This window comes from Enterocloster sp. (assembly GCF_057861365.1).
This window is the reverse complement of the sequence record NZ_DBMACH010000006.1, coordinates 57,672-115,342: the sequence shown is the minus strand read 5'-3', so window position 1 is coordinate 115,342 and position 57,671 is coordinate 57,672. Positions and strand designations below refer to the sequence as shown.

The following is a 57,671-nucleotide window of genomic DNA, read 5'->3' as shown; positions in this document are numbered from 1 at the left end:
TTGCTATTATGCGGTTTTAGGAGAGAGAGGGTATTTTGATAAAAATGAATTTAAAAATTTCCGCCAGCTTCATAGCATTCTTCAAGGGCATCCTGATACAAAGAAGTGTCCGGGTGTGGATGCCTCTACTGGTTCTTTGGGGCAGGGAATTTCTATTGCAGTAGGCATGGCCTTGGGAGAGAAAAAACTTCAGAACAGTACGGTTCAGGTCTACACGCTTCTGGGAGATGGAGAACTTCAGGAAGGGCAGGTTTGGGAAGCATCTATGGCGGCGGCTCATTATGGATTAGATAATTTGACTGTAATCGTAGATCATAATGGACTTCAAATTGATGGAACGAACGATCAGGTAATGGGGCTTGGAGATTTGGCAGGCAAGTTTAAGGCGTTTGGGTTTAATGTATTGGAGATAGATGGTAATAATCTTTCGGATGTACTTAAAGCATTAGACGCACCATTTTGGGGTAAGCCAAAATGCATTATTGCCAATACGATTAAGGGAAAGGGTATCTCTTTTATGGAAAATCAGGTAGGCTGGCATGGAAAAGCTCCGAGTGAAGAGGAGCGTTGTAAGGCGTTAAAAGAATTGGAGGAAGCGGTATGAGTGAGATGAAGGCAATCAGAGTGGCTTATGGTGAGGCTCTGGCAAAATTAGGTGAGTTAAACGAAAAAGTAGTTGTCTTGGATGCAGATCTGGCTCATGCTACTATGACAGCTACCTTTGGTGAAAAATTTCCAGAACGCTTTTTTAATGCAGGAATTGCGGAAGCGAACATGATAGATATGGCAGCGGGGCTTTCGACATCCGGGTATATTCCATTTGCCAGTACTTTTGCGGTTTTTGGTACGGGAAGAGCATACGATCAGGTGAGAAATGGATGTGCATATCCTGGCTTTAATGTAAAGTTTGGTATGACGCATGCAGGTATTACTTTGGGAGAGGACGGAGGAAGTCATCAGGCGATTGAGGATATAGCGCTTATGCGTGTTATTCCGGGAATGACGGTAATTGTTCCGTGCGATGCTAAAGAAACAGAGAGAGCTGTTATGGCAGCTGCTCAGATAGAAGGGCCGGTATACCTGAGATTGGCAAGATTGCCAAGTCCAGTATTTGAAGAGGAAATGCCGTTTGAAGTTGGAAAGGCAAATGTCTTGAGGGAAGGAAAGAGTGCTGCAGTAATTGCTTGCGGAATTATGGTGGCTCCAGTTTTGGAATGTGCAAAGCGTCTTGAAAAAGAGGGCATTTCTCTTACAGTAATTAATATGCATACAATTAAACCGATTGATAGAGAATGCATTGTTAAATATGCAAATCAGTGCGGTCGAATAATTACAGTAGAGGAGCATAGTGTAATTGGTGGTTTAGGTGATGCAGTAGGAAGTGTTCTTCTGGAAGAACAGTGTGACACTATATTTAAGAAAATCGGTGTTCAGGATCGGTTTGGCCAGTCTGGTAAACCTGAGGAGCTATTAGAAGAATATGGGCTTAGTGAAGAGCAGATTTATAATCAGATAAAAGGAGTATTAAAACCATGAGAATTGCATTGATTAATGAAAACAGTCAGGCTGGAAAAAATGAAATGATTTACAGAAGTTTGAAAAAAGTGGCTGATATAAAAGGATATGAAGTAGATAATTATGGAATGTATTCAGCTGAGGATGAAAACTCTCTTACCTATGTACAAAATGGAATTTTGGCCTCCATTCTTCTTAATTCAGGGGCCGCAGACTATGTTGTGACTGGATGCGGAACTGGAGAGGGCGCTATGCTTGCGTTAAACAGCTTTCCGGGGGTGATCTGCGGTCATGTGTGTGATCCCAGTGATGGCTATATGTTTGCTCAGATCAACGATGGTAATGCGGTCTCTCTTCCATTTGCCAAGGGATTTGGATGGGGAGCAGAACTGAATTTGGAGTATATTTTTGAAAAACTATTTTCTGAGAAAAGTGGTCAGGGATATCCAAAAGAGAGAGCGGTGCCAGAACAGAGAAATAAGAGGATTCTGGATGAAGTGAGAAGAAATAATTTTAAAGATTTGCTGATGTGCTTAAAGGGGCTGGATCAGGAGCTTGTAAGAGGCAGTGTGATGGGAGAACGATTTAAGGAATTGTTTTTTGCTAATTGTAAGGATGAAGCCATCTGCAGTTATGTTAAGGGATTACTTGGAGAATAAAATAATGTTTTAAAGTTATTAGGAACAGTGTCTGTTGTGTACAGGCTGTTCCTTTTATATTATAGATTTGTTAGTCTTGCAGATAGCCGTCTACAACTGTCTACCACCTTCCAGACACATAAAAACGGCGGAAACCTTCAAAAATAAAGGCTTCCGCTGAAATTACAAAAAGCGCGAGACGGGATTCGAACCCGCGGCCCCCACCTTGGCAAGGTGGTGCTCCACCACTGAGCCACTCGCGCATAAAACAGATATCCTGTTTTCAAGCAGGTGATGGGAATCGAACCCACGTATCTAGCTTGGAAGGCTAGTGTTCTACCATTGAACTACACCTGCGCAGTGCCCAAAGTCGGAATCGAACCAACGACACGAGGATTTTCAGTCCTCTGCTCTACCAACTGAGCTATCTGGGCATCCGTATCAGTGATTGAAAATCGCTGACAACGGTGATATTCTACCCTTTTTTTTGTAAGCTGTCAAGTCTTTTGGTAAAATATTTAAAAAAAATCGTTAAATGTACTCTTTTCGCCCGCTGGCGTCTAAAATTCCTTCCTCTTCCCTGTATTTTGCAACGGTTCTCCTGGAGATGGTGATACCCTGGGAAGCCAGTTTTTCGCTTAGAAGGCGGTCGCTGTAGGGCTTTTTGGGGTCTTCTCCGGCTATGATTTTCCTGAGAGCCAGTTTGATGGCTGCGGCATTGATGCCATGAGAGGCGGAGTTTAAACCATTTTCACTGCGGGAAACGGAGCGCGAAAAGAAAAAGCTCAGGGGATATACACCCCAGGAGCACTGGAGATATTTATGGCTGACGGCTCTGCTGACCGTAGACTCATGTATCCCCAGCCGGTCTGCGATATCAGTCATGCGCAGCGGGACAAGGTGATTGGAACCCTTTGAGAAAAATGCTTCCTGATGCTCCAGAATAGCCTTGGACACATCCATCAAGGTGAGGCTTCTCTGTGCGATGCACTGGCGGATCCATTCTGCCTGACGAAGCTTATTTCCCAGATATTCTTTTACCTCCTCAGACTCAGGTTCCTGGCTCATTTTGCGGTAATAGCTGCTGATTTCAATGGCCGGATACATGGCTTCATTTAAGAGGATATCAAAATGGTCTTTAAATTTGACAATGGTTACATCCGGAATAATATAGCGGAGCTGTTCCCGGCTGGAAAAGGACATTCCGGGTTTGGGATTCAGGGAGCGGATGATCTGGCAGCAGTCTGCGGCTTCCGCAGGGGACAGACGAAGCTTTCTGGCAATGGCTGGTATCTGATTTTTGGCAATCATTTCCAGGCACTGACAGGTTAATGTTTTCATCACAGGTGTAAGGAGGCCGCGGCGTTCCAGCTGAAGATTTAAACACTCTTCCAGATTTCGGGCAAAAACTCCTGCAGGGTCCAGTTTCTGGAGCTGCGCAAGAAGCTTAAGGATATGTGCTTCGTCTGTTTTAAGATCTGCCGCAATATCTCCGGGAGATTCGGTGAGATAGCCTCTGTCATCTAACGATTCCAGCATGTAGTGAATAATCTGTGTATCATCGGCAGAAAGCTCCTCTGAGATCAGCTGGGACCAGAGATAGTCTTCCAGCGTCTCGCCGTCATCCGTATCAATGTTCCAGGAATCCTTAAAATCGTAGTCATCATCGTTGTTCTGCCGCTGGTAGAGGTAATAGTTTTCTTCATTAAAGGAATTAAGCCACTGCTGCTGTTCAATGGATTCCCGATCCGGCCCTCCGGAAGAAGAATCAGATATTTCCATCACGGGATTTTCCAGTGCCGTCTCATTGATATATGTGTTTAATTCCTGGGCAGTCATCTGCAGGATCTCAGCAGATTGTATCATGCGTTGGGATAGGGTCTGAGTCTGTCGGGTCTGAAGCTTCAGATCCATGGAAAGCACCTTCTTTCGTAAGATATGATTGGTTTAAGTATATCACAGATCGTTCTGTTTTTGAATGCAAAAAGAGCGCCCCGCTTAACATAAAGATAAAGGAGGCGCTGGAAATTCCAGATCAGCTTGCCAGAAAGCCTTTTCCTACGATCTCGCTGGAATTGGAGATGAGCATAAAGGCAGTGGGTTCAATTTTTCTTATATAGTTGCGCAGCTTTAAGGCCTGACTGCGTTTCATGGTAGTCATGATCACGGTCTTGTCATTGTGGGAAAATGCTCCCTCCGCGTGGTAGACTGTGGCGCTGCGGTTTAAGGTATGGATGATGTAATCACAGATGGGATCGGGATTGTCGCAGATGATATTAAAACATTTGCAGAGATTGATATTTTCGATCACATCATCGATCACAAGGGATTTAGCTGCAAGGCCGATGGTGGAGAACAGTCCTGTTTCCGCATCAAAGATGAAAAAGGAAGTCAGAACGGATGCCACATCTACCAGCATCAGTACGGTGCCTATATTCATGCTGGTGTGCTTTTTCATGATCATGGCAATGATATCCGTACCGCCGCTGGATGCTCCGATATTGAATAAAATAGCGGTTCCGATGGCAGGCAGGAAAATTGCAAACATCAGTTCCAGAAGCGGCTCTGAGGTCAGAGGCTTTGTCAATGGGCAGATACGCTCCAGGAGGGAAAGACTGACGGACATAACAACGGTGGCATAAACGGTTTTCAGTCCAAAGCTTCTTCCAAGAAAGATAAAGCCAAGAACCAGAAGGGACATATTTGTAATGAATGTAAAATCACTGGCCGACCATTGGGTCATCTCACTGATAACGGTGGAAAAGCCGGTGATCCCGCCAAAGGCAAAGTGGTTTGGGAATTTGAAAAAATAGATTCCTATAACCATGATCCAGATACTGATTGTGATAGTTCCATATTCAGCGGCTGTGCGCCAGAATGGATTTTTGATTTCTTTCATGATGAAAGAATAAACCTCCTTTTTAATACTCTTGTTCATTCAAAATATGCATTTTGATTCAACCATATAATAAGCGTGTTTTACTACAAGCGCAACCACCTTTTTTACTAAAATAGGTACAACGAAAAGGCTGTGATGAATGTCCGCGGTATGTGGACATTTGCAGACGGTATGTTCACTGTTCTGGAAGGATGGTTTGTAGTAAAGGAAGAATCTGCCAGCGGTCTTGTATTACCGGAAAAGGAAGCCTATAATAGCAGTATTGGAACAAGAATGGGAGGAGGCAGGATATGAAGGTATTTGAAAATGATGCGGACTGGGAGGAGCGGGCCTGGGAGCTGGCAAAAAAGCTGGTGTCCATAGACAGCTCAGATCCGGGCGCTTATGAAGGCGAGATCGGGGAACGGCTTTATGAGTATTTAAGCCGGTGCTGTGAACGGTGTGGCGGTTCTCTGGCAGACCAGATCCAAATCGCACGGGAGGAGGTACTTCCGGGCCGGTTTAATGTGATGGCGCGGATACCGGGAAAGACGAATGGACCGGGACTGATCTATATCTGCCACATGGATACGGTTATGCTGGGAGATGGCTGGGATGAAACGACGCCGCCTCTGGGAGCGGTGGTCCGGGAAACAGAGGAGCAGGGAAAAACGGTGGTGCGCCTGTATGGAAGAGGAGCCTGTGATATGAAGTCGGGGTTAGCCTGTGCCCTTGCTGCCTTTGAGGCTCAGGTACGGGAGACCGGAAAAAGGGGAGAGCTTCCTAACCGGTCATTTTCCATAATCTGTACCGTGGATGAAGAGGATTTTATGCGGGGAGTGGAGCATGCCATCCGTTCCGGCTGGATCACGAAGGAGGACTGGGTTTTGGATACAGAGCCTACAGACGGACAGATTCAGGTGGCTCACAAGGGCCGCACCTGGTTTGAACTGACCGTTACGGGCATCACCGCCCACGCCAGCAATCCATGGAAGGGAGCAGACGCCATTGCAGCTATGGCGGAGGTGATCAGCAGCATACGAAAGGAGATTGCAGCCTGTCCGCCCCACCATGATCTGGGGATTTCTACCGTTACTTTTGGCCAGATCCAGGGAGGCTACAGGCCTTATGTAGTGCCGGACAGCTGTAAAGTATGGATTGATATGCGTCTGGCGCCCCCAGTGGATACGGCGGCTGCCTGCGCGATGGTTGAAGGGGCGATAAAAAAGGCAGAGAAGGAGATCGCAGGAGTTAAGGGAAGCTATGTGCTTACAGGAGACAGACCCTATGTAGAAAAGGACCCGGATTCACCGCTGTTGTCCCGTTTAAAAGAGGCTGTAAAGGCCGTTGTGGGAGAGGAAGCGGCGGTAGGAACCTTTAACGGCTACACAGATACGGCGGTAGCAGCAGGGATGCTGGGAAATCATAACTGTATGTCATATGGCCCCGGCAGCCTGGAGCTGGCTCATAAGCCTAATGAATCCGTACCTTATGAGGATGTGAAACGGGTCCAGGGGGTGCTTACAGAGCTGGCCGGGAATATTTTGTGGAGGAAACCCATGTAGAAGTATCAGGGAAAATACCATTTCCATCAATAAGGATTTTGTAGTATAATAGTGGCACCTTAAAAGGAGGAAACAAGATTATGAAGGAAACAGCATTAGTAATTATGGCGGCTGGAATCGGCAGCCGGTTTGGGGGCGGAATCAAGCAGCTGGCTCCTGTTGGGCCAAATGGAGAGATTATTATGGATTATTCTATCCATGACGCCATTGAGGCCGGATTTAACAAAGTCGTATTTATTATCCGTAAAGATCTGGAAAAGGATTTTAAGGAGATTATCGGAGACCGCATTGCCAAGCAGATCCCGGTTATTTATGCCTATCAGGAGCTGGACGCTCTTCCAGAGGGCTATTTTGTGCCTGAGGGCCGCAAAAAACCCTGGGGAACCGGTCAGGCTGTTCTGATGATAAAGGGGCTGATTGACTGTCCGTTCCTGGTGATCAATGCAGACGATTATTATGGAAAAGAGGGCTTTAAGCGGATCCACGATTACATGGTAAATGAGATGAAGGATGATGCAGATATTTATGATATCTGCATGGGCGGATTTGTGCTTGAAAATACCTTAAGCGACAACGGAAGCGTTACCAGAGGTGTGTGCCATGTGGAAAATGGATTCCTTAAAAACGTAACGGAAACTTATGATATCCGCAGAAGCGGGGACGGACTGGCAGCAGCAGATGAGGCGGGAAATCCTGTATCTGTACAGGCAGATCAGCCGGTTTCCATGAATATGTGGGGTCTTCCGGTGCGTTTCTTAGAGGAGCTGGAACATGGGTTCCCGAAGTTTTTAGACGGCTTAAAGCCTGAGGATATTAAGGCAGAATACCTGCTCCCGAAGATTATTGACGATCTGGTACAGGAGGGGAAGGCGAAAGTCCGCGTACTGGATACACCGGATAAATGGTTCGGTGTGACCTATCAGGAGGATAAGCAGGCGGTGGTAGACGCGATCCGGGGACTGATCCGGGACGGCGTGTACAAAGAAAAGCTGTTCGGTTAAAAAGCCATGCATATTTCCCATTTTCAGGGTCTATACTATAAAAAAACGGTGAAAATAGTTCAGCCTCCGTGGATAAGGAGACAGTACAGACATGAAATTGTGGAAAACATTCGGTATTTCCAGCCGGGAAGATATATCATACTATGATACAGCGGGGGAGTTTGAGGCAGAACGTTTTGCCGTGAACCTGAACCGTATGATCATGGACGAAATGGAAGAAAAAGGAAAAGAAGGCGTCATGTTCCTCTGTATCGGCACAGACCGCTCTACAGGGGACAGCCTGGGGCCTTTGGTTGGACACAAGCTGAGAAGGCAGCGTTTAAAGGGAGCCGCTGTGATCGGAACTCTGGATAAGCCGGTACATGCCATGAATCTGGAGCTTTATATCCGATATATCCAGGCCCATTATTCCCGGTATGTGGTGGTAGCGATTGACGCTTCGGTAGGCAGCCCGGATCATGTGGGCTATGCTACTTTGGGGCGGGGAGCGCTGCAGCCGGGGCTTGGGGTATCAAAGGAGTTAGAGGCAGTAGGAGATATCTCGATCACCGGGATCGTAGGGGGCGCAGGCAGCCGTGATCCTGTGATGCTTCAAAGTGTCCGGCTGTCCATGGTGATGAAAATGGCGGACTGCATCTGCGAAAGTATTTCCCTTGTCGAACGATTTTGGGAAAATGCAGCCATAATATGACAAACTTTGCGCAAAATACCTGTTATACTGAGACATACCTGGATTTTTCAGGTATGTTTTTTGTTGTGGCGACGAGGAAAATGGCTGTCACGCCTGCGTGTGCAGACATTTGACGGCCGCTGATCAGAGGCGAAACGCGCTTTATAGGTTTCGCATCGGTATAAAGGGGTGAGCAGATGGGAGAATTATATGAACTGTTCCCGAAGCTGCCGAAAAATATACGGCAGATCGGAGAACGTGACCAGGTTTTAAAGCTGTATGTAGAGGATTATGTCAATACATATTTAAAGCAGTTAAGGCCCGCAAAAGGGGCGGATCTGCGGGTGGGGCTTCTTCTGGGAAACAGGGAGATCCATGAGGATGTGCCGTATGTATTTGTAGACGGGGCTTTGGAAATGGAAACGGTTGCAAAGGATGGGGAGAAGGTAGTCTTTACAGAGGATGCATGGCAAAAGGCCTATCAGGAAGTGGAAAACCGGTTTCCCAAACGAACGGTACAGGGGTGGTTTTTATGCGGGAATCCGGGCTGCAGTTTAAATCCATTAAACTACTGGCAGGAACACAGCCATTATTTTACAGGAAAAAATCAGCTGATGTATTTAAACAGCGGCCTGGAGGGTGAGGAAGCGGTCTATATTACGTCCTCAGACGGATTTTATAAACTCAGGGGCTATAGTATTTACTATGAGCGCAATCAGATGATGCAGGATTATATGATTTCCCGAAAGGATATTTCCAGAGTGGAAACAGGGGTAAATGACCGCGCTATCCAGGATTTTCGCCAAAAAATGGAAGAGCACAGAGGAGAAGCAATCCGCCGCCAGAGTACGGTGGGTACGCTTTCGGCTGTGTGCACAGCTTTGGCTGTAACTGTTTTGGCAGGCGGTGTAGCGATGTTTAATAACTATAAAAAGATGCATGAAATGGAAAGTGTGATTGCATCGGTGCTCCCGGAGGGAAGGATTAAGGAAGCAAAAGCAGGGGTCTGGCCTATAGAGGAAAAATTCCCTAAGGTTACGGTGGGGGAAAAGCCTTCTTTTGTGACTCCTGAAACGATGAGAGAAGCTGCGGAGACTGAAACTGCAGTCATTTCCAGTGAAGCTCCGGAGAATGTCCCGGAGGAAACAGCACTCATGGAAACGGAGGAAGCTGATGCTCCTGCTTATAAGGTTTATACCGTTGGGGAGGGCGAAACACTTTATGGCATCTGTTTTAAGGTTTACCAAAATGTAAATAAGCTGGACGAGATCTGCCGGATCAACGAACTGAGGGATCAGAACAGCATCTATGCAGGCCAGAAGCTTCTTATGCCGTGAAAATATTAGTGCGCAACCTCCGAAAATGTTGTATACTTAACAGGTATATCAAACATTCAGGAGTACAAAATGGGCAGCAACCGTTCAATGAGCCGTGAAAATAAAAAAAAGCAGCTGAGAAGCCAGATGGTTTCTCCCTCCGTTTCTTCGCCGGAGGATGAGGACAGCGAAGAGCTGATAAAGAAAGCCCATCAGAAAAGCGTAAAACGCCGGGTCCGCATTGGAGCAGTGATCGGGATTCTGATTTTGGCCACTGTGGGCGGATTTATATATTATGACCGATATATGTCATTTGCAGACTATGAGCTTGTCTGGGAGACGGATTTTAATCAGGGAGAGCCGGGCGAAGCTGCTGCCGGAGAAGGGAATTTTTCCGGATTTGCAGATTTTGCCGACGGTGTGATCAAGTATACCAAGGATGGAGCCTCCTATCTGGATTCCAGGGGAAAGGCCGTATGGATTTTAAGCTATGAGATGAAACATCCCATGATTACGGTCAACGGTGATTTTGCCGCCATTGGAGACCGTCAGGGAAATTCCATTTATATCTGTGATAAAAATGGAATTCAGGGTCAGGCGACAACTTCTCTGCCGGTTTTAGAGCTTTCTGTTTCAGCAAAGGGCGTTACTGCGGCTGTGGAGGAGGATTCTAAAGCCAGCTACATTTACCTTTATAAAAAGGACGGAAATCCTCTTGATATCTATGTGAAATCGCTTCTGTCCGGCGACGGTTATCCGGTTGATGTAAGCCTGTCTCCCGGAGGAACCCAGTGGATCACCTCTTTTATGTATTTAGAAGATGGCATGATTAAAAATAAGGTTGTATTTTACAACTTTGGTCTGGGAAAAAATGATCCCAAGCGTGTAGTCGGCGTATTTATGCCCCAGGATCTTTCAGACGCCATGGCAGGACGGGTGCGGTTTATGGATGACAGCCATGCGGTGATTTTTACGGACAAGGGACTGCAGTTTTTTTCGACCCGTATTGAAACGTCTCCGGAATCCACGGCTCAGGTCCTGTTAGACGAAAATATCCGCAGTATCAGTTATACCGATCAGTATGCGGCTGTGGTCACAGATAATTCTGAGGGTTCAGAGCCTTATCGGCTCCATGTGTACCGGGCAGACGGCAGTCAGGTGTTTGAGACTGCGTTCTCGTTCCAGTATTCGGGTTTTGATATAGATGAGGATCTGGTTCTGCTTTATAATGACAACTCCTGCCTGGTTTATAATATGGCGGGAACAGAGAAATTTAAAGGAAGTTTTGATTTTCCTGTATCCAAGGTTTCGACTGGAAATATGCCGGGTACTCTTTTAGTCATGGGGCCTCAGAAGATGCAGGAGATCAGGCTGCGGTAACAGCTGCAAAAATCAGACAGAAAGGAAGAAGATACTATGGGGATGAAATGCATCGGTGTAGACGTAGGAGGAACCAGCGTAAAGATGGGAATCTTTGAGACAACCGGAGAATTGCTGGATAAGTGGGAGGTAAAAACAAGAAAGGAAGAAAATGGAAAATATATTCTTCCGGATGTCGCTGCTTCCATCCGTGAAAAGGTATCAGCCATGGGGCTGGATCTGAAAACGGATATTGCAGGAGCCGGACTGGGAGTGCCGGGGCCGGTGATGCCGGACGGAAGCGTAGAGGTCTGCGTAAATCTGGGATGGAAAAATGTAAATCCCCAGAAGGAGCTCAGTGCCCTGCTGGATGGCATTCCTGTAAAGAGCGGAAATGATGCCAATGTAGCTGCCCTTGGCGAGATGTGGCAGGGAGGCGGAAAAGGCTATGATAACCTTGTGATGATTACTCTCGGTACCGGAGTAGGCGGAGGAGTGATCCTGGATCAGAAGATCGTGGCCGGACGTCACGGTCTGGCCGGAGAGATCGGACATATCCATGTAAGGGACGAGGAAAAGGAATACTGTAACTGCGGCGGTCAGGGATGTCTGGAGCAGATCTGCTCCGCTACGGGCATTGCAAGAGAAGCCAGAAGAAAGATGGCTGCCAGCGAGACGGCTTCCATTCTCCGCCAGTACGGTGACAATGTAAGTGCGAAAAACGTGCTGGATGCGGCCAAGGAGGGAGACGAACTGGCATTGGAGGTTATGGCTGTGGTAAGCCATTATTTGGGTTTGGCGCTGTCCCAGGCTGCTCTGATCGCAGATCCTGATATTTTCGTAATCGGCGGCGGCGTATCAAAAGCAGGCCAGTTCCTTATTGATATGGTCCAGAAGGACTATGATCATTTTATGACGATTTCCAAAAATAAAGCTAGGCTGGGTCTGGCAACTCTGGGAAATGACGCAGGAATCTATGGGGCGGCAAGACTGATTTTGTAGTGAGGGGAAATTTAAGAGGGAAAGATTGGAAACAGGTACGGTCGAGATCATAATAAAAGGCGGGAAGATACCGGGGAGAGACATCACATTTTCTCTGGTAATCTTCCCGCTTTTTTGGGCAGGCTGGACATTCGTTTTTAAACTATGATCTATTTCAGTATATACTTTGTCCCCCGTCCCTTCCCTTCAACGACCACAATTCCTTTTTGCTCCATACCTTTCAGAAGCTGCGTTGTCTTTGATCTTCCAAAGGGGACATAGGGGGCAATTTCACTGATTGGTTTCAGCATTGTTTTACTTAAAAATTTATATACCGTTTGTTCGTTTTCCGTTAAATTCAGATTTTTCTCAAAAACAGGAAGCACAATTTTAATTGTATTTTCGGATACTTCAAAATCCGGTTTGATAAGTCCTTCTTCATAAAGATGTTTTATTCTTGTAATTCCTGTTCCGAATATTTCGACAAAGCCTAATCTGTAAAATACATTCGCGAGGTTCCTGTTTCTTAATACAGAAAGTTTTCCTGATAAATATTCTTCCTCTGTGATTCCGGATGGTAGCCCTCCCGGAGAGATAACCTCAATCCGGTCATCAAACATTAAAACCCGGATTTGCGATGCTATATCCCAGGCTCTGTGAATCAAAGCATTTGCAATCGCTTCCCGAAAAGCTGCTTCTGGTATTTTTTCTACCTTTTCCCGGTCAGCACCCTGTATTACTTCATATTGATAATAATCTCTGAATACATCGATCGACTTTTCATAAACTTCCAATATCGATCTGTTTTCAAAGGTTGCCCTTTTTTGAATGATGCTGATATTTTCACCGAATTTTACAATATCAATTCCCGGAAAATGATTGGTATCGGCTAGAATTGCTGCTGCATTATTATATCCATTGTTATTGTCATATAAGTTTAATGTTCTTAATGTATCCTGATTGAATGCTTCGATTTGGATATGCTCTTTTAGCTTTCGATGCAAAATTTCAAAAGACAATTCCTGCTGTCTGCATGGCAGCTCTTCAAAGCTGATATTTTTTCCTTCCAGTATAAGTCTGGATAATTCCAGGGTGTCTGCTTCAATTGTCGCTGTATCATTTCGTTTGAAAGCCTTTGATTTGTACAAATACGGCTTTTGAATACCGCTTTTGACTGTGAGCTTAATCGTTTGGTCATTATTTTGTATTTCCAGTGTGTAATTGGGCTGAGGAGAAATGCTGTCATTAATTTTGTTTTCAATGTCCAGACAGGCTTGTTTTACATCCTTTAATCCCTTGATGTTTCCATCATCATCAATTCCAAAATAAATGGTTCCGCCATCATAATTGGAAAATGCACTAACTGTTTTTAGAAAAGTATTTGTAATGGTTTCCTTAAATTCCTGTGTTCGTGTTTCACGCATATAAATCACATCCTTCTGGGTTTTATTAATTGTATTATACGCAAAAACGCACAAAAAAACAATCGCAAAATTTTACGATTGTTTTTTCGGCTGATTTTAATTATAAATAAGCTTATGGAATCCAGACTCCATTTGCATCCACCCAGCAGTTATCCGGTGTATAGCAGTTTGCATACATTGCGCCGGAGGAGGGATCCAGATAGTAGTACAGGCCGTTTACCTGTATCCAGCCGGTTGCCATGTAGCCGTCTGCGTCAAAATAATACCACTGGCCGTTTACATCCTTCCACTGGGATGCAGGATAGGTTCCGTCTGCGTTCTGCCACCACCAGCGCACATGGTCGGCTGCCTGTTTCCAGCCTTCGGAGACAGAATTTCCGGCTGTCTGTTCAGGGGAAGTTTTCCAGTTGCTCTTGGCATTGTTGCTGGCTTTTACAGAACGCACTTTAAATGTGTAGGTTCCATTTTCCGTCATCCAGTCCGTAAAGTCATAGAAGGTATTATATACGGACAAAGTAGAGTTTCCGCCGTCAGGAGGCGTTACGAGGGAGCCATTCCGATATAACTGGACCTGGAAATATTTGGCAGATTCAATGTCATCCCATACAGCGACCTTTGGATTGTCAGAATCCCAGGACAGGTTTCCGGGGGCAGGCGCGTCGCTCATATCGGCGTCTTCGTCAAAAACCAGCTTTACAGTCAGGATGACAGTAGCTCCGCCGTCTGTTTTTCGGGCGTCTACGAATTTGATCTTGTCAAAGCGGGATTTGATGGAGCTGTCCAGAGTGAGTTTGAAGCTGCTGGAGGAGGTTCCGGAAAAGGCGTATTCTTCCTCGTTCTCCAGACCAAGGGTAATATCTACCTCAGGAGGATTGGATTTGGACCAGTCGTCCCCTTCATCATTGACAACTTCAACGGCATCTACATAGTACAGATCCGTGTTGTCTCCTGTGGGTGTTACATCTACTTCACCGCCACTGCTGCCGGCTCGGATATCGCTGTCGACGGTCAGGCAGATCTTTCCTACCTTTGTTTTGTTGTCAGCCAGGGCTGCGGGAGCAAAGGCAGAAGAGAGAAGGGCTGCGGTCATAAAAAAAGCGGCTGCCTGTTTGATTCGGGTCATAGTCATCCATCCTTTCCTGTCAGAGTTTATGCATTTAAAACTCTGGTATTTACAAATAATGATACCATCAGTATACCATAAAATGGGTGGTCTGGAAAGTCTACAGAACCGTTGATCGGGGAAGTGAGAAGATAAATTCTGTCCCCACGCCTTCGGTGCTGATCACATCAATATTTTCTCCATGGGACTGGAGGATTTCCTTTACAATGGAAAGACCAAGTCCGGTCCCTTTTTTGTCTTTTCCGCGGGAAAGATCGGTTTTGTAAAAGCGTTCCCATATTTTTTTCAGGCTGTCCTTTGGAATACCGATACCGGTATCCTTTACGGAAACGAAAATCTTTTCATACTGTCCTGCCGCCTGGATATAGATCACAGAATCATTGTGGCTGAATTTGATGGCATTGTCGATCAGGTTGTACATTACCTGCTGTATTTTTTCCATATCAGCATAGACCATCTGGATATTATCGGAAAAAGTCAGATCAAAGCTGATATTTTTTTTGCCGCAGGTACCTTCAAAGGAGGCTGCGGTATCCTTGATGACACGGTTAATATCAAAGTTCGTCCGTGTCAGGTATCCTCTGGCATCCAGTGAATTTAAGGTCAGCATACTTTCCGTCAGCTTGTGAAGCCGTTCTGTTTCGGAAATAACTCTGGAAATATATTTTTCATACAGCTCCGGCGGAATGGTTCCGTCCAGGATTGCTTCCAGATAGCCTTTGATGGAGGTTAAGGGGGAACGGAAATCGTGGGAAACATTTGCGATAAAATTCCTCTGATATTCCTCCATTTTATCCAGTTCATCTGACATATAGTTTAAGGTATCGGACAGGTATCCCATTTCATCATGGGTCTTTACTTGGATCCGGTAATCCAGATGGCCGGCTGCATATTCCTTGGCTCCTACTGTGATTTTTCGCAGGGGAAGATATACGGTCTGGGTAAAGACCAGAAGGATAATGAGGGACAGTCCGAAAATGGCCGCAGAGGTGATGTAGAGAATGTCCAGGATTTCACTCTGGGAATGGGCGATCTGGCTAACCGGCAGATGAAGGATCACATAGCCGTAGGTAGTGTAATTTCCGATCACCGGAGCAGATACGGTGAGAACGTCCTCATTAAAAAGGCCATAATAATTCCCAATGGTGTAGGAGCGGCTTCCTGAGGCAGTGGGGTCGAAATCCGGGATTACAGTCTGTGTCCGGCTGCCGTCCCGGCTGTCCATAAAAATGGCCCCTTGATTGTCCGCCACCCATATTTCTGCGCGCAGATAGGCGCCCAGACTTTTTAACTGGGAGGAAAAGGCAGCCAGATCCGGCCGTTTTCCGTCGTACATCTGACTGCAGGAGGCTGCAATATCATTTGCCTCATCATAAAGAGCCTCCGACCGCTCCCGCATCAGATAATCTCTGGTCATGCGGGAGGAAAAGGTGGCAATGGTGGTGAAGCCCAGAAGGCCGAAGATCAGATAGCCCAGGATAAATTTGGAGTAGAGTGAACGGGTCATGGTATTACCTCTTTACCTCGAATTTGTAGCCGATGCCCCATACCGTGGTAATGGACCAGTTGGCGTGATCCTTGATTTTTTCCCGCAGACGCTTGATATGTACGTCTACGGTCCGGGTATCTCCGATGTATTCGTAGCCCCAGATGTGATCCAGGAGCTGCTCTCTTGTAAAGACCTGATTCGGCGAGGAGGCCAGAAAGTAGAGAAGCTCCAGCTCTTTGGGAGGCATTTCCACCGAATGGCCTTTGTAGAGTACAGAGTAGTTTGTCAGGTTTACGATCAGATCCGGGTACTCCACATATTCTCCCTGCTGCTTTGGTTCTGTAGAAATGGAGGCAGGGGCTGCCTGATAACGGCGGAGAACTGCTTTTACACGGGCGACCAGCTCTTTGGAATCAAAGGGTTTGATCATATAGTCATCTGCTCCCAGCTCCAGCCCCAGAACCTTGTCAAAGATTTCACCCTTGGCTGACAGCATGATGATGGGAACCTGAGATGAGGTGCGCAGCTCCCGGCAGACCTGATAGCCGTCTATGCCCGGAAGCATCAGGTCAAGAAGGATCAGGTTGGGTTTAAATTCGGGGAATACCTTAAGGGCTTCCTCGCCGTCTCCTACGATCATTGTTTCATAACATTCTTTCATTAAATACAGGGAAATAAGTTCTGCAATATTTGCATCATCATCTACGATCAGAATCTTCTGTTTTTCAGCCATTGGTGAAAATCCTCCTTATGTCATTACTTAAAAGTCACGATGGTAACGCCGGTTCCGCCTTCTCCAAACTCACCCAGGCGGAAATCCTTTACATACTTTAATTGACGCAGCCGCTTGTGACAGGCATTTTTCAGCGCTCCCGTACCGCGTCCGTGAACAACCCGCACACTCGGCATATGGGCCAGATATGCATCGTCCAGATATTTTTCCATGGCAGGCACGGCCTCGTCTGTAGTCATGCCGATGAGATTGACCTCTGTTCCCACGGAAAATGATTTTGACATCCGGATCTGGCCACTTCCGCTGCCATTTCCCTTTGCCTGTGAAAATGTTTTCTTTGCCTTGGAGCCTGCCGCCGTGCCGCCGTAGGTGCGTGAGGAACCGTCTCCAAGGGTGGCGCTTATGTCGTCTTCACGGATCAGCTCCAGATCACGGATATTGACTCTGGAACGGAGAATGCCCATCTGGACAAAGAGATCGCCCTTTGCATCCGGCAGGGTGCTGACGGTGCCCTTCAGGTTCATGGAAAGCACCTTTACGCCGTCTCCGATTTTTAGTTTCTTTGGTGAAATGGGCTGGCTGGGGCCTTTGGCCTTTACTGCCAGCTTATCGTCGGTCTTTTTAATCTGCTCCCGCAGTTTGGCTCTCTGAGCCTCCAGTTCTTTTCCTACGCCGGATTCAGAAGCCAGGCGGTTGATCTCGCGGATGGTCTGGTCTGCCGTCTCCTTGGCTTCTCTTAAAATCCTCTGGGCTTCCTCAGAGGCATTGCGGATCAGCTTATCCTTGCGCTCGTCCAGACGTTCTTCCTTCTGGGTCAGGCGGGATTTTAGCTGGGCAATCTCCTCCTTATAGGAGCGGATTTCCTCCTGCTCCTTTTCAATGGTGACGCGGCTGGTTTCCAGGCTGGCAAGAAGATCTTCAAAGGATTCGTCCTTGGCTTCCAGATGGCTTTTTGCATCTTCGATAATGAAATCGGGAAGGCCCAGCTTTTTGGAAATGGCAAAGGCGTTACTTTTGCCGGGAATGCCGATTAACAGGCGGTAGGTGGGATGGAGCGTTTCCACGCTGAATTCGCAGCAGGCATTTTCCACACCGGGAGTGGTGAGGGCAAAGACCTTTAATTCGCTGTAGTGGGTAGTTGCCATGGTTCGGCACTTCATGTTGTGGAGGAAGGACAGCACAGCAATGGCAAGAGCCGCGCCCTCGGTGGGATCTGTTCCTGCGCCAAGCTCGTCAAAGAGGCATAAGGAACGGGAGTCTGCCTGCTGTAAAATAGATACGATATTTGTCATGTGGGCGGAGAAGGTACTGAGGCTTTGCTCAATGCTCTGTTCGTCCCCGATATCTGCAAATACTTCGTCAAAAACAGCCAGCTCCGAGCCTTCCCATGCAGGGATATGAAGGCCGGCCTGTCCCATCAGGGTAAACAGTCCCACGGTTTTTAAGGAAACGGTCTTGCCTCCGGTATTGGGGCCGGTGACGATCAAAAGATCAAAATTCTTTCCCAGCCAGATGTTGATAGGGACTACTTTCTGGGGATCTAAGAGCGGGTGGCGTCCGTCTTTGATGTGAATGCGGCCTTTGTCATTAAATACAGGCGCACTGCACCGGTACTGGCGGGACAGGGCGGCTTTGGCAAAGATAAAGTCAAGCTGGGCCAAAAGCTCCATATTCAGGCGCAGTTCTTCTATATGGGGAGCCGCTTCATTGCTTAAAGAGGCCAAAACAGCTTCAATTTCCTTCTGCTCCTGGATTTCCAACTCCCGGATCTCATTGTTCAGCTTCACGATAGCCATGGGTTCGATGAAAAGGGTAGAGCCGGTGGCAGACTGATCGTGGACCATACCGGAAACCTGGTTTTTATATTCAGCCTTTACAGGGAGGCAGTAGCGTCCGTCCCTCATGGTGATCACCGCATCCTGAAGATAGGTGCGGTGAGAATTTAAAATGGAATTTAACTGGGTATGGATGCGGTCCGCCGCAGCCTTGATGGAACGGCGTACCCGGGAAAGACCGGGGCTGGCTTCATCTGCAATTTCATCTTCTGAGAGGATACAGCGTTTGATTTCATTATTTAAAGGGGTTAAAGGCTCGATGGACTGAAATAAGGGATCCAGGGAGTCAGGCACATATTCAGCCACTTCAGCCTGCTTCGGCGGCTTCTGTCCGGGAAAACGGGGGGTGAAAACGGGGGGGGACTCTGTATCCCTGCGTCCGTAAGCCTTGGCTCTTGAAGCCACGGTAAGAACCGAGCTGATAGAGAGAAGCTCAGGGATGCTAAGAGAGCTTCCGATTTCCAGGCGCTTTAAGGAACCGCCGATTTCCCGAAGGCCGGAAAAGGAAACAGAGCCCTTTAAACGCACACGGTTCACAGCGTCTGTGGTCTGGGCCTGGCGGGTGCGGATCTCTTCCAGATCAGAAGAAGGAGACAGTTCCCGGCACAGGGACTTCCCTAGAGGAGAGGCCGCATGGCTTTCCAGTTGGGTGATTATCTTCGTATATTCCAGGGTTTTTAATGCTTTTTGGTTCATTTTTTATCAATAACCTCCTGAGAGTGGTACAAAATATCCTGTTTACACGGACAAGTATACCACATCCCCCGATATTTACGATAGGGGAAAATTCCGAACGAACAAAAACTTGCATATTAAGCGTGAGAACCGTATAATAAGAGGTGAGATTCTTCGTAAGGAGGAGCGAAATGGCGGATAAGCGTGAAGACAAGGGAACGGACGAAGGCCAGGAAAAACAGAAACCGTTTATCAGGGAGAAAATCGTCCGCCAGCCACCTTCCGGGCGGCAGATCATGAGAAAAATTTTGATGACAGGAGCCTGCGCAGTTGTGTTCGGAACAGCAGCTGCGGTATGCTTTTCGGCTGTAAAGCCGATCGCAGACAGAGCCTTCGGCCCGGAGGAGACAGAGCAGGAGCCGATCACCATTGCAAAGGATGAGCCGGAAGCGCAGCAGCCTGTACAGACAGAGTGTGCGCCGGTGCCTGAGGAAACAGAGCCGGTGGAGGATATGGTGCGGTCAGAGATGGAGAAGTATCCGTATTCTATGGATGATCTGAACCGTCTCTACGGAAATTTGAATACGCTGGTTGAAGAGAATGAGGGCTGTGTGGCTTCTGTTCACTCGATTCAGAGGGAAACGGACTGGTTTGATAATCCCATTGAAACTACAGGCCAGTATTCAGGCGTGGTGATTTCCTGCACAAGAGGAGAGATCCTTGTTCTGGTGCCGGATGAGGCGGTAGATACGGCGGATTCCATTGAAGTATCATTTTCAGGCGGAACCATTCTTCCGGGTACTGTAAAACAAAAGGATTCTGTGGCAGATATGGCTCTTGTAAGCGTAAATGCCGCAGAGCTGGAGGACAGGCAGTATGAGCGCATAAAAGAGCTTCCGCTGGGAAATTCTTACGGTGTCAGGCAGGGAGATCTGGTGGTTGCCATCGGTTCCCCGGCCGGTGTGACCGGTTCCAGTGGATACGGCGCTATTTCCTATGTAGTGCGCAGCACAAAAGCGGTAGACGGAAGTACCAGGATCTTTTATACGGATACAGCGGCAGATTCCCAGGCGGGAACCTTCCTTATTAATACGGATGGAGAACTGATCGGCTGGGCGGTGGATGATTATGGGCAGGAGGATCATTCTTCCATGACAGCCGTTATGTCCGTATCGGATTATAAGGGGGCCTTGGAACTTATGAGCAACGGTCTTCCTGTGCCTTACTTTGGTATACTGGGACAGGAGATCACGGCAGCCATGGCCCAGAAGGGAATGCCTAAGGGCATCTATATTTCAGAAGCCGTTATGGACAGTCCAGCTTATAATGCAGGCCTTCAGCCGGGGGATATTCTCACAAAGCTGGGAGATATGCCGGTGACAAATCTGAAGGAATTTCAGGGCCAGGTGGAAAAGCTCCAGGCAGGAACGAAGATCATTGTAAACGTACAGCGCAGCAATGGCAAAGACGAATACAGGGAAATCCCCTTTGAGATAACCGTTGGAACCAGATAAGTGCGGTGTGGGAGTCCGAACGAAGCGGACTCCCTTTTCAGTAAAAGAGAGATGAGGTATGAAAATGAGATATATTGAGACATTCCATGAAGGAAATCATATTTCCGATATTTATTTATGCAAGACAAAACAGATTCAGCTTACAAAAACAGGAAAAGAATATGGAAATCTGATCCTTCAGGATAAGACAGGCACCATTGAGGCAAAGATCTGGGATCTTTCTTCTCCGGGAGTAGGGGAATTTGACGCAATGGACTATGTGCACATTGAGGCAGATGTGACGCTGTTTCAGAATGCAAACCAGCTGAATGTGCGCCGGATTCGCACCGCCAGAGAGGGAGAGTATGTGGAGGCGGATTATCTGCCTGTTTCTAAAAAAGAGATTGGAAAGATGTATGAGGAGCTGCTGGGATTTGTGCGCAGTGTGAAGAATCCATGGCTGAATCAGCTTTTGTCAGGGTATTTTGTGGAAGATAAGGAATTTGCCAAGGCGTTCCAGTTCCATTCCGCGGCAAAGACCGTTCATCATGGATTCGTAGGAGGACTCTTAGAGCATACCTTAAGTGTGGTAAAGCTCTGCGACTACTATGCAGGGTATTATAAGACATTAAACAGGGATCTGCTTCTCACCGCAGCCATGTTCCACGATATCGGAAAGATGCAGGAGCTGTCACGTTTCCCTGAAAATGATTATACCGACGACGGCCAGCTTCTGGGCCATATTATGATCGGCACGGAGATGATTTCCGAGCGGATCCGCCAGATTCCGGATTTCCCGCCCAGACTGGCGTCTGAGTTAAAACACTGTATTCTGGCCCATCACGGAGAGCTGGAATATGGTTCACCCAAGAAACCGGCTCTTTTGGAAGCGCTGGCACTGAATTTTGCAGACAATACAGATGCCAAGATGGAGACAATGATCGAGGCTCTGGCAGTAGGCGGAACGAATAAGGGCTGGCTGGGCTACAACAGGCTTTTAGAAACCAACATCAGAAAGACAACGGAGTAAGGAAAGTGGAAAAAAATCAGGAATTTACAGTTACCATTGAAGATATGAGCGAGGACGGCTCCGGTATCGGAAAGCTTGACGGCTACATCTGGTTTATCAAGGATACGGTCATCGGCGACCAGGTGCGGGCGAAAGCCATGAAGATGAAAAAATCCTATGGTTTTGCCCGTCTGATGGAGGTGATCACTTCTTCTGCTTTTCGGACAGAGCCAAGATGCCCTGCGGCCCGTCCCTGCGGGGGCTGCCAGCTCCAGGCCATGAAATATGAGGAGCAGCTGGCATTTAAAGAGCGAAAGATTAAAAATAACCTTATGCGGATCGGCGGTTTTAAAGAGGAAGAAATCCCCATGTTTCCAATTATTGGAATGGAGGAGCCCTGGCGGTACCGCAACAAGGCTCAGTTTCCTTTTGGAATGAATAAAAACGGAGAAATTATAACCGGATTTTATGCGGGCCGCACCCATGATATCATTGAAAATGCGGACTGCCTGCTGGGGGTACAGGAAAACAGGGGAATACTGGAAATTATCAAGGCATTTATGAAGGAATATAGGATCAGGCCCTATGATGAGAAAAGCCATCAGGGGCTGGTTCGCCATGCCCTGATCCGAAAAGGGTTTAAGAGCGGTGAGATCATGGTCTGTCTGGTGATCAACGGAAAGCGCCTGCCCCACGGGGAAGAGCTGGTAAAGCGGCTGTCGGCTGTTTCAGGAATGACCAGCATTTCTTACAGTATCAATGAGGAAAAGACCAATGTGATCATGGGAAAAGAGATTGTAAATCTTTATGGTCCAGGGTATATTACAGATTCCATTTCGGATGTAACATATCAGATCTCCCCCCTGTCTTTTTATCAGGTTAATCCGGTGCAGACAGAAAAGCTGTATGGAACAGCCCTGGAATATGCGGGCCTTACGGGAAAAGAAACGGTATGGGATCTGTACTGCGGCATTGGAACTATTTCCCTGTTCCTGGCTCAGAAGGCGAAAAAGGTATATGGCGTGGAGATTGTCCCCCAGGCCATTGAAGATGCCAGAAGAAATGCCCGGTTGAATGGAATGGAAAATGTGGAGTTCTTTGTAGGAAAGGCAGAGGAGGTGCTGCCGGAGCAGTATGAAAAGAACCAGATCTATGCCGATGTGATCGTGGTAGATCCCCCAAGAAAGGGCTGCGACCAGATGTGCCTGGATACGATCCTGAAAATGCGGCCCGAACGGGTCGTTTATGTCAGCTGCGATTCCGCTACCCTGGCAAGAGATCTGAGATACCTTGTGGATGGGGGGTATGAGGTGAAGAAGGTTAGAGGGTGTGATATGTTTCCGCAGGGGGGACACTGCGAAACGGTTGTAAAATTGGAGCGGGTAAAAAGAAAATAGGAGAATTGTGAGGCGAGAAAATTGGAAAATCGAAATCGGATGGGAAAGAATAAAGAGGGTGTAATTTTCCCTGTTGCTCCAAATCTTTCTGACATGAGTGGTGCCTATTTGGAATTTATAGAAGAAATTAAAAAAGAGATTCAACATCAGCGACTAACTGTTGTATTGAATGCGAATTCAAGTATGATTTGTCTTTATTGGCACATAGGAAAAGAAATTCTGCAAAAACAGGAAAAGGAAGGCTGGGGAGCGAAAATTATAGACCGTATGTCAAAAGATTTGAAAGAAGCATTTCCAGATATGTCCGGTTTTTCGCCAAGAAATATCAAGTATATGAGAAAATTTGCGGCCTGTTGGCCTGATTTTGAAAAGGTGCAGCAGGTTGTTGCACAAATACCATGGCGAACAAATTTAAAATTGCTTGATAAACTGAGTACACAGGAAGAACGAATTTGGTATGCTCATAAGACTATTGAAAACGGTTGGAGCAGTAATGTATTGGATTTTCAGATACAGAACAGATTACTTGAGCGTACTGGGAAAAGTGTGAACAACTTTCCGGCCGCATTACCGCCGGCAGATTCGGATATGGCAAACCAGATTTTCAAAGATCCATATTTATTTGATTTTTTAGGTACCGATATGCCAAGACGTGAAGTTGAAATTGAGCGTCAATTGGTAGAACATATTCAGAAATTTTTATTGGAACTGGGGCAGGGTTTTGCGTTTGTAGGCAGACAGGTACATTTGGAAGTGGGAGGACAGGATTTTTATATTGATTTGCTGTTTTATCATTTGAAACTTCGTTGTTATGTTGTGATTGAATTAAAGGCCTGTGATTTTGAACCAGGATTTATCAGTCAGCTTAATATGTATCAGAATATCGTAAATGATATTTTATGCCATCCAGATGATAAGCCAACGATTGGTTTGTTATTGGTGAAAGGGAAGAATAAGACGGTTGTTGAGTATTCTTTGACAGGATATCAAAATCCGATCGGTGTTGCAGAATGGCAAAATCAAATAGAAAAGGAATTACCGGAAGAATTAAAGAGTAGTTTACCGTCTATTGCAGAAATCGAAAGGGAACTGGCGTAATTGTGCAACAGGTTGTTGCATAATTTGGATGATGTAACTATCCGGAAATTTCGACAGGTTCGAAAAGAATGAAGGGGCATTTGGAGTTTTGAAAAATGATTATGAATTTCAATGATTTTTACTTCGAGGAAAAACCAAGGTAAAACAGGAGATTCTTTTGCTCTGTAGGGGGTATAACATTAATAAACTGCATGCAAAAATCCAAAAAGAACGCACAGAAAGTTAGCTTTTCCCAGTAAAAGAAACAGCCTGAACAGCCAAAAAAATGGAGGCTTTTTTAAAGTACGCCAAAAATCCGGAAGAATTTCCAAATGAAAAGAATTCTTTCCGGATTTTTTCATGTATAGAGCGAGGGCATCGCTCAATCATCTAATTTGATGATTTTGCGACACCCTCATAATAAATAGCTTTTAATTATTGAGAAGTTCCTCCCTTTCAATTCAACGGCTCAATCACAGGCATTGTTTTCGAAGCGGGAGCGGATTCTGCCGGTTTGGATTCCTGAGTGGCTTTGGAAGCCTCTGCCGCTTTGGAAGCCTCTGTTGCTTTGGAAGCTTCTGTTGCTTTTGCAGCAGATGTAGCTTTGGAGGTTTCTGTATTTTTGGAAGCTTTTGTCTCAGATTTTGCAGCTTCCGAGCTCTTGGACGTCTGAGCAGTTTTTGAGGTTTCTGTGTTCTTTGCAGCTTTGGTAGATTTTGTGGCCTCTGTACTCTTAGGAGCCTTCGTGGATTTTGTAGCTTCCGTGCTCTTTGCGGCCTTTGCATTCTTAGCGGTTTCCGTACTCTTAGACGCCTTGGTAGACTTAGACGCCTCTGTATTCTTGGAAGTTTTGGAAGACTTTGCGGCTTCCGTGCTCTTGGACGTCTTTTCCTTATCGGAATTGGAGGTTTTCTTGTCCTCCTCCTTTTTACTTCCGTTTGTTCCGTTTTCTCCGTCTTCCGGGAAATCTGTTTCCCGGCTGTCTGTGTCAATGCCGGAGGTGCTTAAGGAAAAAGCGGACTGATTTGCATTTCCGGCCATATCTTCCAGATATACGGTCAGGGAACCTTTCTCCAGATCAAAGGTAATGCGGCCGGTTTCCTTGTCATAGCTGACAGGAGCTGTCCGTTTTCCAGCATCATCCGTAGCATAAACAGCCTCATAATTGATTCCGGAAATATTGTCCTCTGCGATCAGCTCCAGTTTACCGTCTTCCATGACCACAGTTTCTTCATCGATCGAGGGAGCTGTGTCATCTAAGACTGCGATATGCTCGTTTTGACGGGCAGGCATACCGTTCCAGCCCTCCACATAGATTTCCAGAGCGCCGTTATTTGTTAAGGCAGCATGGTAAACGCCGCCTTCTTTTTTGAATTCAATATCCTGGGATTCCAGGGTTGTGGTAAGTTTCCGGATAGGAATCAGCGATTTTACCTTAAGGGAAACATCTACGGTTTTGTAATCAGTGGTGTCCCCTACAGTCAGCTCGATTCGGGGGGAAGCGGTTACCAGAAAGAGTAGAAGAAGGTTGAAAACAATAAACGGCAGCACATACCATAAAAGATTGTGAAGGAACCGGTTTTCATTTCCGGAACGGCCGTTATTGCTGTGTTTTGGGCTGCGCCGTGAGCCGTGTGAGGCTGGTGAACGGTCGCTGCGGGGCGCTGTATAGGATGAATGGCGGTCCATTGCCTTTGTCCTCCTTTGAAGTTTGGTCAAAATACCACTATAGCATAGCAGAAATTGTCTGGTCTTACAAGGAAAAATTGCTCTTGTAAGAGTGTTGTAAGAAAGTCTGTGGGGAAAAGGGATGAAAACAGGAGCAGAATATGATATGATGGGAATGATACTACATATGCCAAAATATTCCCGGAACGGGAAGGGCACAGGATGATCCTCAGGGGTCTAGCGAGAAAAGGGGCAGAGCCATGATAGAAGAAGCAGCAGCATTTGCGGCGCAGGCGCACCATGGAACATTCAGAAAAGGGACACAGATCCCGTATATTACACACCCGATGGAGGCAGCTCTGATCGTATCCGGGTTTACGGATGATCCGGAGATGATCGCGGCAGCGCTTTTGCATGATGTGGTTGAGGATACGGGCGTGACAGAAGAGGAGATTAGGGAGCGCTTCGGTTCAAGAGTAGCCTGTCTGGTGGCAAATGAGACAGAGGATAAAACAAAATGCTGGAGGGAACGGAAGGGAGCTACCATACAGCATCTGAAAAGTGCTCCAAGAGAGATTAAGATCCTGGCTCTTGGGGATAAGCTCAGCAATATGCGCTGTACGGCAAAGGATTATCTGGTTCTTGGGGATGAAATCTGGCAGCGGTTTAATGAAAAGGATAAGGCCATGCACGCCTGGTATTACTGGGGGATTGCAGATGCATTGGATGATTTAAAGGAACATCTTTATTACAAAGAATATATTATGCTCTGCCGGACTGTATTCGGAGCTGGGACATGAGGTCAATGAAGCAGGAAGTCCATTGGCTTTAGGCGATGGACGGTCTACTGGAAGCGGCAGACAGTAAGGAGAATGAAAGAATGAGCAATTTAAAACGAAACGGCAGGATTTTGGCGCTGCTTGTCATAATGGGAATCCTGTTTGGAACCCAGGGAATGACGGCACTTGCAGGAACCATGGGAGTAGGGGCGGCAGCAGGTCCGGCCGGCGGGCCGGGCATGGAAGCAGTGGGCCCATCAGATCAGAACGATGAGCAGGAAAAGCCGTCTGAAACAGATGGGGTACAGAGCGCGGAAGGTCAGCCGGCAGGCGGATCCGAAGCCCAGGGGGAATCCGGACAGTCCGCTACCGGATCCGAAATTCAGGATACAGCGGATCATTCAACAGCCTCATCTGACCTCCCTCTTCAGGTAAACTACAGTATTTACTCCCCGGTCCAGGGATGGAGCGGTACGGCTGCGGATAATCAGGCATTGCAGGCTCCTTATGGAAGCTGGGTGGCAGCTATGAGGGCGAATCTGATCAATATTCCGGCAGATGCTCAGGTAGGCATCCGCTATCAGGTAAATTTAAGCGGGACCGGCTGGCTGGATCCGGCAGAGGATGGAGCGGAGGCGGGAAATGCGTCTGCTGAGGCGCCGCTGGAAGCGATCTGCATGGAGCTGTATGGAGCGTCTGCAGCATCATATGATCTGTATTATAAGGTTTATCAGAATGGTACATGGACGGATTGGGCATTAAATGGAGCTGTGGCAGGTACGGAGGGAGCTGGCCTGAGGATCGATGGAATCAGGGCTGCGATCACGGCAAAGGACGCCGGAGCGCCTCAGGCAGCCATGAACGCAGTCGATCCCTCCAGACCTATGATCGCCCTGACCTTTGATGACGGCCCGCGGACTTCGGTTACCAGCCGGATCCTTGACAGCTTGCAGCAGAATGGGGGACGGGCTACATTCTTTATGGTAGGTACCAATGTGGACTCCAATGCCGCAGTGATCCGCCGTATGGCCGAACAGGGCTGTGAGGTCGCAAACCACACCAATGACCATAAATATCTTACAAAAATTGGGGCGGAAGGCATTCGCAGCCAGGTAGGTTCTGTGAATCAGAAGATTGCTTCTGCCTGCGGTGTGTCTCCGGTACTGATGCGTCCGCCAGGAGGATATGTGGACGGCGCATCACTGTCTGTATTAGGCTCTATGGGTATGCCGGCAATTATGTGGTCTATTGATACGAGAGACTGGCAGCACCGTAATGCTCAAAGAACCATTGATACGGTTCTGGATCAGGTAAAGGATGGAGACATCATTTTGATGCATGATATTTATGAGCCAACGGCACAGGCGGCAGAAGTTCTGATTCCTGAACTGACAGCCAGAGGTTATCAGCTGGTAACAGTCAGCGAACTGGCTTCGTTTAGGGGCGGTATCCAGCCCGGACATAAATACAGCCAGTTCCGTTAAAAATACTTGCAATTTGAAGCATACATATTTATAATGTCTTTACCGGGCGGAGTTCCCTCCGTCCGGATCTATTTTCTAAAGTCTTCAGGGTTTTATACATCAGATTCATTCATTTCTTAAATTTCCAAAGGTCTCCCACACCAGGATATTTGATTTGAAAACAGAACCGCACATTGGCAATTAGATAAAAGCAGAATACACTGCAAAAGGCGGAAAGCCAAACAGGTATTTTATGTAAATCAGATAAACCAAAACGGGGGAACAAATATGAACGAATACAAAAACAGAAGGCAGCTTTTATGTCTGGCGGTCACGGCGGGAATGATGTTTACTGCTGTCAATGTATCATCCAAAACGGTCTGGGCCGCTGCAGAGCAGGTGATCGAGTATGATCCGAATCAGGAGGAAAAGACACATCCGGGCTCCATTATTTTAAAACAGAATTTGAAGGAGGAAGACTTACCGTCGTTGAAACAGCCGGAAGCTTCCTATACAGATGAAAATGGGATTCATTACCGCCTGGCGGACTGGGAGGTGCGTGAGCTGCCGGAAGCTTCCCGGAGCCGTATGCTTGAAAAAACGGAAGTGTACCGGGAGGTAGAAGGAGCAGAGACGCTTCCACCCTATGTGGACAGCAGGCAGGAGGAAAATGGCGCAAAGATATCAGGACGGCTGTATATGCAGGAGAGTCGGGTACTGGGGGAGGAGTGGAGAGAGGATTTTCAGGCGCCTGTGACATTTTATTCCTATGGAGCAGATGAATATGAATTGGGTGGAATAAAAATTTCCGGGGAAGATATCCTGGATTCAGCTTTGGCAGAACAGGAGCTTCTTTTAGGAGAAATGGGGCTTTCGTCCGAGGCTTACCATATCACATCTATGGATTGGGATGGGGAAAGCTTTATGGATGAAACGGGCCAGGTCTGCCGCAGGGCGTCGGCAAGGGGAGAGAGGCTGCTGCGTGATTACGAGGCTGTATACAGAGGACAGGTTCAGGTTGTGGAGCCGGTTTCCTATGAGGTGTCCGCTGTGTATGAACCTGCGGAACTGGGGAATATTTCTAATTCAGAAAAAGAGCAGGAAGAGGCATTGGTTTTAGAGCCGGAAGCGGCAGAAGAGCCGGATCCATTTTTACGCTGGATCCGAACCGGAGTGACTGTTACGGCTGCATTGGGAGTTTCAGGCATATTGTTGGGGATTGTTCTGTATTTTACAGGGAAAAACAGGCGTAAAAGCCAGGAAGAGGAGCTGAAATATAATTAGAGCTTAATGATTTTTTTATAGAATTCTAAAGAAAATTTCAAAGAAAATACATAGTAAAAACACAGATTACGTAGTAATATGTATCGTGTATACAGAAATGAATGGAGAGGAGAGTTCATTTATGAAAAGAAAATATTTTATGATCGCAGTGATGGCAGCTGCCCTTGGAATGACAGCCTGTTCATCTCAGAAAACAGAGACTGAGGCAGCAACGGCTACGACAGCCGCGTCTTCGGTAGCAGAGACAACCACGGCAGAGGCTTCTTCCGAGGAAGAGGAGGCAGAGACGGAGAGCTTTTACGGTATTGTAAAGACAGTAGAGGATACGGTTATTACAGTAACAGACGATGCCGGAACAGAAGCCGGATTTGACGTGTCCGGAGCAGAGCTTACCGGAGCAGAGGCCATCGGTGAAGGCGATGAGGTAGATGTTTACTACACAGGAGCGCTGGGAGAAACGCCGGCAAAGGCCGTAGAGGTTGATATTGTGATTTCCGCAGCAGAGGAAGCCGAGGAGGAAGCTGCTGAGGAGGATGATCTGACAATTACGGGAACCATTGAAAGCACAGAAGATGGAAGCCTTGTTTTAAAGACGGAGGACGGTTCCTATACCTTAAATACCCTCATTGCCCAGACGGTCACAAAGGATGGCGTTAAGGCCGGCACAGAGGCAGATATTACATATTATGGAGATCTGGAAGATGAGGAAGTTCCCGCAGTCGCTACAAAGATCGTGACTGCAGACGCCAGAGATACAGAGGACGCGGGAATTAAGACCCTTACCGGTACCGTAGCAGAGGCAGAGAGCAATCATGTTGTTCTGGATACAGAGGATCCGGAAAATACCTTCTTTTCATTTGTGGGGGAAGATGGGATGTTTGACGGCTTAAAGACCGGAGATACGGCTACTGTGATCTATGAGGGTACATTAACAGCCAAGACCATTAAAGCATTAGGACTTAAAAAGTAAATAATTTCTTTTACACCCACCTGTTGGAATCGTTCCGGCCGGCGGGTGTCTGCATATAAAGGATTCTGTAAAAAAATTAGCACTCGACTCTTGACACTGCTAATAACATGTGTTATAGTACGCATAGAACAAAGAACAGAAACACGATTCCGCAGCAGAAAGGGGAATGGCGTATGAATATCAATAAATTTACACAAAAGTCCATGGAGGCGGTGCAGGGCTGTGAAAAGCTGGCGTATGAGTACGGCAATCAGCAGATCGATCAGCCGCATCTGCTTTACAGTCTCCTGACCTTGGATGACAGCCTGATCATGAAGCTGGTTACGAAAATGGGAATCCAGGGAGATATGTTTAAAAATGAGGCCAAACAGGCCATTGAGAAGCTTACAAAGGTAAGCGGCGGCGGCCAGCTTTACATCAGCAATGATTTAAACAAGGTACTGATTAACGCTGAGGATGAAGCAAAGGCTATGGGAGACGAGTACGTTTCGGTGGAGCATTTGTTTTTAGCACTTTTAAAGCAGCCCGGACGGGAAATGAAGGAGCTGTTTAAGACTTATGGAATCACCAGAGAACGGTTTTTGCAGGCGTTGTCCACCGTCCGGGGCAATCAGAGGGTAGTCAGCGACAACCCGGAGGCGACCTATGATACACTGGAAAAATATGGTTATGACCTGGTAGAGCGGGCCAGAAACCAGAAGCTGGATCCGGTGATCGGCCGCGACAGTGAAATCCGCAACGTAGTCCGTATTCTGTCCAGAAAGACAAAAAATAATCCGGTGCTGATTGGTGAGCCCGGCGTAGGTAAGACAGCCGTTGTAGAAGGTCTGGCTCAGAGAATCGTCCGGGGCGATGTGCCGGAGGGCTTAAAGGATAAAAAGCTCTTTGCCCTTGATATGGGAGCCTTAGTGGCAGGAGCCAAGTATAGAGGCGAATTTGAGGAGCGTTTAAAAGCAGTTCTGGAAGAGGTAAAAAAGAGCGAAGGCCAGATCATCCTCTTTATTGATGAGCTTCATACCATTGTGGGAGCAGGAAAGACAGAGGGATCCATGGATGCGGGCAATATGTTAAAGCCCATGCTGGCAAGAGGCGAGTTGCACTGCATCGGCGCTACTACCTTAAATGAATACCGCCAGTACATTGAAAAGGATGCGGCCTTAGAGCGCCGGTTCCAGCCGGTTATGGTGGCAGAGCCTACGGTTGAGGACACCATTTCCATTCTCAGAGGACTGAAGGAGCGGTATGAGGTTTACCATGGCGTAAAGATCACAGATTCCGCTCTGGTAAGCGCAGCCATGCTGTCCGACCGCTATATTTCCGACCGTTTTCTGCCCGATAAGGCCATTGACCTGGTAGATGAGGCCTGTGCAATGATCAAAACTGAAATGGACAGTATGCCCGCAGAATTAGACGAGCTGTCCCGCAGGCTGATGCAGATGGAAATCGAGGAAGCAGCATTAAAAAAGGAAACAGACCGCTTAAGCCAGGATCGTCTGGCAGATTTACAGAAGGAGCTGGCAGAGCTGCATGATGAATTTACCGCAAAAAAGGCTCAGTGGGAAAATGAAAAATCCAGCGTAGACCGCCTCTCTGCTCTCCGTGAAGAGATTGAGGCTGTAAACCGCCAGATCCAGGATGCCCAGCAGAAATACGATCTGAACAAGGCGGCAGAGCTTCAGTATGGAAAGCTGCCCCAGCTGCAGAAGGAGCTGGAGGCAGAGGAAGAGAAGGTTAAAAAGGAAGATCTGAGCCTGGTTCATGAGAGTGTGACAGAGGATGAGATTGCAAGAATTGTGTCCAAATGGACCGGCATTCCTGTGGCAAAGCTTACAGAGAGCGAGCGCAGCAAGACCCTTCATCTGGATCAGGTGCTCCATAAGAGAGTCGTAGGACAGGACGAGGGCGTTGAGAAGGTCACAGAGGCCATTATCCGGTCAAAGGCAGGAATTAAAGATCCTACGAAGCCCATTGGTTCCTTCCTGTTTTTAGGCCCCACCGGCGTAGGTAAAACAGAGCTTGCCAAGGCTCTTGCAGAGTCACTGTTTGATGATGAATCCAATATGGTGCGCATTGATATGAGCGAATATATGGAGAAGCATTCTGTGGCACGTCTCATTGGAGCGCCTCCAGGATATGTGGGCTATGATGAGGGCGGACAGCTTACAGAGGCTGTGCGCCGCAAGCCCTACAGCGTAGTGCTGTTTGATGAGGTGGAAAAGGCACATCCGGATGTATTTAATGTGCTGCTGCAGGTACTGGATGACGGACGGATCACAGATTCTCAGGGACGCACGGTGGATTTTAAAAACACCATTATCATTCTTACTTCCAACATCGGCTCCCAGTATCTTTTAGAGGGGATTGATGAGAATGGCTCCATCCGCCCGGAGGCTAAAGAGGCTGTGATGAATGACCTGAGAACTCATTTCCGTCCGGAGTTTTTGAACCGTCTGGATGAAATGATTCTCTTTAAGCCTCTGACAAAGGAAAATATTGGAAGTATTGTGGATTTATGCATTGCGGACTTAAACCGCCGTCTGGCAGACCGGGAGTTAAAGCTGGAGCTTACAGAGACAGCGAAGGCCTTTATCACAGAAAACGGCTATGATCCCGTATATGGCGCCCGTCCTTTAAAGCGGTATCTGCAAAAGAATGTAGAAACCCTGGCAGCAAAGCTGATTTTAGGAGGAGGGCTGCGGGAAGGCGCTGTAATCGTGATCGATGTATCGGAGGATGGAAGCAGGCTTATCGCTTATACGGAATAAAAAGAAAGGAAGGTCATAAGGTGAATAAGATTCCAAAGGATCCCATGATCCTGTTCAGCTTTGTGAATACACAGCTTAGAGACCGTTTCAGTTCATTGGAAGAGATGTGCAGAGAAATGGAGCTGGATCAGTCTTATATAGAAGAAACTCTGGAAGGTGCAGGGTTTTCCTATGATCCCAAACGGAACTGCTTCCGCTGATGGTTGGCAGCAAAAGCCGGCTTTATCTGATGTCTGGTCAGATAGGGCCGGCTTTTTTGAGGTGGTGCGAAAGGGCGAAGGCTGGAAATAAATAACAGGATGTGGTAGACTGGACAAAAGATCATTCACGGAATAGGGATGTATATTGTGATGGGGGATCTGTTAAGCTATAGTAGGAATACCCGATAGAGGATGAACAAAGCAGGAGGAGATATATGGGAGTGATATTCAATGAGGCAGAGGCTGTCTGGGAATGGCTTATGACGCATCTTATCGTAATCAATCTCTTGTTTTCCATTATTATTATTTTTTTCCAGCGCAGAGATCCCAGATCGGTATGGACCTGGCTGTTTGCTCTGAACTTTATTCCGGTGTTCGGAATTATATTTTATCTTCTTTTCGGCCAGGATTTAAAAAAGAGCCGGATGTTTAAGGTAAAGGGAATCAGCGATCGGCTGAATATGCCGGTTAAAAGCCAGGAAGAGATTATCCGCTCAAGCGATATTCCGGAGGAAATGATGGATCCCCTCATAAGGGATTTCCGCAGCCTGATCCTCTATAACCTGGAAACTTCCGGAGCTGTGCTTACGACCGACAATCAGGTGAAGATCTACACAGACGGCCAGGCGAAATTTGAAGGCCTTCGGACCGCTCTGCGCCGTGCCAGCCGATTTATCCACATTCAGTATTATATTATTAAAAATGACGAGGTATTTGATTCGATCGTGCCGATTCTGGAGGATAAGGTGCGTGAAGGCGTAGAGGTGCGGATTCTTTATGACGGCATGGGGGGGCGCTTTATGCCGAAACGCCGGTGGGAGGAACTGCGCCGCGCCGGGATTTTAGTCGGTGTATTTTTCCCTCCTATTTTAGGCTGGCTGAACCTGCGTGTAAATTACAGAAATCATAGAAAAATCGTTGTGATAGACGGGAATGTGGGATTTGTAGGCGGTTTTAATATTGGACGTGAATATATTTCAAAGGATCCCGGATTCGGTTATTGGAGAGATACCCATCTGCGGATCACCGGTGAAGCAGTGATGAGCCTGCAGATCCGCTTTGCACTGGACTGGAATTATGCTACGGGAGAGAATCTCTTTAAAAATGAGGCCTATTTCCGGACAGATCTGAAAAAGAAGACGGACGTCCGAAGGGATAAAGAAAGACCGGCCTGGCCTGATCCTGAACTGGAGGGAAGCCAGGTGGGAATGCAGATCATTGCCAGCGGTCCGGATACCAGAGAACCCCATATCCGAAACAACTATCTGGAACTGTTTCACAAGGCAAAGCACCATATTTATATTCAGACGCCTTATTTTGTGCCGGACGACGCCATTTTTTCGGCGCTTAAGATGGCTGCTTTGTCCGGGGTCGATGTGCGTCTGATGATTCCCTGTAAGCCGGATCATCCGTTTGTGTACCGGGCAACCTGTTCTTATGCAGGAGAACTTTTGGATTATGGTGCAAAGGTCTATATCTATACTAATGGTTTTCTCCATTCCAAGGGGATTATGGTTGACGGCCGGGTCTGCTGCTATGGCACTGCCAATATGGATATCCGGAGCTTTGAACTGAATTTTGAGGTAAATGCTACGATTTATGATGAGGCGGTCACGGCAGAACTGGAGCAGGCATTTATGAATGACCTGCCTCACTGCCGCCAGATAACAAGAGAGGATTATAAAAAAAGAGGCCTTCTGACCAGGATCAGGGAGCAGGGAAGCCGTCTTTTGTCTCCGCTTTTATAGGAAGAATAATTTTCAGTTCTGCTGTCCATACTAGCCCTATGAAGAGACAGTATAATGGAAAATTAAAAGAATCGCTCCGCAATTTCTGCCGCTGCGGGATTGCGGGCTGGTGTCTGGAGGTCATTTTCACTTCATTGGAATCCTGGATGCGGGGAGATATGCGGCTCATGGGGCGCACCTCGCTCTGGATGTTTCCCATCTATGGCATGGGAGTCCTTCTGCCGGGGATCGTAAATACGGCAGACCGTTGGCTCACCGGCCTGTCTGCATTCCCGGAGGCGGGAACCGATCGTATTTCACCACCAGCCAGACTGGTGCGCCACGGACTTATGGATATGGTTCTGATTTTTACGGCAGAGTATGTGACAGGAACGATTTTAAAGCATTTTAATGTGTGCCCATGGGATTATTCCATGTGGCCCGATCATATCGGCGGGGTGATCCGGCTGGCTTTTGGGCCCCTGTGGTTTTGCACCGGGCTTCTCTTTGAGATGCTTCAGACCCCCGGCAGACTTGAAAACTCAAACTAACAAAGAGTTGTATTTCCGATGTTTTCTGGTATATAATGGATACCATCAGCGGGCAGGAGAGCATCCCTTTATCCGCTGATGGCAGTAAATATTTTGAACAGAAGGAGAGTTACATATGATACGCTTATTGCTGGCAGCCATCGCCATTGTGCTGTATTTGGTACTTACTTTTCCGGTTTTGTGTTTTCTGGAGAAAAAGGCAAAAAAGAACCCGGAGGAGGCAGGCTGGAAGAGCTTTTCCATGGTGCGGTGGATTTTTAAAAAAATCAGCCGGATCGCCGGGATCACATACGAGGTGCGGGGGCTGGAAAATATTCCCACCGACCGGGCGGTGCTTTATGTGGGAAACCACAGAAGTTATTTTGATATTGTCATGGGCTATATGACCGTTCCTGGACTGACCGGTTTTATTGCCAAAAAGGAAATGATAAAGATCCCGCTGCTAAACCGCTGGATGGATCGGATGAACTGCTTATTTTTGGATCGTTCGAATATTAAAGAAGGTTTAAAAACTATTTTGGCAGGAATTGAAAAGATCAAGGGAGGAATTTCCATGTGGATTTTCCCCGAAGGAACCAGAAATCCCGGTGAAAATCCGGAAAAACTGATGGAGTTCCATGAGGGAAGTTTAAAGATTGCAGAAAAGAGCGGCTGTCCGGTGATCCCTGTTGCCATGGTGGGGACGGCAGAGGTATTTGAGCGTCATTTCCCATGGATCCGGCCCAGCCATGTGATCATCGAATACGGAAAACCCATTTATTTAAAGGAACTTCCGGCAGAAAACCGCAAGTTCCCCGGAGCCTACACAAGAGAGATCATTTGCTCCATGATAAAAGAGCTGGAGGAACAGAGATGAAGGAACTGAACTTACAGGAGATCCGGCAGCAGCTGGATGTGATTGACGCCAGCCTGACAGAGCTGTTTGAGACACGTATGGAGCTGTGCAGAGAGGTGGCTGAGTATAAGATACAGACCGGAAAGCCTGTTTATGACAGGGAGCGGGAGCAGCAGAAGCTTAAGGCGGTTACGGCTCTGGCTCACAGTGATTTTACGCGCAAAGGTACATATGAACTGTTTTCGCAGATCATGACCATCAGCCGCAGGCTTCAGTATGGTCTTCTGGCTTCCCACGGGCAGGAGATGGACACCGTGTTTTCCATGATCGAGGATTTAAAAAGGGAAAATGTGCGGATCGTATATCAGGGTGTGGAGGGCTCCTATGGACACGGTGCGGCCCGCCGGTATTTCGGCCCGGATGCGGATATGTACCATGTAAAGACCATGGAGGATGCCATGACAGAGGTGGAGGAGGGTCGGGCAGATTATGCGGTGCTCCCTATTGAAAACTCCTCCGCTGGGGCAGTAAGCGACAACTATGATCTCTTAGTAAAGCATAATGTGTACATCGCAGCGGAAACGGAGCTTCCGATTAACCATGCGCTGCTGGGCCGGGAAGATGCGGATATTAAGGATATCCGGACAGTTTATTCCCATCCGCAGGCTCTGATGCAGACCTCCCAGTATCTGAATGCCCACAGGGACTGGAAACAGATCAGCACGGTCAATACGGCGGTAGCGGCTAAAAAAGTGGCAGAGGAAAACGATCGTTCCCAGGCGGCGGTAGCCAGTGAGATTGCGGGAGAGCTTTATGGCTTAAAGGTGCTGGAGCGCTCCATTAACCACAATAAAAATAATGTGACCCGTTTTATTATCCTGTCAAAGGATCCTGTATACAGAAAGGGCGCTAATAAGGTGAGCATCTGTTTTGAGGGCGTCCACAGAAGCGGCTCTCTTTACAATATGCTTGGAAATCTGATTTACAATGACATCAATATGCTGATGATCGAATCGCGCCCCATTCCCGGGAGAAGCTGGGAATACCGTTTTTTTGTAGATGTGGAAGGGTCTTTATCCGATGCAAAGATCCGCAATGCTTTAAAGGGGATTTCTGAGGAAGCCGTATCCTTAAGGATCCTGGGAAACTACTGAGCCGAACCGGTTGGAGCGTGGATTCCCTTATCCGCTGATGGTAAGGGAAATATGGATACAAAGAAGAAACGAGGAAAGAGATATGGATATCAGAGGACTTGTGATCTACCGCAATTTAAAACATCAAACGCTGTTTGAGCAGATGGCAGGACTTATGGGAATGTCAGAAGAAAAGGAGAGTACAGATTCGTTTGCCTGTGCGGGACAGCTGATCGAACTGGCTGCAAAGTATGGCTTTGAAGGAAACCTGTGGCACTGTTTTCTGGCGCTCTGCCTGGCAGATAATGAAAATGCATATACAACTGCCTGTGAGGTCAAAGGGCCTGCAGGCGGTACTCTGGATCTTCTGGCGAAAGAAGACTTTGCCATTTTCAAGGCACTGTTTGATTTTGATCTTTCTTCTCTTGCGCCCTCTTCTTTGTGGAGCCTGCTTGCGGACTACCGCCCGGCACTTCAGGAGAGCCGGGTTTTTAACCGCAGGATCAGGGACAGGATCGTGGAGCTGGCAAAGGCCCTGGAGCAGGCATCTGACCTGGAAGGATTTCAGCAGACTATGGTGGAATTTTACAGGGGATACGGGGCGGGAACTTTTGGACTGAATAAGGCTTTCCGGATTCTGGAAAAAGAGGCCGGAGGGCTGACGGTGATCGATCCCATTGTAAATGTGGAGCATATTTATTTTAAGGATATTGTGGGATATGAGCTTCAGAAGCATAAGCTGATTGAAAATACGGAGGCTTTTGTAAATGGAAAAGAGGCCAACAACGTACTTTTATTCGGTGATGCGGGAACGGGAAAATCCTCCAGCGTAAAGGCGGTTTTGAACGAATATTACAGCAGGGGCCTGCGTATGATTGAGGTATACAAGCACCAGTTTAAGGATCTTTCAGATGTTCTGGAGCAGATCAAGGACCGCAATTACAAGTTTATCATTTACATGGATGATCTGTCCTTTGAGGATTACGAGCTGGAATATAAGTATTTGAAGGCTATTTTGGAAGGAGGACTGGGAAAACGCCCGGATAATGTGCTGATCTATGCGACCTCCAACCGCCGCCATCTCATCAGGGAGAAATTCAGCGACAAGAGGGAGCTGGATGACGATCTTCACAATAATGATACGGTTCAGGAGAAGCTTTCTCTGGCAGCCCGGTTCGGCGTTACGATTTACTACGGTTCACCGGATAAACGGCAGTTTCAGTCCATAGTCAAAGCGCTGGCTAAGAGGCATCAGCTGGATATACCGGAGGAGGAACTGCTTTTGGAAGCCAATAAATGGGAATTGAGCCACGGAGGACTTTCCGGGCGTACGGCTTCCCAGTTCATTACCCATCTGCTGGGATGCGATTTTACATAAAATATACAGAAATTTTACATCATAAGGAAGAAAGAAGATGAGTCCGGGATTATAATAGCAGTCATATAGTCCCGGGCTTAGGCCATACAGGGGATCGGGCAGCGCGCCCCAAAAGGAGGAAGAACGTGGCAGTAAGAATGTTTGCAGCGATAGAGATCGGCTCATTTGCTCTGGAACTGGGAATTTATGAGATTTCTGAAAAGACGGGGATCCGTTGTGTAGATCACATCCGCCATGTGATCGCTCTGGGAAGCGATACCTTCAGCGAAGGAAAAATCAGCTACGGTCTGGCGGATGAGATGTGCTCTGTTCTGGAGGATTTTACGGGGATTATGAAAACCTACCGGGTGCGGGAGTACCGGGCTTACGGAACCACAGCCATGCGCGAGGCGAAAAACAGCCAGATCATCCTGGATCAGATCTGTGTAAGAACCGGACTTAAGGTGCGAATTATCAGCAATTCAGAGCAGCGTTTTATCAGCTATAAGGCAGTGGCGGCAAAGACAGGAGAATTTAACCGGATCATCCAGAAGGGAACGGCGATTGTAGATGTGGGCTTTGGAAGCGCCCAGATTTCTCTGTTTGATAAGGATACTCTGGTAACGACCCAGAGCCTGCCTCTTGGTACTCTGCGGATCCGCAGCCAGCTGGCTAAAATCCCGGCCAGTGTAAGGTCGCATTGTCTTCACATTGAGGAGCTGGTAGATAATGAGCTGATAACCTTTCGGAAAATGTATTTAAAAGACAGAAAGATTGATAATCTGATCGGGATCGGAACCAATATTACCTATCTGATGCGCCAGCTTGGATTCAACACAGCGGCAGACCGTGTGGATGCCAAAGAGATGGAGCTTTTTTATGAGCGCCTTTCTCAGATGACCCTGGATCAGATTGAGGAGCGTTTTAATGTGAACAGTGAGTACGCATCCCTGCTCCTTCCGGCAGCGGTTGTATACCGCAGAGTGATGGAGGTTACGGGAGCGGGACAGTTCTGGATTCCTGATATCGGCCTTTGTGACGGCATTGCGGCAGAATATGCCGATGACTGCCGTCTGTTCCGATTCAGCCACAGCTTTGAGAATGATATTCTGGCAGCGGCCAGAAATATGGCAAAGCGGTATAAATGCCATGCGGGCCATAATCAGATGCTGGAGCAGTATGCGTTATCTATCTTTGACGCTGCGCGGAAATTTCATGGTATGGGAGCAAGGGAGCGGCTCCTGCTCCAGATCGCAGTGACGCTGCATGGCTGCGGTAAGTTTATCAGCATCCGAAATTCCAATGAAAGCAGTTATAACCTGATCATGTCTACGGAGATTATCGGACTGAGCCATCTGGAACGTGAGATTATCGCAAATGTAGTCCGCTACAATATCCGTGATTTTGATTACGATACCATTCAGCTGGAAACGCAGATCGGAGAGGATGGAAGCGGCAATCTAAACCGAAGCTCCATTACCATTCTTATAGCCAAGCTGACGGCAATCCTGCGCCTTGCAAATTCCATGGACAAGACCCACAAGTCCAAGCTGGCAGACTGCCGGATGGCGATCCGGGAGGGAGAGTTAGTCATTACCACAGGATACACGGGAGATCTGGCTCTGGAGCGGGCGTCCTTTGAACAGAAGGCGGATTTTTTTGAGGAAATATTTGGAATAAGGCCGGTGTTAAAGCAGAAAAGGAGGGCATGACATGGCAGAAAAAGAAAAAAATACCACAGATTTTGGAGCAGATCCCTCCAATTTTGTTAATCGGGAACTGAGCTGGCTGGAATTTAATTACCGGGTTCTCAGCGAAGCCAGAGATAAGAGCCTGCCCTTGTTTGAGCGGCTGAAATTTTTAAGCATTACAGCCTCCAATCTGGATGAATTTTATATGGTCCGTGTGGCTTCCCTAAAGGATATGGTACACGCGAAATATATGAAGCAGGATATTGCAGGAATGACGGCTCAGGAGCAGTTAGACGCTATCAGCATAAAGACCCATCAGCTGGTGGAGCTGCAGTATTCCACCTATATCCGTTCCCTGGTGCCGTCTTTGCGCCAGAACGGCCTGCGGATCATCATGGAGCATGAGGATCTTACAAAGGAGGAAGCGGCCTGTGCGGACTCCTATTTCCAGACCAATGTATACCCGGTGCTTACCCCCATGGCCTTTGATTCCTCACGGCCCTTCCCGCTGATCCGCAACAAAACCCTGAATATTGCGGCTCTGTTAAAGAAAAAGAACGGGGATGGAGAACTGGAATTTGCCATGGTGCAGGTGCCTTCTGTGCTGCCAAGAATCGTAGAGCTTCCCAGAGAGACAATGGAGGATGGCACAGAGCAGAGGGTGGTGATCCTTTTAGAGGAGATCATTGAGCGGAATATGCCCTCCCTGTTCTTAAATTATGATATTGTGGCCTCTCATCCCTTCCGCATCATGCGGAATGCAGATCTTTCCATTGATGAGGAGGAGGCGGTGGATCTTCTGGAGGAAATCCAGAAGCAGCTGAAAAAGCGCCAGTGGGGCGAGGCAATCCGGCTGGAGATTGAATCCAATGTAGATAAGCGGCTTCTTAAAATCCTGAAAAAGGAGCTTTCCATCAGCAGTCAGGATATCTTCCGCATCCCTGGGCCATTAGATCTGACCTTCCTTATGAAAATGTATGGTCTGGAAGGCTTTGAAGCCTTTAAGGCTCCCAAGTACATCCCGCAGCCGGTACCGGCCCTGATGAATGAGGATGATATTTTCACCAACATCCGAAAGGGCGATATCCTGCTCCATCACCCATATCAGAGCTTTGATCCGGTGGTGGACTTTGTGCGCAGCGCAGCCAGAGATCCGGAGGTTTTAGCCATCAAACAGACCCTTTACCGTGTGAGCGGAAATTCCCCCATCATTGCGGCTTTGGCAGAGGCGGCGGAGAATGGAAAGCAGGTATCCGTACTGGTGGAATTAAAGGCCCGTTTTGACGAGGAAAATAATATCAACTGGGCAAAAATGCTGGAAAAGGCCGGCTGCCATGTGATCTACGGCCTGGTGGGACTTAAGACCCACAGCAAGATCACTCTGGCAGTCCGCATGGAGGAGGACGGAATCCGCCGCTACGTCCATCTGGGTACGGGAAATTACAATGATTCCACTGCAAAGCTTTATACGGACTGCGGCATTTTAACCTGCGATCCCCAGATCGGCGAGGACGCCACGGCAGTCTTTAACATGCTGTCCGGATATTCGGAGCCAAAGGCCTGGAATAAGCTTTCTGTCGCGCCTCTGTGGCTGAGAAACCGGTTTCTGCGAATGATCCGCCGGGAGACAGCCCACGCAAAGGAAGGACGCAGAGGCCATATTATGGCAAAGATGAACTCCCTTTGCGACAAAGAAATCATCAAAGCTCTCTATGAGGCCTCCTGTGCCGGAGTGGAAATTGAGCTTGTGATCCGCGGGATCTGCTGTCTGCGTGCCGGAGTGCCGGGGTTAAGCGAGCATATCCATGTGCGTTCCATTGTGGGAAATTTCCTGGAGCACAGCCGGATTTTCTATTTCCTCAATGACGGAAGTCCTGAGGTTTATATGGGAAGTGCAGACTGGATGCCGCGGAATCTGGACCGCCGGGTGGAGATTCTGTTCCCGGTAGAGGATGAAGCTTTAAAGGAGCAGGTCATCCATATTCTGAAGGTAGAACTGGAAGATAATGTAAAAGCCCACATTTTACAGCCGGACGGCACCTACGAAAAGGAGGATAAGCGGGGAAAGGTCTTAATAAATTCTCAGGAGCAGTTCTGCCTGGAGGCGGTGCAGCGGGTAAAGGAATACAGGGGAGAGGACGACCCGGCAGTGACCCGGATCTTTAAACCCATAGAAAGCGGAAATATATAAATTCAATAAAAAGAGCGGTTCTGCTGATGCAGGACTGCTTTTTTTATCCGTAACATATTTTCCCATAATTTTTCAAGAAAAAAGTAAGGAAAACCATTGGTTAATATGGTATGATAATCATAAATATACTTTACAAAGAAATGATAACGTATGAGGAGGGGAATCATATGCCCGATATCAACATTCTGGTAGTAGACGATGAAAAGGAGATCGCAGATCTTATAGAGATTTATCTGGTAAGTGATGGCTATAAGGTTTTTAAGGCGGAAAATGCCTTAAAGGGCCTTGAGATCCTGGAAAAAGAGGAGATCCATCTGGTGCTCCTTGATATCATGATGCCGGGGATGAACGGCCTTGAGATGTGTAAAAAGATCCGTGAAACCAACAATATCCCGATCATTATGCTCAGCGCCAAGTCAACCGACCTTGACAAGATCCTGGGACTGGGGACCGGAGCGGATGACTATGTGGTAAAGCCCTTTAATCCATTAGAACTGACGGCACGGGTAAAATCCCAGCTTCGCCGCTATACCCAGCTAAATCCCAACAGCATGGCAAAGGAAGCGGTAAGCAGCGAAATCACCATCAAGGGAATGAGCATCAACAAGGACAATCACAAGGTGGTGGTAGACGGCGAGGAGATCAAGCTGACGCCGATTGAATTTGACATTCTTTATCTTCTGGCCTCCAACCCGGGAAAGGTATTCAGTACAGATGAGATTTTTGAGCGGGTATGGAATGAAAAGGTATATGAGGCCAATAATACGGTTATGGTACATATCAGACGTTTAAGAGGAAAGATGAAGGAAGATACCAGGCAGAGCAAGATTATTACAACTGTGTGGGGAGTAGGCTACAAGATTGAAAAATAGTATGGGAAGCAGTTACCGGTTCCGTGTGCTGACCCATATTGTATACAGCGCCATCATTACCTGCCTGGTAGAAGTATTTCTCATTACAAATCTTTCCATGGTGGCGCGCTACATACAGCAGAGCGGGAAGGTATCGGCTCTGGTCCATTTTATTTTAGAGCAGCATCTGGCAGTGGTGATCCTGTATGTGCTGGTGGGAATTGTGATCTTTTCGGTGACCTTTATGATTTTGGAGGAGCCGGGTATTCGCTATCTGGGACGTATTTCCGATGCGGTTCAGAGTATTTCCCAGGGCAATCTGAATACAGAGGTGGATGTGACTGGGGACGATGAGTTTTCCGCTATGGCGGCAAATTTAAACAAGATGTCCTCAGATATCCGAAAGCTTATGGATAAGGAGAGAGAAGCGGAACGCACGAAAAATGAACTGATTACAAATGTGGCTCACGATTTAAGGACGCCCCTTACCTCCATCATCGGCTATCTGGAGCTTTTAGCCGGGAATACGCAGATCCCCCAGGAAATGCAGCACAAGTACATAGAAATTGCCTACAGCAAATCCAGACGGCTGGAAAAGCTGATTGAAGACCTTTTCGGTTTTACGAAGCTGAATTACGGAAAAATCGCCATGCACATAGGACAGATCGATATTGTAAAGCTTTTAGAGCAGCTCTTAGAGGAAGCCTACCCCAACTTTGAGGAAAAAAATCTGTCCTATGACCTTCAGAGCAATGTGCCTGCAAAGATCATAAGTGCTGACGGAAACCTTCTGGCCCGTCTGTTTGACAATCTGATTGGAAATGCCATTAAGTACGGAGCTGATGGAAAGCGGGTTCTGGTAAAGATCCACGGAGAGGAGGACACGGTTACGGTTTCCGTGACGAATTTTGGCCGTGTGATCCCTGCAGATGAGCTGCCTCTTTTATTTAACAAGTTTTACCGGGTGGAGCAGTCGCGTTCTGCCACAACCGGAGGCACCGGCCTTGGTCTTGCGATTGCAAAGGAAATTGTGGATATGCACGGAGGCACCATCCGGGTTGCCAGCGATTTAAATGGTACAGTATTTACGGTAAAGCTTCAGGTACATTTTGATATTGAGAAAGAACAGTTCGGATCATGACGGTGATCCGGCCATAAAAAGAGAGGAAAATACAGATGTACAGATATACACGGGTGCTGAAAGGCGCCCTTTTTGCCCTTTTGTTTTCTCTTTCCGCCCTGCTCCCTTCCTATGCTGCAATTACGGCAGACGGTCCGGGAAGCGGTGTGGCAGGCCCCAGAGAGACTGTGCCGGAAGAAGGCGCACAGACAGAGGCGCTTTGGCAGGATCCGGCTTCACCCCATCCATTGGAGATGGAAGTGGTGTACGGCTATGATAACACAGCCAGAAGCGGCCGTATCCTTCCGATGACCATCCGGGTTACAAATTCTACAAAGGAGGACTTTACGGGAACGCTTCGGGCTGCAACTCTTGAACCGGAATACAGTCCTTATGGAAATAGTTCTCTTTCAGAGTACGGTACTTACCGGTATGAATACCCCATTGAGGTAAAGGCAGGGGAAACGGTTGAAAAAAAGATTCAGATTTCCCTCAGCATTCAGGTAGATCAGGTACTGCTGTCTTTAGTAGATCAGGAAGGAAAGGAGACAGCCGGACGCCGGATCAGGCTGGATCTGAACCTGGATACAGCGGAGCTGTATGTGGGGGTTTTGAGCGACCATCCGGAACGCCTTTCCTATATGGATCATATGGGGATCAATTACAGTACACTCCGCACCCGTCTTATTGAGCTGGATCAGGATACGATGCCAGAATCCCGGCAGGAGCTGGATCAGCTGGATGTGCTTTTGATCAATGATTTTGATACTGGGTCTCTGGACAGCCGGCAGCTTGAGGCTGTATGGGAGTGGACCCAGAGCGGAGGTACCCTTCTGTTCGGAACAGGGGAGCATGCAAATGAAACGCTGGGAGCCTTTTCCAAGGCGCTCTTAGCCAGCCCACTTCCTCAGGCCGTAGAATTTGAACTGGATATGGAAAGCAGTCAGGAATCCTCGGAATATGGGGACAGCCGGATTGTTCTGAACTGCACAGAGGTGGACTTAAAGGGAAGTACGGAGGTCATGACAAAGGGGCCGATGGAAATTATTTCCAGCACACCGGTGGGCAGAGGAATGGCGGCAGCGGCAATTTATGATTTTGGAGATCTGAAAGAATACGGGACTGACAATCCCTCCTATGTAGACCGCCTGTTTACAGGGCTTATAGGAGAAAACCGTCTGAATCTTTTAAGCAGCGGAAACGGAGGCTCCTCCACAGGCCGTTACTGGGAGGTACAGAGCCTGATCAATACGGGGAATGTAAACCGTCTTCCCAAAGTAGGGCTTTACGTTACGCTGGCAGTTGCCTACGTGGCTCTTGCGGGGCCGGGGCTTTACTTCTTTTTAAAGCAGAGGGAGCTGCGCCAGTATTATCAGCCTGCAGTAGCCATTTTGTCCCTGTGCTGTACCGGTATGGTGCTTTTGATGGGGATACCCACGCGGTTTAACGGCCCGTTTTTTACCTATGCCTCCATTCAGGACGCAGGAGAAGAGGATGTATCAGAAACGTTGTTTATCAATATGCGCTCTCCCTATAATCACAGCTATGGGGTATCTCTGGATCCTTCGTACCGTCTGTTCCCTGTCTGCGATTCCTCGTACTACAATCCGGGTACGGTTCCGGCTCTGGTGGATTCTGAGGATCCGGATATGGTGATCCGGTATAAGGAGGATGAAACGTATATTGAAGCGAGAGATACAGGCGCTTTCAATCCCAGTTATTTCCAGATGGAGCGTAACCTGCCAAATGAAACAGGGCAGGGATTTTCCGGGGAGATACGGGCCTTTGAGGGAACGATCACAGGGACGATAACGAATAATTACCCGTGGACCGTAGAAAATGCGGCGCTGCTTTTATATAACCAGATGGTAATGATCGGAACCATAGAGCCTGGACAGACGATTTCCCTGGATGGACGCGAGCTGATATACTGCGCAACGGATTTAGGATATGCTATGGCCGCTCAGATTACCGGAGCTTCACGGTACGGCCAGAAGGTAAATATAGAGGATCCGGATTATGTAAGGGCGCTGGAGCGGACCAATCTCCTTTCCTTCTATGTGGAAAATTATTTTTCCGGATATCATACCCAGGCACGGGTGGTAGCCTTCAGCCAGGAGCAGAAGGAAACGGGATTTTTGAGAAATCCGGGAACAGAAACCTATGGCTGCACGCTTTTAACTTCGGAGTTGGATGTAAATTATGAACAGGATGGCCTTGTAAGCCGTTCGGCGATGCAGAAGCAGCCGCATGTGCTGGCAGGAGAGTACGATGCGGCGCGCAACACCATCTACGGGATAAATCCGGTGGTTCTGGAATATTATCTTGGAAATGAGCTGGAAGTAGATACGCTTCATTTTCATCGTCTCAGCGAAGGAGTGGTTGCAAATTTAAGATATTATTATACCGTACCGTTTGAAGGAAATATGTATTTTTACAACTATAATACAGGCTCTTATGATCGGATGGACAGTGCGGTAAGCCAGTATAACAGGGAGGAACTGGATTCCTATTTGTCACCTGGAAATACGATCACTGTGAAATATGTGTATGATACAGCCGGAGAGTATACATGGAATATCATGCTCCCGGTTCTTACAGTTACAGGAAGGAGACAGCCCTGATGCTTACAGTAAGAAATCTTCACAAAATATATGGAAAATACCATGCCTTAAGCGGCCTGGATATGAATGTAGGCGATGGCGCACTTTACGGCTTTGTAGGACCCAACGGCGCAGGAAAGACAACGACATTAAAAATTATGACAGGGCTTTTGGGCGCAGAAGAAGGAAGTGTGACCATTAATGGAAAGGATGCACTCAGGGACCTGGGGGAATTAAAGGGGATGATCGGTTATGTACCGGATTTCTTTGGGGTATACGATAACCTGACTGTGGCAGAATACATGAGTTTTTTTGCCTCCTGTTATCAGCTTGACGGCCTGATGGCAAGAAAACGGTATACGGCTCTTCTGGAGCAGGTAGGACTGGAGGATAAGCTGGATTTCTATGTGGACGGACTTTCACGCGGAATGAAGCAGCGGCTCTGTCTTGCAAGGGCTCTGATCCACGATCCGGCGATCCTCATCCTGGATGAGCCGACCTCAGGCCTGGATCCGAGAACCAGGTTTGAATTTAAAGAAATACTCAGTGAATTAAGGAGTACGGGAAAAACCATTATTATCAGTTCACATGTACTGTCAGAGCTGGCGGAGATGTGTACGGATATCGGGATCATCGATCAGGGACGGATGGTGCTGGAGGGAAACATAACGGCGATCCTGTCGCGGGTCAACGCCTCAAATCCTCTGGTAATTTCCGTATACAGCAATATGGAGCAGGCCATGGCGGTCCTGCGCCGCCATCCCTGTGTCCAGACTATTTCCATGCGGGAAAAGGATATCTGCGTCCGCTTTGCCGGAGACGGCACCGATGAGGCGATGCTCCTTCAGCAGCTGATCGATGCTGGCGTCTTGGTAAATGGCTTTGTTCGTGAGAAGGGCAGTCTGGAGTCCGTCTTTATGCAGCTGACAGATCATGAAGAAGAAAGGGTGGTGACGTCTTATGAGGCAGAATCCGGTTTACAGCCGTGAGATGAAGGTCAGCGCCAGAAGCCCTAGATTTCCTTTGATCCTTTCCCTTTTTAACGGGATTCTGTGTCTGGCGGCTCTGATCAATATGTACTCGGTGGTTCTGCGGGTCCGTACCAATGCCACGATTCAGTACAGCAGTTTTATGGATATCTACGAATTTGTCACAGCCATTGAGTTTATCCTTCTGATGTTCATTGTGCCTGCCGTCACGGCAGCCAGCATCAGCGGCGAACGGGAGAGGCAAACATTAGATCTGATGCTTACCACCCAGATGACAGCGGCTCAGATTGTGACAGGTAAGCTGATGGGTGCTTTAAGCTCCTTGTTTGTGCTGATCCTGTCCAGTTTTCCTGCGGTAGCCATGGTGTTTGTCTATGGCGGCATTACCTGGTGGGATGCTCTGTCACTGATCTTCTGCTATGTGGCAGTGGCTTTTATGGCGGGAAGTCTTGGGATCTTCTTTTCATCCGTATTCCGAAGATCCACGGTTTCTACGGCTGTAACATACGGCACTCTGATCGCTTTTGTGGCAGGAACGTATTTTATCAACCGTTTTGCCCTCTCGATGTCTGCTGCGAATCTAGACCAGACCATAGCGGTATATGCGATGGAGGCGCCTGCCATCCGTGCTTCTTCCGGAGGCGCTTTTTATCTCTTTTTGATGAATCCGGCCTTTACCTTTATGGCAGTCATTGGAAATCAGGCCGGGCGCAGCACCTCCTTTGCCAGCGTATGCAGCTATTTTGGAATGGAGAATACAGGCTTTGTGATGGAGCACTGGGTTCTTTTAAGCGTTCTTCTACAGCTTGCCGCAGGAGCGCTTCTTCTCTGGGAGGCAGTGCAGTTTCTGGAGCCTGTGAAGAAGAAAGGAAAAAGAAAAAATAAGAGGATGAGGCACACATTTTAAAAACAGGCGTATACTGATCGTATAAAGAATGTCTGGCGCATCCAGCTGGTGCTTTATCATAGATACAGACCTTTTTAGGTCCGGGCGGTGACGGCGCGTTTTGCGCAATCGCCGTTTACATAGAAAACGGATGAACCGATATGAATGAGAATTATACCTATATCCTGCGGTGTGCGGACGGAACGTATTACTGTGGCTGGACCAATAACCTGGACAGGCGTTTAAAGGCCCACAATGAAGGGAAGGGTGCCAAATACACACGTTCCCGAAGACCGGTGGCCCTTGTCTATTATGAGGCCTTTTCCACAAAAGAGGAGGCTATGAGACGGGAATATGAAATAAAACAGCTCCCCCGAAAGAAAAAGGAGGAGCTGATTTTTAAGCAACAAACTGATACATCATCATGTAATGGCAGAGACTTCCGCCCATGACAAAGAGATGGAAAATTTCATGGGAACCGAAATATTGGTGTCTCGCATTGAAAATAGGCAGTTTCAGGGCGTAGATGACGCCGCCCAGGGTGTAAATGATGCCTCCGGCCAGAAGCCACAGAAAGCCTGCTTTTGGCAGCGCTGCCAGTATCTTTGAAAAGGCCAAGATGCAGATCCAGCCCATAGCAATATAGATCATGGAAGAAAACCATTTGGGACAGGTGATCCAGAAGGCGTTGATAAAGATCCCAAGGACAGCGATGACCCAGACCAGTGCCAGAAGAGCCCATCCCGTCTGATCTCCCAGTACGATCAGGCATACGGGCGTGTAGGTTCCTGCAATGAGCACAAAGATCATCATGTGGTCGATTTTTCGCAGCAGTTGGTTGATTTTTGGGGAAATATCCAGCGTGTGGTAGATGGTGCTGGCTCCATAGAGGCCGATCATGCTTAAAATAAAAACAGCCAGAGCCGCCAGATGAAACTGTTCAGGAGACCGGGAACCCTTAATAAGAAGAGGAACTGCTGCGGCTGCTGCCAGAACCATGGCGATAAAATGGGTCAGGGCGCTGCCCGGATCCTTTATCTTTCGTAAATTGTGTTTTATTTTCTGTGTCATGAATGATACCTCCTTTAAAAATATGACAAGGCTGATATAACTATGATATATAGTATTCAAAACTACATTATGATGTAATATATACTATACACGGAATGGACGGAATATGCAATACATTTGAAAAAATTATTTGATTATCAAAGTAAATGGGAAGAAAGGGGATAAGATATGCTTTCTGTATTATATGAAGATTCGGATATTCTGGTAGCGGTAAAGCCTGCAGGAGTGGAATCGCAGTCAGCCAGGGGCTTTGCAAAGGATATGGTCAGCGAGATCCGCAGATATCTCACCATTCAGGCCAGAAATCCACAAAATATCCACAAATTAACCACATTATCCTCAAAAGGGCAGGGGAAAAATCAGCCGCCTTATGTGGGAGTTATCCACAGATTGGACCGGCCTGTGTCGGGAATTATGGTGTATGCCAGAAATCAAAAGGCTGCAGCTTCTCTTAGTTCCCTGATGCAGCAGGGAAAAATGGAAAAATGGTATAAGGCAGTGGTATGTGGAAAACCTGTGGATAATCATGGTGTATATGTGGATTATCTCAGACAGAATCAGGGAGAGAACCGGTCTGAAATTGTGGATAAATCGGCAGCAGGAAGTAAACGGGCAGAGCTTTCATATACGGCAGAGGCATCGACAGAGCGCTGTGACGCGGGGGAGAGCAGGGAATACAGTCTGGTGAGGATACGTCTGCTTACAGGCCGCCACCACCAGATCCGGGTACAATTTTCCGGCCATGGAACACCCCTTTATGGGGATGATAAATACGGAGAAAAGACAGCTCCCGGACAACCTGACCTATTGGCTCTGTGTGCCTTCCGTCTGTCCTTCCCTCATCCTGTAACGGGAAAGCGGATGGAGTTTGAAATGGAGCCGTCCGGAGGCGCTTTTGAGTGGTTTAAGGAAAATCCATCTTAAAAGTGAAGAAAAAATGGTACTTTTGCAGAATGACGCTGCAACTATTTTTTGTTATAATGGTTTGGATCGATTAAAAGGCAGGTAAGGGGAAAATGGAACGGATATCAGAATCAGGGCTTGGACGGCTCCTCCATTATAATATGACTTGTATAGGCGGTTTTATGGGAACCTTTGCAGTCTGCGGGTTTGGAGGGAATTTTGCCTCGGCCCATACGGGAAACATCATGAGTCTTACAAAGGATCTGGTGGGGTGCGATCTCATACAGGCAGGAATCCGGCTGGGGGCTCTGGTCTTATTCAGTCTTTCCATTGCGGCAGCCTATCTGATAAACCGTATGGTAAAGCCTGACATGGAACGGCTCTGTCTGATCGTGGATGTGGGAGGGTTCCTTTTGTGCCTGCTTCTTCCAAAGGGACTTCCCGATCTGGTCCGGCTTTACCCTATTTTTATTGCGTCAAGCTTTCAGTGGGGAACATTTTCCGGAACAGACGGCTATAACAGCTCCACTATCTTTACAACCAATAATTTAAAGCAGTGTGTTTTGAGCTGGACTCAGTATCTCTTAGACCATGAGGAAACCATGCGCCGCCGTGCCTGGTTTTATACCATAACCGTAGGGGCCTTCACCGTGGGGGCGCTCATTGGCTGCATGGCTGTGCTGAGGATGGGTGGTCGCGGCGTTGTGTGGGGACTGGGGCTTATTTTGGCGGCAGGAGTTTTGAGCTTCCTGAAAAAGCGGCAGATTGAAAAAGGCGAGAGTTCCAAAGACAGGACTGCTTCTCCGGCAAAAGATAAAAAGGTTCATGCTCCAGCGGTATAAAAACTGTGGGTTCTCAAAAACAAGAAAACAGGCATATCAGCCCTGACAAGGTGCATTTACACCAGGTTGGGGCTTATATGCCTGTTTTTTAACGTGATGTTATGCCGGACGATGTCCCGCCGGCTTTATAATTATGACAGCCGAAGCGCCCAGTCTCTGCAGTCCCAGATATCCGTAGCCAGTCCCTCATAGAACTCCGGTTCATGGCAGATTAAAAGGATGCTTCCTTTGTATTCCTTTAATGCACGTTTCAGCTCCGCCTTTGCATCCACATCCAGATGGTTGGTAGGCTCGTCTAAAAGCAGCACATTGGATTCACGGTTGATCAGTTTGCACAGACGCACCTTGGCCTGCTCGCCTCCGCTTAAAACACGCACCTGGCTTTCGATATGCTTGGTTGTGAGGCCGCATTTTGCCAGGGCAGACCGAACCTGATACTGGGTATAGGAAGGAAATTCCTTCCAGATCTCATCCAGACAGGTGTTGGTATTGCCGGGAGCCATTTCCTGTTCAAAATATCCGATGGACAGGTAATCTCCCAGCTCTACGGAACCGGACAAGGCAGGAGTCAGTCCCAGGATGCTCTTTAAAAGGGTTGTCTTTCCGATGCCGTTGGCACCTACCAGCACAGCCTTCTGTCCCCGCTCCATCACCAGGTTTAAAGGCCGGGAAAGAGGCTCATCATAGCCGATCACAAGATCCTTTGTTTCAAAAATGTATTTTCCTGCGGTACGGGCTTCCAGGAAATGGAATTCAGGCTTTGGCTTCTCCTTTGCCAGCTCAATGACTTCCATTTTATCCAGCTTCTTCTGCCGGGACATGGCCATATTCCGGGTTGCCACACGGGCCTTGTTGCGGGCCACAAAGTCTTCCAGCTCTGCGATTTCCTGCTGCTGGCGCTTGTAGGCAGCCTCCAGCTGTGCCTTCTTTACCGCATAGACCTCCTGGAATTTGTCGTAATCGCCCACATAACGGTCCAGTCTCTGGTTTTCCATATGGTACACCAGATTGATAACGCTGTTTAAAAACGGGATATCATGGGAAATGAGGATAAATGCATTTTCATAATCCAGAAGATACCGCTTCAGCCATTCGATATGCTGTACATCCAGATAGTTGGTAGGTTCGTCCAAAAGCAGGATATCGGGCTTTTGCAGCAGCAGCTTTCCCAACAGCACCTTGGTTCTCTGGCCTCCGGAAAGCTCTGTTACATCCCGCTCCATGCCGATCTCATCTAAGCCCAGGGCGCGGCCTACCTCGTCTACCTTGGAATCAATAATATAGAAATCATGGGCCATCAGCAGATCCTGTATGGTTCCCAGTTCTTCCATCATCTCATTCATTTCCTCTTCACTTGCCTCGCCCATGCGGTCACAGATGGCATTCATGTTTGCTTCCATTTCAAAGAGGGGCCCAAAGGCGCTTTTTAAGACTTCCCGGATCGTCATTCCCTTTTCCAATACCGTGTGCTGGTCCAGATAGCCCACATTTACATTTTTCGCCCATTCTACCTTGCCTTCGTCAGGCATCAGCTTTCCGGTGATAATGTTCATAAAGGTGGACTTTCCCTCGCCGTTTGCTCCTACCAGGCCGATATGCTCGCCTTTTAAGAGACGGAAAGATACGTCCTGAAAAATAGCTCTGTCTCCAAAGCCATGGCTTAAATGCTCTACGTTTAAAATACTCATATTTCCTTTAAACTCCTTATATCTGCTTGCTGAGTGTCCTGTATATTCCAGTCGATTGTACATGAGAACCGGGGCTGTGGCAAGAGGTTTGAAGGCTTTCTGTCAAAAATCATCTTGAAAAAATTCTTCAAACTGATTAAACTGGTACTATGGACTTATTATATAGAAAAACACCGGAAGGAATCTGTTTGGAGCGCTGTTATACCCTGGACGGCGCTCCCGTTCTTCCGGAGCGTATGGATGGAATGCCGGTGACAGAACTGGATCGGTATTTTTTTTCGCAGACTGTAAGAGGACGGGAGGTTCCTCCGGAAGAGCTTAATGGAGAGCCTGAGCTTTGCGGATCAGGGCTTGATGAGCTGACTCTTCCGGAGTATCTTAGAAAAATAGGCCCTTATGCCTTTTACAACTGCTTTCATTTGAAAACCCTGTCCTTCTGGAGTACGGTGGAGGACTGGGGAGCCGGTGTATTTACCGGTTGCACAGGGATAAAGCATCTGAAGATCCGGGTGGTACCGGGCAGAAAGTCCTGTTTTAAGGAGGTTCTTTCCGAGCTGCGCCAGGAACTTATGGCTGATTATCTGAACCCGGAGGGAAGGCTTCTTGCCAGACTGGTATTTCCTGAGTTTTTTGAGGAATCGGTGGAAAATACCCCGGCTCGGATCATTATGAGAGAAATGCACGGCTGCGGCCATATGTACCGGTATTGCTTTGAGGATACGCAGTTTCAGTTCCGGGAGTATGACCATCTGTTTCCTAATACCGTGATCCAGGAACGGCCCGGTCTGGCAGCTCAGATGGCAGTGTACCGTCTGTACTGGCCCTGGGGTCTGACCGATGAATTTAAAGACCAGTACTGGGGATTTTTAAAGCAGCATCCAAGAGAAACGGCATCAGGGCTGACGGACAGGCGGGAAACAGCGATTTTGAAATGGCTGTCCTGGCAGACAGAGGCAGATCAGGCCTTTCTGGAGGGGCTGTTAAATGGGATTGAAGATCAGAGAGATCCCCAGGCTGCGTCTGTTTTGCTGGATGCGGTACACAGCCGGTTTGGCGGGCAGGTAAAAGAAAAAAAGACCACCCGCACCTTTAAATTGTAGATTAACTTACAGGAGGAATATATAAGATGTCAAAGAAAAATGAAGCACAGAAATTACAGGAGGAGCTGACCTGGTCCGCACCCCATATTGCCAAGGAAGCGCCGGAGCAGAAGGAAAAGGCATTTAAGTACTGCGAGGGCTATAAGGAATTTCTGAACAAAGGAAAGACCGAAAGAGAGTGCGTAAAGGAAGCGGTAAAGATGCTTAAAAAAGCAGGCTATAAGCCCTTTGACCGCAAGGCTTCCTATGTACCCGGCGATAAGGTATACGTTGTAAACCGGGAAAAGGCAGTGATCGCCACAACCTTTGGAAAGAAGTCTTTAAAGGATGGACTGCGCATCAACGGAGCCCATATCGACGCGCCCAGACTGGATTTAAAGCCGAATCCGCTCTATGAAAAGGAAGATATCGCTTATTTTAAGACCCATTACTACGGCGGCATCCGCAAATATCAGTGGGGAACCGTGCCTCTGGCGATCCACGGCGTTGTAGCAAAAAAGAACGGAGAGCTGATCGAGGTCTGCATCGGTGAAAAAGAGGATGAGCCTGCATTCTGCATTACAGATCTTCTGCCTCATCTGGCTGGAAAGCAGAATGAGCGTCCTTTAAGAGAAGGTCTTAAGGGAGAAGAACTGAATGTGATCATTGGATCCATCCCCTACGAGGGCGAGGAGATTAAGGAAGCCGTAAAGCTGATGGTTTTATCTCTTCTTCATGAGAAATACGGCATTAAGGAAAAAGACTTCTTCCGCGCAGAGTTTGAATTGGTTCCTGCCGCAAAGGCAAGAGATATCGGACTGGACAGAAGCCTTGTGGGCGCTTATGGACAGGATGACCGGGTATGCGCTTATACAGCCCTTACCGCAGAGATTGAGACAAAGAAACCGGCCCATACCACAGTAACCATTCTTACAGATAAGGAAGAAATCGGCTCTGAGGGAAATACGGGTCTTAATTCCGACTATGTGCTTCACTATATCGAAGATCTGGCAGAGCTGGAGCATACGCCGGTACGGGATATTTTAAGAGCCTCCCTGTGCCTTTCTTCTGATGTAAATGCCGCTTATGACCCAACCTTTGCAGATGTATTTGAAAGCCGCAATGCAAGCTACATCAACAAAGGCTGTGTTTTGACAAAATATACAGGTGCAAGAGGCAAATCCGCTTCCAATGACGCAAGTGCAGAGACAATGGCAAAAGTGATCGCTATTATGGAGGAGGCAGGCGTATTCTGGCAGGCAGGAGAGTTAGGAGCCGTTGATGTGGGAGGCGGCGGCACCATTGCAAAGTATGTAGCCCATATGGATGTGGATACCGTAGACTTGGGTGTGCCGATCCTTTCCATGCATTCACCCTTTGAGCTGGCTTCCAAGCTGGATGTGTACAATACCTACAAGGCATTTAAGGCATTTTATGCATAAAAGGCTTTTTTTTCAACGTCTTGTATGGTATAACTATGTACAGCGCCTGCCTGAGAGCAGGCGAAAATAGTATGATAGAAAAGGGAAACCATTATGAGGAAAATCGCATTATTTTGTCTGTGCGGCCTTACGGCAGCTTCTATTCTGACTGGCTGCTCCGGCAGTGCAGACGGCAACGTAAATTTGGGAACCGTTACACTTTCCGAGTACAAGGGAGTTACTGTTAATATTGAGGCTCCTGAGGTTACGGATGAGGAAGTGGATACAAAGGTAGAGACTATCCTGGCACAGAACCCCAACGAGGTAGAGGTAGACCGGGCCGCCAAGGAGGGCGATATTGTAAATATCGACTTCAAGGGAACAAAGGACGGAGAAGCCTTTGAAGGCGGTTCTGCAGAGGATCAGGATCTGGAGCTGGGTTCCGGTAAGATGATCGAGGGCTTTGAAAGCGGCCTGATCGGTGCAAAGAAGGGTGAGACAAAGACATTAAATCTTACCTTCCCGGAGGACTACAGAGAGGAATCTCTGGCAGGACAGCCGGTTGTATTTGAGGTAACTGTAAACTCCGTAAAGGAGGAGCAGGAGGCAGAGCTGAACGATGATTTCGTAAAGAGGGTGTCAAAGGAAGAGTATCAGACCGTAGACGCTTATAAGGAAAGCATCCGTGAGGATCTGCTGGATCAGAAGCAGTCCGCAGCAGAACAGGATATGGAAGAGGGAGCCCTTCAGAGCGTGATCAGCAGTTCAGAATTTAAGCTTTCCAGAAACGGCCTTTCTGTCCGCTACAATCAGATGGTAAAAGAATACACCAACCAGGCTAAGATGTACGGCATGAGCTTTTCACAGATGGCTCAGGCCAACGGCATGAACGAGCCGGCCATGAAGGAGTATATCTACGATTCCGTAGAGGAAGCTGCCAAGAGAGAACTGACTGTAGAAGCCATCGCAGCAAATGAGGGACTGGATCAGATCACAGATGAGGACAGAGAACTCTTTGCTCAGGAAAACGGTATGTCAAAGGATACCCTGATCAATATGTACGGACAGGAGCAGGCAGACGAGTATGTGCTTCAGGATAAGGTACTCTACTATCTGGCTTCCAATGCTGTCAATGAAGCAGAAAATCCGGCAAAGGTTTCTGAGCGGGTTCTGGAGAAGACTGAGGCTTCCCCAGAGGCAGAATAAAAAGGAATAAGAGAAGCGTCGGGAGCGTTTCATAGGTTATACCACAGAAAAAGGAGGACTATGCATGCAGATCTTAAAAGACAGGATCCGTAAAGACGGAAAAATCAAGGGCGGTAATGTTCTGAAGGTAGACAGTTTTTTAAATCATCAGATGGATATCAAGCTTTTTGGCGAAATTGGAAAGGAATTTAAGCGCAGATTTGCGGATGCTGAGGTAAAT

At 47.7% G+C, this 57,671-nt stretch carries 49 protein-coding genes, 3 tRNA genes and 1 pseudogene (2 of these 53 cut by a window edge); 40 read left to right on the top strand and 13 right to left on the bottom strand.

The genetic code is table 11. From position 1 onward, the window contains the following. The 3 genes in view from ACZM6M_RS08325 to ACZM6M_RS08315 are tightly spaced (each overlapping or abutting the next) and all read left to right on the top strand, a layout consistent with a single transcriptional unit that may run on beyond the window. Positions 1-604 carry the 3' portion of a transketolase gene (locus ACZM6M_RS08325; RefSeq protein WP_484073944.1) on the top strand. Its footprint begins 212 nt before the window's first position, so only the last 604 of its 816 coding nucleotides appear in the window; its start codon lies beyond the left edge, outside the window; the stop codon is at positions 602-604. Beyond that, positions 601-1,536 (top strand): transketolase family protein, encoded by a 936-nt coding sequence (locus ACZM6M_RS08320; RefSeq protein WP_340275911.1) that lies wholly within the window; start codon positions 601-603, stop codon positions 1,534-1,536. The genes ACZM6M_RS08325 and ACZM6M_RS08320 overlap by 4 nt, the downstream gene beginning before the upstream one ends. Beyond that, positions 1,533-2,174, top strand: coding sequence for an RpiB/LacA/LacB family sugar-phosphate isomerase (locus ACZM6M_RS08315; protein WP_340275909.1), 642 nt, complete (start codon positions 1,533-1,535; stop codon positions 2,172-2,174). The genes ACZM6M_RS08320 and ACZM6M_RS08315 overlap by 4 nt, the downstream gene beginning before the upstream one ends. 170 nt (positions 2,175-2,344) lie before the next feature. On the opposite strand, the gene ACZM6M_RS08310 is transcribed toward ACZM6M_RS08315, so the two are convergent. The 5 genes from ACZM6M_RS08310 to ACZM6M_RS08290 all read right to left on the bottom strand — a co-directional run bounded on the left by ACZM6M_RS08310 (position 2,345) and on the right by ACZM6M_RS08290 (position 5,052). After that, positions 2,345-2,416, bottom strand: a tRNA-Gly gene (locus ACZM6M_RS08310). A gap of 23 nt (positions 2,417-2,439) precedes the next feature. Beyond that, positions 2,440-2,510, bottom strand: a tRNA-Gly gene (locus tag ACZM6M_RS08305). A 4-nt stretch (positions 2,511-2,514) separates the two neighbouring features. Continuing rightward, positions 2,515-2,587, bottom strand: a tRNA-Phe gene (locus ACZM6M_RS08300). A gap of 97 nt (positions 2,588-2,684) precedes the next feature. Next, positions 2,685-4,067, bottom strand: a complete 1,383-nt coding sequence (rpoN, locus tag ACZM6M_RS08295; protein ID WP_066550598.1) for an RNA polymerase factor sigma-54 — start codon at positions 4,065-4,067, stop codon at positions 2,685-2,687. A 121-nt stretch (positions 4,068-4,188) separates the two neighbouring features. Next, positions 4,189-5,052 (bottom strand): YitT family protein, encoded by an 864-nt coding sequence (locus tag ACZM6M_RS08290; protein ID WP_066550588.1) that lies wholly within the window; start codon positions 5,050-5,052, stop codon positions 4,189-4,191. A 150-nt stretch (positions 5,053-5,202) separates the two neighbouring features. Between ACZM6M_RS08290 and ACZM6M_RS08285 the strand changes: the two genes are divergently transcribed. The 7 genes from ACZM6M_RS08285 to ACZM6M_RS08255 all read left to right on the top strand — a co-directional run bounded on the left by ACZM6M_RS08285 (position 5,203) and on the right by ACZM6M_RS08255 (position 11,944). Further along, entirely contained in the window at positions 5,203-5,346 is a 144-nt protein-coding gene (locus ACZM6M_RS08285; RefSeq protein WP_340275905.1) for a hypothetical protein, read from the top strand. Then, positions 5,343-6,596, top strand: a complete 1,254-nt coding sequence (locus tag ACZM6M_RS08280; RefSeq protein ID WP_066550585.1) for a M20 family metallopeptidase — start codon at positions 5,343-5,345, stop codon at positions 6,594-6,596. Before ACZM6M_RS08285 ends, ACZM6M_RS08280 begins: the two co-directional genes overlap by 4 nt. An 80-nt stretch (positions 6,597-6,676) precedes the next feature. Continuing rightward, entirely contained in the window at positions 6,677-7,597 is a 921-nt protein-coding gene (locus ACZM6M_RS08275) for a sugar phosphate nucleotidyltransferase (protein WP_489490111.1), read from the top strand. A 181-nt stretch (positions 7,598-7,778) separates the two neighbouring features. Further along, positions 7,779-8,288, top strand: coding sequence for a spore protease YyaC (gene yyaC, locus ACZM6M_RS08270; RefSeq protein WP_337434515.1), 510 nt, complete (start codon positions 7,779-7,781; stop codon positions 8,286-8,288). A 176-nt stretch (positions 8,289-8,464) separates the two neighbouring features. Continuing rightward, positions 8,465-9,604 (top strand): LysM peptidoglycan-binding domain-containing protein, encoded by a 1,140-nt coding sequence (locus ACZM6M_RS08265; protein WP_066550572.1) that lies wholly within the window; start codon positions 8,465-8,467, stop codon positions 9,602-9,604. A 69-nt stretch (positions 9,605-9,673) separates the two neighbouring features. Next, positions 9,674-10,963, top strand: a complete 1,290-nt coding sequence (locus ACZM6M_RS08260) for a DUF5711 family protein (RefSeq protein ID WP_489490109.1) — start codon at positions 9,674-9,676, stop codon at positions 10,961-10,963. Between the two features lie 36 nt (positions 10,964-10,999). Next, on the top strand, positions 11,000-11,944 hold the full coding sequence (locus ACZM6M_RS08255; protein WP_418926410.1) for an ROK family glucokinase: 945 nt from the start codon (positions 11,000-11,002) through the stop codon (positions 11,942-11,944). Positions 11,945-12,093: 149 nt separating this feature from the next. On the opposite strand, the gene ACZM6M_RS08250 is transcribed toward ACZM6M_RS08255, so the two are convergent. The 5 genes from ACZM6M_RS08250 to ACZM6M_RS08230 form a co-directional block, all read right to left on the bottom strand. Then, a complete protein-coding gene (locus ACZM6M_RS08250; RefSeq protein WP_489490108.1) occupies positions 12,094-13,347 on the bottom strand; it encodes an ATP-binding protein in 1,254 nt (417 codons plus the stop codon). 112 nt (positions 13,348-13,459) lie between these two features. Further along, positions 13,460-14,470, bottom strand: a complete 1,011-nt coding sequence (locus ACZM6M_RS08245) for a hypothetical protein (RefSeq protein WP_489490107.1) — start codon at positions 14,468-14,470, stop codon at positions 13,460-13,462. 100 nt (positions 14,471-14,570) lie between these two features. Next, positions 14,571-15,977, bottom strand: a complete 1,407-nt coding sequence (locus tag ACZM6M_RS08240) for a sensor histidine kinase (protein WP_418497190.1) — start codon at positions 15,975-15,977, stop codon at positions 14,571-14,573. Between the two features lie 4 nt (positions 15,978-15,981). Beyond that, the gene (locus ACZM6M_RS08235; protein WP_066550553.1) at positions 15,982-16,692 is read right to left on the bottom strand and encodes a response regulator transcription factor; all 711 of its coding nucleotides are present in this window, start codon (positions 16,690-16,692) and stop codon (positions 15,982-15,984) included. A gap of 23 nt (positions 16,693-16,715) precedes the next feature. Then, the gene (locus ACZM6M_RS08230) at positions 16,716-19,223 is read right to left on the bottom strand and encodes an endonuclease MutS2 (protein ID WP_489490106.1); all 2,508 of its coding nucleotides are present in this window, start codon (positions 19,221-19,223) and stop codon (positions 16,716-16,718) included. Between the two features lie 170 nt (positions 19,224-19,393). Here ACZM6M_RS08230 and ACZM6M_RS08225 point away from each other — a divergent pair, with 170 nt between their 5' ends. The 5 genes and pseudogenes from ACZM6M_RS08225 to ACZM6M_RS08205 form a co-directional block, all read left to right on the top strand. Further along, on the top strand, positions 19,394-20,716 hold the full coding sequence (locus ACZM6M_RS08225) for a S1C family serine protease (RefSeq protein WP_418926406.1): 1,323 nt from the start codon (positions 19,394-19,396) through the stop codon (positions 20,714-20,716). A gap of 64 nt (positions 20,717-20,780) precedes the next feature. Continuing rightward, complete coding sequence (locus ACZM6M_RS08220) at positions 20,781-21,725, top strand: 3'-5' exoribonuclease YhaM family protein (protein WP_418926412.1); 945 nt, start codon at positions 20,781-20,783, stop codon at positions 21,723-21,725. Positions 21,726-21,730: 5 nt separating this feature from the next. Then, on the top strand, positions 21,731-23,101 hold the full coding sequence (gene rlmD, locus ACZM6M_RS08215) for a 23S rRNA (uracil(1939)-C(5))-methyltransferase RlmD (protein WP_066550547.1): 1,371 nt from the start codon (positions 21,731-21,733) through the stop codon (positions 23,099-23,101). A gap of 39 nt (positions 23,102-23,140) precedes the next feature. Beyond that, positions 23,141-24,199: a PDDEXK nuclease domain-containing protein gene (locus ACZM6M_RS08210; RefSeq protein ID WP_066550544.1), complete on the top strand. Its 1,059-nt coding sequence runs from the start codon at positions 23,141-23,143 to the stop codon at positions 24,197-24,199. 70 nt (positions 24,200-24,269) lie between these two features. After that, positions 24,270-24,425 (top strand): annotated as a pseudogene (locus tag ACZM6M_RS08205) (transposase); the annotation flags it as partial. Positions 24,426-24,634: 209 nt separating this feature from the next. On the opposite strand, the gene ACZM6M_RS08200 reads toward ACZM6M_RS08205, so the two are convergent. Then, on the bottom strand, positions 24,635-25,867 hold the full coding sequence (locus ACZM6M_RS08200) for a hypothetical protein (protein WP_489490105.1): 1,233 nt from the start codon (positions 25,865-25,867) through the stop codon (positions 24,635-24,637). A gap of 239 nt (positions 25,868-26,106) precedes the next feature. Between ACZM6M_RS08200 and ACZM6M_RS08195 the strand changes: the two genes are divergently transcribed. From ACZM6M_RS08195 to ACZM6M_RS08105, 19 genes are all read left to right on the top strand, one after another. Next, positions 26,107-26,646, top strand: a complete 540-nt coding sequence (locus ACZM6M_RS08195; protein WP_066550535.1) for an HD domain-containing protein — start codon at positions 26,107-26,109, stop codon at positions 26,644-26,646. Between the two features lie 80 nt (positions 26,647-26,726). Beyond that, positions 26,727-28,109: a polysaccharide deacetylase family protein gene (locus ACZM6M_RS08190; protein WP_489490102.1), complete on the top strand. Its 1,383-nt coding sequence runs from the start codon at positions 26,727-26,729 to the stop codon at positions 28,107-28,109. Between the two features lie 267 nt (positions 28,110-28,376). Next, a complete protein-coding gene (locus ACZM6M_RS08185) occupies positions 28,377-29,372 on the top strand; it encodes a hypothetical protein (protein WP_418926346.1) in 996 nt (331 codons plus the stop codon). Between the two features lie 121 nt (positions 29,373-29,493). Next, on the top strand, positions 29,494-30,342 hold the full coding sequence (locus ACZM6M_RS08180; protein WP_337434459.1) for a hypothetical protein: 849 nt from the start codon (positions 29,494-29,496) through the stop codon (positions 30,340-30,342). A 173-nt stretch (positions 30,343-30,515) separates the two neighbouring features. Further along, entirely contained in the window at positions 30,516-33,107 is a 2,592-nt protein-coding gene (gene clpB, locus ACZM6M_RS08175; protein WP_066550519.1) for an ATP-dependent chaperone ClpB, read from the top strand. Between the two features lie 20 nt (positions 33,108-33,127). Next, a complete protein-coding gene (locus ACZM6M_RS08170) occupies positions 33,128-33,307 on the top strand; it encodes a DUF4250 domain-containing protein (protein WP_066550516.1) in 180 nt (59 codons plus the stop codon). A gap of 215 nt (positions 33,308-33,522) precedes the next feature. Next, positions 33,523-35,055: a cardiolipin synthase gene (cls, locus tag ACZM6M_RS08165; protein ID WP_066550513.1), complete on the top strand. Its 1,533-nt coding sequence runs from the start codon at positions 33,523-33,525 to the stop codon at positions 35,053-35,055. A 38-nt stretch (positions 35,056-35,093) separates the two neighbouring features. Next, positions 35,094-35,585, top strand: coding sequence for a putative ABC transporter permease (locus tag ACZM6M_RS08160; protein WP_337434461.1), 492 nt, complete (start codon positions 35,094-35,096; stop codon positions 35,583-35,585). 115 nt (positions 35,586-35,700) lie between these two features. Then, positions 35,701-36,441: a lysophospholipid acyltransferase family protein gene (locus ACZM6M_RS08155; RefSeq protein ID WP_066550507.1), complete on the top strand. Its 741-nt coding sequence runs from the start codon at positions 35,701-35,703 to the stop codon at positions 36,439-36,441. Beyond that, positions 36,438-37,574, top strand: a complete 1,137-nt coding sequence (gene pheA / locus ACZM6M_RS08150; protein WP_337434462.1) for a prephenate dehydratase — start codon at positions 36,438-36,440, stop codon at positions 37,572-37,574. Before ACZM6M_RS08155 ends, pheA begins: the two co-directional genes overlap by 4 nt. Positions 37,575-37,656: 82 nt before the next feature. Next, positions 37,657-38,931: an ATP-binding protein gene (locus ACZM6M_RS08145; protein ID WP_417045431.1), complete on the top strand. Its 1,275-nt coding sequence runs from the start codon at positions 37,657-37,659 to the stop codon at positions 38,929-38,931. A gap of 125 nt (positions 38,932-39,056) precedes the next feature. Then, a complete protein-coding gene (locus ACZM6M_RS08140) occupies positions 39,057-40,622 on the top strand; it encodes a Ppx/GppA phosphatase family protein (RefSeq protein ID WP_296034609.1) in 1,566 nt (521 codons plus the stop codon). Between the two features lies 1 nt (position 40,623). Next, entirely contained in the window at positions 40,624-42,792 is a 2,169-nt protein-coding gene (locus ACZM6M_RS08135) for an RNA degradosome polyphosphate kinase (RefSeq protein ID WP_296034607.1), read from the top strand. 167 nt (positions 42,793-42,959) lie between these two features. After that, the gene (locus tag ACZM6M_RS08130; protein ID WP_066550494.1) at positions 42,960-43,664 is read left to right on the top strand and encodes a response regulator transcription factor; all 705 of its coding nucleotides are present in this window, start codon (positions 42,960-42,962) and stop codon (positions 43,662-43,664) included. A 1-nt stretch (position 43,665) separates the two neighbouring features. After that, positions 43,666-44,784, top strand: a complete 1,119-nt coding sequence (locus ACZM6M_RS08125; protein WP_317438128.1) for a sensor histidine kinase — start codon at positions 43,666-43,668, stop codon at positions 44,782-44,784. A 35-nt stretch (positions 44,785-44,819) separates the two neighbouring features. Next, a complete protein-coding gene (locus tag ACZM6M_RS08120; RefSeq protein ID WP_489490098.1) occupies positions 44,820-47,387 on the top strand; it encodes a DUF8725 domain-containing protein in 2,568 nt (855 codons plus the stop codon). After that, positions 47,387-48,355, top strand: coding sequence for an ABC transporter ATP-binding protein (locus ACZM6M_RS08115; RefSeq protein WP_317438096.1), 969 nt, complete (start codon positions 47,387-47,389; stop codon positions 48,353-48,355). The genes ACZM6M_RS08120 and ACZM6M_RS08115 overlap by 1 nt, the downstream gene beginning before the upstream one ends. After that, positions 48,327-49,262 (top strand): ABC transporter permease, encoded by a 936-nt coding sequence (locus ACZM6M_RS08110; RefSeq protein WP_418493995.1) that lies wholly within the window; start codon positions 48,327-48,329, stop codon positions 49,260-49,262. Before ACZM6M_RS08115 ends, ACZM6M_RS08110 begins: the two co-directional genes overlap by 29 nt. A 140-nt stretch (positions 49,263-49,402) precedes the next feature. Further along, a complete protein-coding gene (locus ACZM6M_RS08105; RefSeq protein ID WP_081422994.1) occupies positions 49,403-49,693 on the top strand; it encodes a GIY-YIG nuclease family protein in 291 nt (96 codons plus the stop codon). On the opposite strand, the gene trhA is transcribed toward ACZM6M_RS08105, so the two are convergent. Next, the gene (gene trhA / locus ACZM6M_RS08100; RefSeq protein WP_417045645.1) at positions 49,641-50,312 is read right to left on the bottom strand and encodes a PAQR family membrane homeostasis protein TrhA; all 672 of its coding nucleotides are present in this window, start codon (positions 50,310-50,312) and stop codon (positions 49,641-49,643) included. The genes ACZM6M_RS08105 and trhA overlap by 53 nt on opposite strands. A 168-nt stretch (positions 50,313-50,480) precedes the next feature. Here trhA and ACZM6M_RS08095 point away from each other — a divergent pair, with 168 nt between their 5' ends. Together ACZM6M_RS08095 and ACZM6M_RS08090 are read left to right on the top strand one after the other, a co-directional pair. Continuing rightward, entirely contained in the window at positions 50,481-51,236 is a 756-nt protein-coding gene (locus tag ACZM6M_RS08095; RefSeq protein WP_317438097.1) for an RluA family pseudouridine synthase, read from the top strand. A gap of 92 nt (positions 51,237-51,328) precedes the next feature. Next, positions 51,329-52,057: a YoaK family protein gene (locus ACZM6M_RS08090; RefSeq protein ID WP_340275864.1), complete on the top strand. Its 729-nt coding sequence runs from the start codon at positions 51,329-51,331 to the stop codon at positions 52,055-52,057. A 131-nt stretch (positions 52,058-52,188) separates the two neighbouring features. On the opposite strand, the gene ACZM6M_RS08085 is transcribed toward ACZM6M_RS08090, so the two are convergent. Then, positions 52,189-53,745, bottom strand: a complete 1,557-nt coding sequence (locus ACZM6M_RS08085; protein WP_066550475.1) for an ABC-F family ATP-binding cassette domain-containing protein — start codon at positions 53,743-53,745, stop codon at positions 52,189-52,191. Between the two features lie 188 nt (positions 53,746-53,933). Here ACZM6M_RS08085 and ACZM6M_RS08080 point away from each other — a divergent pair, with 188 nt between their 5' ends. From ACZM6M_RS08080 to ACZM6M_RS08065, 4 genes are all read left to right on the top strand, one after another. Further along, positions 53,934-54,845: a leucine-rich repeat protein gene (locus tag ACZM6M_RS08080; RefSeq protein ID WP_417045642.1), complete on the top strand. Its 912-nt coding sequence runs from the start codon at positions 53,934-53,936 to the stop codon at positions 54,843-54,845. Between the two features lie 26 nt (positions 54,846-54,871). Beyond that, positions 54,872-56,266 carry an aminopeptidase gene (locus tag ACZM6M_RS08075; protein WP_317438100.1) on the top strand — a complete coding sequence of 465 codons (1,395 nt, stop codon included), beginning with the start codon at positions 54,872-54,874 and terminating at the stop codon, positions 56,264-56,266. A 93-nt stretch (positions 56,267-56,359) separates the two neighbouring features. Continuing rightward, a complete protein-coding gene (tig, locus tag ACZM6M_RS08070; protein WP_337934241.1) occupies positions 56,360-57,451 on the top strand; it encodes a trigger factor in 1,092 nt (363 codons plus the stop codon). A gap of 64 nt (positions 57,452-57,515) precedes the next feature. Then, positions 57,516-57,671, top strand: the start of a protein-coding gene (locus ACZM6M_RS08065; RefSeq protein WP_066550462.1) for a xanthine phosphoribosyltransferase. The gene runs 429 nt beyond the window's last position; the window shows 156 of its 585 coding nt (coding positions 1-156); it begins with the start codon at positions 57,516-57,518; its stop codon lies beyond the right edge, outside the window.

Excerpts from the sequence above, each read along its gene's own strand:
- trhA (WP_417045645.1), bottom strand. The coding sequence starts at position 50,312 with ATGACACAGAAAATAAAACACAATTTACGAAAGATAAAGGATCCGGGC.
- ACZM6M_RS08185 (WP_418926346.1), top strand. The coding sequence starts at position 28,377 with ATGAACGAATACAAAAACAGAAGGCAGCTTTTATGTCTGGCGGTCACG.
- ACZM6M_RS08280 (WP_066550585.1), top strand. The coding sequence starts at position 5,343 with ATGAAGGTATTTGAAAATGATGCGGACTGGGAGGAGCGGGCCTGGGAG.
- ACZM6M_RS08125 (WP_317438128.1), top strand. The coding sequence starts at position 43,666 with ATGGGAAGCAGTTACCGGTTCCGTGTGCTGACCCATATTGTATACAGC.
- ACZM6M_RS08085 (WP_066550475.1), bottom strand. The coding sequence starts at position 53,745 with ATGAGTATTTTAAACGTAGAGCATTTAAGCCATGGCTTTGGAGACAGA.
- ACZM6M_RS08320 (WP_340275911.1), top strand. The coding sequence starts at position 601 with ATGAGTGAGATGAAGGCAATCAGAGTGGCTTATGGTGAGGCTCTGGCA.
- ACZM6M_RS08135 (WP_296034607.1), top strand. The coding sequence starts at position 40,624 with ATGGCAGAAAAAGAAAAAAATACCACAGATTTTGGAGCAGATCCCTCC.
- ACZM6M_RS08210 (WP_066550544.1), top strand. The coding sequence starts at position 23,141 with ATGGGAAAGAATAAAGAGGGTGTAATTTTCCCTGTTGCTCCAAATCTT.
- ACZM6M_RS08265 (WP_066550572.1), top strand. The coding sequence starts at position 8,465 with ATGGGAGAATTATATGAACTGTTCCCGAAGCTGCCGAAAAATATACGG.
- ACZM6M_RS08155 (WP_066550507.1), top strand. The coding sequence starts at position 35,701 with ATGATACGCTTATTGCTGGCAGCCATCGCCATTGTGCTGTATTTGGTA.
- ACZM6M_RS08075 (WP_317438100.1), top strand. The coding sequence starts at position 54,872 with ATGTCAAAGAAAAATGAAGCACAGAAATTACAGGAGGAGCTGACCTGG.
- ACZM6M_RS08225 (WP_418926406.1), top strand. The coding sequence starts at position 19,394 with ATGGCGGATAAGCGTGAAGACAAGGGAACGGACGAAGGCCAGGAAAAA.
- ACZM6M_RS08190 (WP_489490102.1), top strand. The coding sequence starts at position 26,727 with ATGAGCAATTTAAAACGAAACGGCAGGATTTTGGCGCTGCTTGTCATA.
- ACZM6M_RS08095 (WP_317438097.1), top strand. The coding sequence starts at position 50,481 with ATGCTTTCTGTATTATATGAAGATTCGGATATTCTGGTAGCGGTAAAG.
- ACZM6M_RS08290 (WP_066550588.1), bottom strand. The coding sequence starts at position 5,052 with ATGAAAGAAATCAAAAATCCATTCTGGCGCACAGCCGCTGAATATGGA.
- ACZM6M_RS08245 (WP_489490107.1), bottom strand. The coding sequence starts at position 14,470 with ATGACCCGAATCAAACAGGCAGCCGCTTTTTTTATGACCGCAGCCCTT.
- ACZM6M_RS08255 (WP_418926410.1), top strand. The coding sequence starts at position 11,000 with ATGGGGATGAAATGCATCGGTGTAGACGTAGGAGGAACCAGCGTAAAG.
- ACZM6M_RS08115 (WP_317438096.1), top strand. The coding sequence starts at position 47,387 with ATGCTTACAGTAAGAAATCTTCACAAAATATATGGAAAATACCATGCC.
- ACZM6M_RS08110 (WP_418493995.1), top strand. The coding sequence starts at position 48,327 with ATGAGGCAGAATCCGGTTTACAGCCGTGAGATGAAGGTCAGCGCCAGA.
- tig (WP_337934241.1), top strand. The coding sequence starts at position 56,360 with ATGAGGAAAATCGCATTATTTTGTCTGTGCGGCCTTACGGCAGCTTCT.
- ACZM6M_RS08250 (WP_489490108.1), bottom strand. The coding sequence starts at position 13,347 with ATGCGTGAAACACGAACACAGGAATTTAAGGAAACCATTACAAATACT.
- ACZM6M_RS08240 (WP_418497190.1), bottom strand. The coding sequence starts at position 15,977 with ATGACCCGTTCACTCTACTCCAAATTTATCCTGGGCTATCTGATCTTC.
- ACZM6M_RS08235 (WP_066550553.1), bottom strand. The coding sequence starts at position 16,692 with ATGGCTGAAAAACAGAAGATTCTGATCGTAGATGATGATGCAAATATT.
- cls (WP_066550513.1), top strand. The coding sequence starts at position 33,523 with ATGGGAGTGATATTCAATGAGGCAGAGGCTGTCTGGGAATGGCTTATG.
- ACZM6M_RS08090 (WP_340275864.1), top strand. The coding sequence starts at position 51,329 with ATGGAACGGATATCAGAATCAGGGCTTGGACGGCTCCTCCATTATAAT.
- ACZM6M_RS08260 (WP_489490109.1), top strand. The coding sequence starts at position 9,674 with ATGGGCAGCAACCGTTCAATGAGCCGTGAAAATAAAAAAAAGCAGCTG.
- ACZM6M_RS08105 (WP_081422994.1), top strand. The coding sequence starts at position 49,403 with ATGAATGAGAATTATACCTATATCCTGCGGTGTGCGGACGGAACGTAT.
- ACZM6M_RS08130 (WP_066550494.1), top strand. The coding sequence starts at position 42,960 with ATGCCCGATATCAACATTCTGGTAGTAGACGATGAAAAGGAGATCGCA.
- clpB (WP_066550519.1), top strand. The coding sequence starts at position 30,516 with ATGAATATCAATAAATTTACACAAAAGTCCATGGAGGCGGTGCAGGGC.
- ACZM6M_RS08220 (WP_418926412.1), top strand. The coding sequence starts at position 20,781 with ATGAGATATATTGAGACATTCCATGAAGGAAATCATATTTCCGATATT.
- ACZM6M_RS08145 (WP_417045431.1), top strand. The coding sequence starts at position 37,657 with ATGGATATCAGAGGACTTGTGATCTACCGCAATTTAAAACATCAAACG.
- ACZM6M_RS08200 (WP_489490105.1), bottom strand. The coding sequence starts at position 25,867 with ATGGACCGCCATTCATCCTATACAGCGCCCCGCAGCGACCGTTCACCA.
- ACZM6M_RS08315 (WP_340275909.1), top strand. The coding sequence starts at position 1,533 with ATGAGAATTGCATTGATTAATGAAAACAGTCAGGCTGGAAAAAATGAA.
- ACZM6M_RS08230 (WP_489490106.1), bottom strand. The coding sequence starts at position 19,223 with ATGAACCAAAAAGCATTAAAAACCCTGGAATATACGAAGATAATCACC.
- ACZM6M_RS08275 (WP_489490111.1), top strand. The coding sequence starts at position 6,677 with ATGAAGGAAACAGCATTAGTAATTATGGCGGCTGGAATCGGCAGCCGG.
- ACZM6M_RS08195 (WP_066550535.1), top strand. The coding sequence starts at position 26,107 with ATGATAGAAGAAGCAGCAGCATTTGCGGCGCAGGCGCACCATGGAACA.
- pheA (WP_337434462.1), top strand. The coding sequence starts at position 36,438 with ATGAAGGAACTGAACTTACAGGAGATCCGGCAGCAGCTGGATGTGATT.
- ACZM6M_RS08285 (WP_340275905.1), top strand. The coding sequence starts at position 5,203 with ATGTGGACATTTGCAGACGGTATGTTCACTGTTCTGGAAGGATGGTTT.
- ACZM6M_RS08120 (WP_489490098.1), top strand. The coding sequence starts at position 44,820 with ATGTACAGATATACACGGGTGCTGAAAGGCGCCCTTTTTGCCCTTTTG.
- ACZM6M_RS08160 (WP_337434461.1), top strand. The coding sequence starts at position 35,094 with ATGAAGAGACAGTATAATGGAAAATTAAAAGAATCGCTCCGCAATTTC.
- rpoN (WP_066550598.1), bottom strand. The coding sequence starts at position 4,067 with ATGGATCTGAAGCTTCAGACCCGACAGACTCAGACCCTATCCCAACGC.
- ACZM6M_RS08180 (WP_337434459.1), top strand. The coding sequence starts at position 29,494 with ATGAAAAGAAAATATTTTATGATCGCAGTGATGGCAGCTGCCCTTGGA.